This window comes from Streptomyces acidiscabies, assembly GCF_020010905.1.
Classification (GTDB): domain Bacteria; phylum Actinomycetota; class Actinomycetes; order Streptomycetales; family Streptomycetaceae; genus Streptomyces; species Streptomyces acidiscabies.
In genome coordinates, this window is record NZ_JAGJBY010000002.1 from 2,187,565 (window position 1) to 2,244,772 (window position 57,208).

The following is a 57,208-nucleotide window of genomic DNA, read 5'->3' on the forward strand; positions in this document are numbered from 1 at the left end:
CCGTGGCGGCGGGCCGTCGAGAGCCACGACCGGATCTGCCAGTCGCCGTGCCCGGACCAGACGTTGGGATGGACCAGCACGGCGATCCGGAACAGCGCGGGGTCCAGTTCGGTCAGCAGCCGGGGCAGCAGGGCGTCCAGCCGGTTGAAGATGGAGCCCGAACCCCAGGTCGAGGAGACCACCACGAGCTTCTGGCCCCGGCGCAGCCCCAGCGCCGCCCGGATTTGGGGGCGTCTGCGCAGTCCGGCCTTCAGCAGGTCGTACGAGGAGTCCCCGACCACCTCGGCGACCGGCAGCGCCTCCGGGCAGTGCCGGCGCAGCGTCCCCAGGTCGTCGCGGTGGGCCAGCGCCAGCGCCGCCGGGACGACCCGCCCGTCGTGCATCAGGTACCGCCGGCCGAGCCCCTCCACGGTCCGTGGCGCGCCGGGGTGGCGGTCGTCGTCGGGCAGGGTGAGCTTGATGTGACCCGCTCCGTGCGGCAGCCGCAGCAGCGGTCCGTCCAGCAGGTGCAGCCCCTGCGAACCGGCGGCGATCACCAGGTCGTACCGGCCGCGTACCGCCGTCTCCCACGGGATCAGCCCCCCGTGCCGCGTCGGTACGGACCGTACCGCCCCCGGATTGAACGCGTGCGGCGCGATCGTGAACTCGACCTGGATCCGCAGATCGGACTCCAGCAGGGGCAGGATGTCGTGCAGTCTTTTGCCGTACACCTCCGTGTGGACGACGACCAGGACACGTTTGCAGTGCGGCAGGGTGAGCCACTGCGAAGTGCCGGTCGGGGAAACGGTTCTGGTGCTCTGGTTCATGTGGTACCCCCGTGTTCCGTACCCGTCATGAATGTGCTCCGTCAGGGGAGGTGCCCGGGCGGTACGACGGAAACCTTGCAGGGGGCTTGCGGAAACCTTGCAGCGGCCGTTCGGGGGGTTACAGCAGCTCGCGCTGGACCATTGCCGACATCACCAGCATTCCCGGCAGCAGGGGGACCCAGACCGTGAGGACGCGGTAGCCCAGGACCGTTGCTGTGGCCAGGGAGAGGGGGGTGCCGTAGCCGGCGAGGGTGAGGATCAGGGCTGCGTCCAGGGGGCCTATGCCGCCCGGGGCCGGGACCGCTCCTGCTGCTGTGCTGGCTGCCAAGTAGGCGAAGGCCAGTTGGAGCCAGGAGAGGGGGAGGTTCAGGGCTGTGCCCACCGAGGCGACTATTGCCGCCTGGATCAAGGGGGCCGCCATCGCGCCTCCCCAGAGGGCTGCGACGCGGGACGGGCGGGCGTGGATGCCCTTCACGCCCCTCAGGGCCGTGCGGACGAATTCGACCGTGGGGCGGCGCAGGGGGCGGAAGGCCGCCAGGAACAGGGCCGCCGCCGCGGGGACCAGGAGGATGCCCGTCACCGCGGCCATCAGGGCCTGGCCGTTGGGGAGCAGGGCCTCGGGGCGTACCGCGTTCGGGGCCAGTATCACGAAGGCCAGGACCACCGGGGTCTTGGCCACCGCCCTCGCCAGGGAGTAGAGGGCCAGGGACGCCGTGGCCCGGGGGAGCGGGACGCCCTGGCGCTGGAGGAAGCGGAGCGTCACCGCGTGGGCGCCCAGGCTCGCCGGGAGGACGTGGTTCGCCGCGCCCGCCGCGAACTGGGAGGCCAGGAGGGGGCCCGGGGGGAGGCGGTCCAGCAGGGCGCCCTGGCGGATGAACGACGCCGCCACGCAGCCCAGGAACGTGAAGCCCGCGCCGGCCAGCAGCCACCAGGGGTCCGCGTCCGTCAGCCGCGTCGCGCCGTCACTGACCGTGTGCCAGTCCAGCGCCGCCCAGATGGCCAGGAACAGCAGCGGCAGCAGGCTGATCGCCCGGCGGACATGGCGGCTCGCGACGGGGTTCTTTCCGGCCGTCGTGGTCGTCGGGGGCGCGGCTGTCTCGTCGTACAGCGTCTTCGTGGTCGGCAGCACGGTCACGGGGCGCTTCGTCCTTTCGCGTCGCCCCCTCCCGCGTGGGGCGTGCGGGAGGGGGCGAGGAGCGGCGGCGTCGGTCCGGGGTGAGCGGTGGGGCGTACGAGGGGGCTCGCGCGCCCCCTGGACCGTCGCCGGTGTGGGGAGGGGATGAGGGAAAGATTCCCCTCCGGTGTGACGGTGCGGTGTCCGGGAGCCTACGAGGTGCGGGCGGAGGGGCGACTCGGGGTGGGCCTCGGGGGTGCGTCGGGTCGGTTGGGTGAGTTCTGCCCAGGGGGACCGCCGCTCATCCCGGTACGACGGGCCTGGCGTACTCTCTTACGGTTTCTGGGGGCGGGGGGTTCAGCGGGGTGTGTGGCGCAACTCGCCTTGACTCGGGGGGAGTCGGGGGTTCAGCGCGTTTCGCAACGTTTCTTCGGGCCGCCCGCAGCGCCCTCGGGCCCGCTTCAGCCCGCCCGCAGCACCTCCGGGCCCTCCTCCTCGATCCTCGCCGTCACCTCGTCCGGGAGGTCCGTGTCGGTGACGACGGTGTCCAGCCGGTCCAGCGGCGTCACCGTGAAGCGTTCCGTGGAGCCCCACTTCGTGCTGTCCGCGAGCAGCGCCACCGCGCCGGACGCGCGCAGCACCGTCTGCTTCAGCAGGACCTTGTCCGTGGAGTGGCTGGTCACGCCGTGGGCCAGGTCCCAGGCGCCGGCGCTGAGGAGGCACAGGTCGATGTTGATGCCCTCGATCGCGCGGGCGGCGAGGGGGCCGCCGGCCGCCGCGCTCGCCGGGTCGATCTCGCCGCCGGTGTGCACGATGTGGACGGACGGCAGGGCGAAGAGGGCGAGCGCGGCGTGGAGGTCGTTGGTCACGATGGTGAGGCCGGTGCGGACGGCCAGGAACGGGACGACCGACTGGCACGTCGTCCCCGCGTCCAGGTACACGACCATGTCGTCCGCGATCAGTGACGCTGCGCGCTCGGCGATCGCCTGCTTGCGGGGGATCTCCAGGGCGGCGCGCGTCGTGCGTTCACGCGGGGGCGCGTGCCCGGCGCGTTCGGCCAGGCGTACGCCGCCCTGCACCGAGACGACCAGGCCCGTTCTCTCCAGCGCCGCGATGTCCCGGCGGACCGTCATGTGTGAGACGTCCAGCGCGGATGTCAGGTCGTGGATGCTCAGTACGCCGCTCGCTCGCAGCAGTCGCAGGAGTTCCTGGTGACGCTGCTCGGGGATCAAGGGGGCCTTGCCCGTTGGGGTCACTGGGTCTCCTCGGCTGTCTACGGCGCGCGCGTTCAGCAGCCTAGCCGTGAAATTTCCGGCGTCCTGACTCGTGACATCGTGTGAATCCGTGTTCTAGCGTGTTCTTCCATGGTAACTAAGTTTGCGGCTCTGGAGTCGATCACCCGTACGGGTGCGCTGTTGATCGTTCGGCTCGACAGTGCGGAAGAGGCGCTTGCCGTGTCCGAGGCCGCCATTGAGGGTGGGGTTCGGGCGGTGGAGATCACCTTGTCCGTGCCGGGGGCGTTGGGGGTGATTTCCACGCTGGCTTCTCGGTACGGGGATGAGGTGCTTGTGGGGGCCGGGACCGTGTTGGACGCGCAGTCCGCGTTCGCTTGTGTTCAGGCCGGGGCTCGGTTGTTGGTCAGTCCCAATCTGGAGCCCGAGATGATCGCTACGGCCAATCGGTATCAGGCGGTCACTGTCAGTGGGGCGTTCACGCCTACTGAGATCGTGCGGACGATGGAGGCCGGGGCGGACATTGTGAAACTGTTTCCGGCGGAGTTTTCTGGGGGGCCTGCGTATGTGCGGACCGTTCGGGCGCCGTTGCCGCAGGCGCCGATCATGCCTACGGGTGGGGTTACGCCGGAGAACGTCAAGGAGTGGTTCGACGCGGGGGTTGTTGCTGTGGGGGTTGGGAGCTTTGTTACGAAGGCGGCGCGGGTTGACGGTGATTATCGCCGGGTTACTGAAGCGGCTTCGGTGATGTTGCGAGCGATTGAGGGGGCTCGACGGTAGTGCTTCGTCTGCGGCGCCGTCGTGGCTGGTCGCGCAGTTCCCCGCGCCCCTAAAAAGCAAAAACCCTGCTGTCCCCCTCTTCTCCTTCGTCCCCGAGGAGTTGTCCCCGTGCTTCAGGAATCGCTCGTCCCTACTCCCGCCAAGACCTCCCCCTCCCTCCGCCTTCGCTGGGCCTTCGTTGGCCTTCTCGTTGTTGGGGGCGTTGTCAACTACCTTGATCGGGCTACCCTCAGCGTTGCCAATACCACCATCTCCGGTGAGTTCGGGTTGAGTTCGACCGAGATGGGGTTGTTGCTCGCCGCGTTCTCCTGGCCCTATGCCATCGCCAATCTGCCTGCCGGGTATCTGGTCGACAAGTTCGGGCCCAAGAAGATGTACGCCTGGGCCGCCGGGCTCTGGTCGTTGATGACCATGGTGACCGCCGCTGCCAGCAGCTTCGGGCTTCTGTACGCCGCTCGTGTTGCGCTCGGTGTTGCTGAATCGCCGTTCTTCACCGCCAGTTTGAAGGTCAACGAGCGGTGGTTCGGTAAAGAAGAGCGGGCGTTGCCCATCTCTGTCGTCAACACCGGGTCCCAGATAGCCAACGCGATCGCGCCGCCGCTGCTCACCTCGCTGTTGATCGCCTTCGGCTGGCGGGGGATGTTTCTCGTGGTCGGGGCGCTCGGGATCTTCGTGATGCTGGTGTGGCTGCGGGTCTACCGGGATCCGTCGTTGAGGGAACAGGCCCTGATCCGGGGGGAGGAGCTCGCCGAAGAAGTCAAGGGCGGGGAGGAGAAGGCCAGCTGGGGTGCGCTGTTCGGGCAGCGGAACACGTGGTTCATGATCCTGGGGGCGTTCGGGATCTTCTACACGGTGTGGGTGTATCTGACCTGGCTGCCCAGCTACTTGGAGACCTCGCGGGGGTTCAGCCTCGCGGAGACGGGGTGGCTGGCCTCGCTGCCGTACCTGTGCGGGATCGGCGGGGTGCTGTTCGGCGGCATCCTCTCCGGGCGGCTGGTGCGACGCGGGCTTCCGGCGGTCACGGCACGCAAGGTGCCCATCGTCGGCGGTGCCGTCCTCGCCGCGGCGGCCGTCCTGCCGGTCGCGTACGTCGACAGCACGCCCCTCGCCGTCGCGCTGCTGTCCCTCGGGTACTTCGCGGCGCAGGTGCCGATGGGGTGCCTGTGGACGCTCGCGTCCGACCTCGCGGCGCCGCACCAGGTCGCTTCGCTGGGGGCGATCCAGAACTTCGGCGGCTTTCTGGGGGCCGCGCTGGCGCCGATCGTCACGGGGGCGATTCTTGACGCGACCGGTAACAGTTACAGCCTGGTGTTTCTGGTGGGCGGGGTGTTGTTGCTGGTCGGGGGGATGTCGTACCTGTTCTTCGTGAAGGACACGCAGAGCGAGGGCGTGCGGGGATGAGGGCCTACTTCGTCATCGGCCCCGCCGGCTCCGGCAAGTCCAGCGTCGCCCGCCTCCTCGCGAAGCTGACCGGCGCGGCCCACCTCGACAAGGACACGGCGTGCACGAGGCTGACGGAAGCGCTGCTGAAGACGGCCGGCACGGACCCCGACGACCGGGACGGAAACGCGTACTACCTGTCCACGGTAAGGGAGTTGGAGTACCTGACACTCCTGGACCTGGCCCGCGACAACCTAGCGGTGGGTCGCCCGGTGGTCCTGGACGCCCCCTTCGGCAGCTACTTCGCGGACCCGGGTTTCCTGACGACCACAGCGAATCGCCACGGCTGGCCTGCCGACGTCGAACCGGTCGTGGTCCACGTACGAGTTGACTCGCCCACGGCCCAAGCGCGCATCAGGGCAAGGGGTTTGGCAAGGGACGCCTCGAAGTTGGCGGACTGGCCGAAGTTCTGGACCAAGTCGCAGGCGAACCAGTGCCGTTGGGAGGGGGCAAGGCGGGTGGAGTTCGACAACAGCGGGGAAGGACTGAGTGAGGAGAGCGTACGAAGGACGCTGGACGAGTTGGACTGACGAGGGGGGGCTGGCCGGAGCAGGCAGGGCGAAGCCCGCCGGCTTTAGGGGCGCGGGGCTGTATCGATGTGCGGCTACCGCCGCGTGGGCGCGACCAGCCACGACGCTGCCGCACCCGCCCCACAACCCCCTTCACCCCACCGGCAGTTCCACCACAAACACCGTCCTCCCCCCCTCCTCCGTCAACCTGATCGTCCCCCCATGCGCCCGCACCAACGACCGAGCCACCGACAACCCCAGCCCACTCCCGCCCCGATCCCGACTACGCGCCTTGTCGATCCGATAGAACCGGTCGAACACCCGCTCCCGATCCTCAGCCGGCACCCCGGGCCCCTCGTCGGCGACCCGCACACACGCCAACTCCCCTTCCACCCGCACCTCGACGGACACGGCCGTATCCACCGGCGTATGAACAGCCGCGTTGGTCAGCAAGTTGTCCAGCACCTGCCGAACCCGCTGAGGATCGAGCCGCAGAGTCAACGACGAGGGCCCCGGCAGAACCGTCAGCGGATGATCCTTGTGGCTGGCCCGGAACGCATCGGCGGCCTGCTCAACCAGCTCGACAAGATCCCCGTCCGCCATCCGCAACGGCGCCTCCACCTCGGCGGCGTCGAGACGGGCGAGCAGCAGCAGATCGTCCAGCAGGAACCCCATCCGCGCGGCCTCCGCACGCAGGCGGGCGAGATGGCGTTCCCGCTCCTCGGGCGCGTTGGCAGCGGCGTACTGGAAGAGGTCGGCGTACCCCCGTACGGACATGAGCGGCGTACGCAGCTCGTGCGACGCGTCCGCGACGAACCGCCGGAGCCGCTGCTCCGCCTCCGCCCGCACCGCGAGGGAGTCGTCGATGTGCTCCAGCATCGTGTTGAAGGCGGTCCGCAGCTCCTCCACCTCGGGCCCGCCGCCCCGCTTGTCGGCGCGCAGGGGCAGCCGGGACGCGGAGTCCGTGAGGTCGTGGGAGGCGATGTTGTGCGCCGTGTGGGCCATGTCGCTGAGCGGGGTGAGCCCGCGCCGCAGCAGACGGCGGCCTATGACGACGAGGACGAGCAGCGCGAACCCGAAGGCGACGACCTGGATCTTGACCAGGCGCTGGACGGTGTCGTCGATGTCGTCCAGCGGCGCGGCGCTGATCAGGACGACGCCGGGCGCGACCTCGCAGGCGCGCAGCCGGTAGTCCCCGGCGTCCTCGATGTGCTCGGTGCGCAGCAGCTCCTCGGCGGAACCGCCCTGTGCCTTGGCGAGGGCGGTGAAACCGGAGATGTCGTGCGGGAGGTCGGTCGGGTCCTCGGGCTTGCGCAGCTTCGGTTCGCCGTCCTTGATGTCGTAGACGGCGTAGAACCAGCTCCAGTACTTCTTGCCCAGCAGCGTGCCGGTGTCCGCGACGTTCTTGGACTGGGCGATCTGCGCCTGCGCGATCTGGGTGTCGAGCTGGCCGGAGAGGTACTCGCGCATGTACGTGGTCAGCGCCGTGCCGACGACCGCGAAGACGATCAGCGCGAGCGCGCCGAGGCCGAGCGCCAGGCGCGTACCGAGCCGCATGCGCCGGTACGAGCGCCGCAGCCGCGCGATCATTCGGCGGCCTGGCGGCGCACGACGTACCCGAATCCGCGCACGGTGTGGATCAGCGGGTCGCCGGTCGCGTCCAGCTTGCGGCGCAGGCGGCTGACGACCAGCTCGACGACGTTGGACCGGCCGCCGAAGCCGTACTCCCAGACGTGGTCGAGGATCTGCGCCTTGGTGAGGACGGTGGGGGAGCGGCGCATCAGGTAGCGCAGCACCTCGTACTCGGTCGGGGTGAGGGTGAGGAGCTTGCCCGCGCGGCGGACCTCGCGGGTGTCCTCGTCCATGGTCAGGTCGGCGACCTGGAGGACCGAGCGGGTGAAGCTCGGGCCCGCCGAGCGGCGTAGGACCGTCCGGAGGCGGGCCATCAGCTCTTCGACAGCAAACGGTTTCACCAAGTAGTCATCGCCACCCCGGGTGAGCCCGGCGACACGGTCCGCGACGCCGTCGCGCGCCGTGAGGAACACCACAGGCACCATCGTCCCGGACCGGCGCAGGCGGTCGAGCACCCCGAAGCCGTCGAGGTCGGGCAGCATCAGGTCGAGCACCACGATGTCCGGCTGGAACTCGGCGGCCAGGCGCAGCGCTTCCTCGCCCGAGTTCGCCGTCACCGCCTCCCAGCCTTCGTAGCGGGCGACCGTCGCCACGAGATCGGCGATCGGCGGGTCGTCGTCCACGACGAGCAGGCGTACTTTCTCCACCCGTTCATAGTGCGGTACGCCACTGACAGGGCGAGACGTACGGATGACACTCTCCTGAGATCGATAATTAGTTGAAAGTCTTACGACAGGGTATCGACAGCTCCCGGCGGCGAAGCTCGTGTCCTGAGAACCCGATCGAGGAGTCCCAGCCCGTGACGACCGTCCAGCAGTCTCCCCCCACACCCGCCGCCACGGGTATCCGTCCGAAAGTCGTGGCCCGCACCGGCCTGTACGCCCTGCTCGCCGCGAACGTGGCCGCCGTCGCGTACTTCGCCGCCGACGCCGGGTTCGGCTCCAACGCGCTGATCGTGCTCGGCCGCTTCACCGGCCTGTACGCGTCCCTGTTCATGGCCTTCCAGCTCCTGCTGGTCGCCCGCCTGCCCTGGCTCGACCGCCGGATCGGCATGGACCGGCTGACCAACTGGCACCGCTGGACCGGCTTCGGCCTCCTGTGGACCCTCGTCGGGCACGTCGTCTTCATCGCCTTCGGCTACGCCGACCTCGCCGGGACGATGGACCCGGTCAACCAGATCGTCAACCTCGCCGAGACCACCGAGGGCGTCCTGCGGGCCGTCGTCGCCTGGTTCCTGATCCTGGTCATCGGCGGCGCCTCCGCCCGCTGGGCCCGCCGCCGCCTCGCGTACGAGACGTGGCACTTCATCCACCTCTACACGTACGTCGCCGTCGTCCTCGCCTTCACCCACCAGGTCGCGATCGGTACGACCTTCACGGCCTCGTCGGCGGCAACCGCTTACTGGTACACGCTCTGGGGTGCCGCGCTCGGCTCCGTCGCGCTCGGCCGGCTGATCCTGCCCCTGTGGCGCAACTGGCGGCACCAGCTGCGCGTCTCGGAGGTCGTCCCCGAGTCCGACAACGTCGTCTCCGTGCACATCACCGGCCGCGACCTCGACAAGATGCCCGCGCAGGCCGGCCAGTTCTTCCTGTGGCGCTTCCTCACGAAGGACCGCTGGTGGCAGGCGAACCCCTTCTCCCTGTCCGCCGCCCCCGACGGCCTGCGCCTGCGCCTCACCGCCAAGGCGGCCGGTGACGGCTCGGCGGGCCTGCGCCACATCAAGCCCGGTACCCGCGTCTTCGCCGAGGGCCCGTACGGCGCGTTCACCGCGCTGCACCGCACCCGCACCGACGCGCTGCTCATCGCGGGCGGCGTGGGCGTCACCCCGATCCGCGCCCTCATGGAGGACCTGACCGGGCACGCCGTCGTCATCTACCGGGTCGGCTCCGAGCGCGACGCGGTCCTGTACGACGAGCTGCGCGACCTCGCGCACGCCAAGGGCGCCGAGCTGCACCTCGTCACCGGCCCGCCCGTCCCCGACCGGCTCGCGCCGCAGGGGCTCGCCGCGCTCGTACCGGACATCGCCGAGCGGGACGTCTTCCTGTGCGGGCCGCCTCCGATGATGAACGCGGTCCTCGGCACGCTGCGTGAGCTGGACGTGCCGAAGCCGCAGATCCACTTCGAACGCTTCAGCCTGGCGGGATGAGAGAAACACCGTGAAACGAGCAATTCCTGTTCTTGTCCTGTCCGTTGTCGGGCTGGTGCCGGTCTTCCGGTACGTGCCGGGCGTCGCGTCCTCGTCGGCCGGCAATAGCTCTGCGGCCTCTGCGCCTTCTTCTTCGGGTGTTGCGGGAACCGTTTTCTCCGGTACGACCATCCCGACCGAGAAGGGGGACGTCCAGGTACAGATCACGTACCAGGGCGGGAAGATCAGCGCCGTCAAGATGCTGAAGCAGCCTGATCATCCGCAGACGACGGCCGCTGTGCCGAAGCTGGTGGCGGCGACGCTGAGTGCGCAGAGCGCGGACGTCGATACGGTGTCCGGGGCGACGATCACCAGTAACGGTTACAAGAAGTCGTTGCAGGCGGCGATCGATGCGCATGCGGCTTCTGTTTCTTCCGGGGCTTCTGCTGGGGCCGCTGCTCCTTCCGGGGCTTCTGCTGGGGCTTCCTCTGGGGCTGCCGCCTCTTCGTCGAAGGTCGTCGACGGGCCCACCGTCGGGACCGAGAAGGGTGATGTCCAGGTCCAGGTCACCTTCGACGGGGACGCGATCAGCGCCGTCAAGATGCTGAAGCAGCCGAACCATCCGCAGACCACGGCCGCCGTGCCGAAGCTCATTGCCGAGACGCTCGACGCGCAGAGCGCGGACATCGACACCGTGTCGGGTGCGACCATCACCAGTGACGGCTACAAGGAGTCGTTGCAGGCCGCGATCGACGCGAAGGGCTGAGCTGTGCACCGGGTCGAGCACGTCATGGGGTTTCCGGTCTCGCTGCGGATCGACGACGAGGAGGTTCCCGGGGGTCTCGGGGACGCCGTCTTCGACTGGCTGCGCGAGGTCGACGAGCGGTTCAGCCCGTTCAAGCCCGGCAGCGAGGTCTCGCGGTACGGGCGGGGCGAACTGTCCGACGGGGAGCTGAGCGCGGACCTCGTCGAGGTGCTCGGCCTGTGCGAGGAGTACCGGGTCGCCACGGGCGGGGCCTTCGACGTCCGGTTGCCCGGACGGGACTTCGACCCGTGCGCCGTGGTCAAGGGGTGGTCCGTGCAGCGCGCGGCCGAGCTGCTGACCGGCGCCGGGGTGCGGCGGTTCTGCCTCAACGCCGGGGGCGACGTCGTGGTGCGTGGCGGGCCCTGGCGGGTGGGGGTGCGGCATCCCGAGGTCGCCGATCAGCTGTGCGCCGTACTGGAGTTGAGCGAGGGGGCGGTGGCCACGTCCGCGCGGTACGAGCGGGGGGACCACATCATCGACGGGCGTACGGGGTTGCCGGCCGCCGGGCTCGACAGCCTGACGATCGTGGCGCCCTCGCTGACGCTGGCCGACACGGTCGCCACCGCCGCCTTCGCCATGGGGCGTGCGGGGGTCGAGTGGGCTGCCGGGCGGGAAGGGTGCGAGGTGTTCGCCGTGGTGGCGGGTGGGGAAGTGCTGCGTACCGCTGGGGTGCCTGTGGTGCCTGCGGTCGCGTGAACGGGTGCGGGAACGGGTGGGCCGCCGGATCGACTCCGGCGGCCCACCCGTCTGTCCGGGGTGGGCGCACCGTGAGAATCAGCGGACTCGCAGGTGTGCCGCAGGAGGTTCGGGGCAGACGCCCAGCGACGCCCGCCGGATCGCGTCTCGTATGGCGAAATTCAGACAGTGGGCCCATTGAAGAGATGCAACACAAGCGGTCTACACTCTCCCCGCAACGGCCCGACACGCGTCGGCAGCGGGCTGATTCGGCCAGACCCGAAGGGTGTTCGGCGTTTTGATACGGATAGATTCAGTCACCAAGCGGTACCCGGACGGCACCACAGCCGTCGACCGGCTCTCCCTGGAGATACCGGACCGCGCGATCACCGTCCTGGTCGGCCCCTCGGGCTGCGGCAAGACCACCACGCTGCGGATGATCAACCGGATGGTCGAGCCCAGCGAGGGCACGATCTCCATCGACGGTGTCGACACGCGTCAGCAGCCGGTCAACACCCTGCGCCGGGGGATGGGTTACGTCATCCAGAACGCCGGTCTCTTCCAGCACCGCACGATCCTCGACAACATCGCGACCGTGCCCCGCCTGTTGGGCGTGAGCAAGGCCGAATCCCGGGACCGCGCGCGGGAGTTGATGGGCCGCGTCGGACTCGACGCCACGCTCGCGAAGCGCTACCCGTACCAGCTCTCCGGCGGCCAGCAGCAGCGCGTCGGCGTGGCCCGCGCGCTCGCCGCCGATCCGCCCGTCCTGCTGATGGACGAGCCGTTCTCCGCCGTCGACCCCGTCGTCCGCAAGGGCCTCCAGGACGAACTCCTGCGCATCCAGGGCGAGTTGGGCAAGACCATCGTCTTCGTCACGCACGACATCGACGAGGCCGTGAAGCTCGGCACGATGGTCGCCGTGCTGCGTACGGGCGGCAAGCTCGCGCAGTTCGCGCCCCCGGCCGAGCTGCTCTCCGACCCCGCCGACGCGTTCGTCGAGGACTTCCTCGGCGCGGACCGGGGCATCCGGCGCCTGTCCTTCTTCCCCGCCGCGGGGCTGGAGTTGAGCACCGGCCCGGTCGTCGCCGTCGACTCCAGCGCCGAGCAGCTCGCGGCAGCGGCGGGCGCGGGGGCGCCGTACCTCCTTGTAACGGGCATGGACGGCAAGCCACTTGGTTGGGGCGAGCCGGGCAAGCTGGTCGCGGGGCAGATCGACGCCGGTCAACTCCTGTCCTGCGGGCGCCCGTTCGTCGCCGGGACCGACTCGCTGCGGGCCGCGCTCGACTGCGCCGTGCTGTCGCCGACGGGGTGGGCGGTCGGCGTGGACGCGGAGGGGCGGGTCGCCGGGGTGGTCTCGCAGCAGGCCATCGGGGAGGCCATTCGCGGGGCGCACGAAGAGAGCGCCACCGAGGGTGCCGGCGCATCCGCCTCGGAGCCGAAGGTCCTGCGGTGAGTTACTTCGACGGCTTCTTCGACATCCCCAGCGACCTCCAGCACAGCTGGCTCGGCCTCATCGGCCTCCACCTGCGCGAGGCGCTGCTCCCGGTCCTCGCCGGGCTCGTGATCGCGCTGCCGCTCGGGCAGCTCTGCGTACGGCTCAAGTGGCTGTACCCGCCGGTGCTCTGGGTGACGACGATCCTGTACGCGATCCCGTCGCTCGCCTTCTTCGTCGTCCTCATCGACTACACCGGCATGACCGAGCTGACCGTGATGATCCCGCTGACGGTCTACAGCCTCGTCGTGCTGGTCCCGGCGATCGTCGACGCGGTGCGGTCCGTGCCGCAGGAGACGCTCGCGGCGGCCACCGCGATGGGCTTCGGGCCCGTACGCCGGTACATCCAGGTGCAGTTGCCGATCGCCGTGCCCGCGATCATCGCCGGGCTGCGCGTCGCCGTTGCCTCCAGCATCTCCCTCGTCAGCGTCGGCACGCTCATCGGCAACCAGGGCGCGCTGGGGAACCTGCTGCACGACGCGAACATCTACAACCGCCCCGAGCTGGCCTGGAATTCGGTGCTGACGTCGGCCGCGCTCGCGGTGATCGTGGACGCGCTGCTGGTCGGCCTGCGCACCCTGCTCACGCCGTGGATGCCGAAGAGCGGCTCACGCCGTCCGAGGCCCGAGACGGTTCCCGCCGCACTGGAGGACGCTGTCCGGTGAACGTCCTGCACTACATCAGCAACTTTTTCGAGAACGACGCCAACTGGAGCGGCTACGCGGGGATTCCGACGCGGCTGTGGGAGCACGTCCAGTACTCGCTGGAGGCGCTCGGGTACGCCGTCGTCGTCGGACTGCCGATCGGCCTCGTCACCGGGCACTTCGGACGGGGCGGCAACGCGCTCGCGTTCGTCGCGACGGCCGCCCGCGCGCTGCCGACGTTCGGGCTCCTCGTCCTTGCCACGATGATCATCGGCTTCGGCATGCTGCCGGTGATGATCCCGCTGGTCATCCTCGCCGTCCCGCCGATCCTCGTCACCACGTACGAGGCGATGCGCTCGGTCGACCCGGCCCCCGTGGACGCCGCGCGCGGCATGGGCATGGGGGAGATCGGCATCCTCTTCCGCGTCGAACTCCCCGTCGCCCTCGGCCTGATCCTCAGCGGCATGCGCTCGGCGGCCATCCAGATCGTCTCGACGGCCACCATCGCCGCGTACGTCGGCCTAGGCGGCCTCGGCCGCTTCATCATCGACGGCCTCTACCAGCACGACTACGAGAAGGTCGTCGGCGGCGCCACCCTGGTCGCCTTCATGGCCCTCGCGACGCTGGGCCTGTTCTGGGCGGTGGCACGGTTCGCGGTGTCGCCGGGGGTGCGCCGAAGCGCGTAGCAACCGGTTGCAGCAACAGAGGGCGGTACCTCCCGGTACCGCCCTCTGTGCCGTCTCAGACCGGCCGTACGGCGACGGCGTCGACCTCGAACAGCATCCCCGGCAGCGCGAGCGAGGCCACGCCGTTCAGGGTCTGCGCCGGGAGGCGGTCGCCGAAGCGGGCGTGCAGGACTTTGCCGAGCGCCTGGAGCTTGTCGGCGTCGTGGTCCACGACGAACGTACCGAGCCTGACGACGTGCTGGAGACCGAGGCCGACCGCCGCGAGCGCCGACTCCAGCCGCGTGAAGGCGAGTTCGGCCTGCGTCGCGAAGTCGCCGGGGACCGGGGAGCCGGTCTCGTCGGAGGCGTACTGCCCGGCGACGAAGACGAGTTCGCCGGGCGCCGAGACGACATGGCTGTAGCCGAACGGGGTCGGGTCGTGCAGGGCCGGCGGGTTGGTGATCGTACGGACGTCGTTGCTCATGTCCGGGCCAACCCCCGCCGCTCGCCCGGCTATTCCCTCAGCCCTCCGTACGGGCCAGCGCCTGTTCCAGGACGATCAGCAACGCGTCGCGTACCGAGCCCCGTTCGCGGGCGTCGAAGACCAGGAGCGGGACGCCGTCCGTGACGTCCAGGGCCCAGCGGACCTCGTCCAGGGTGTGTTCGACCTTGCCGTCGAAGGCGTTGATGGCGACCGCGAAGGGGATCCGGCGGTGCTCGAAGTAGTCGACGGCCGCGTAACAGTCGTCCAGGCGGCGGGTGTCGACGATGACGAGGCCGCCGATCGCGCCCTCGACGATGTCGTCCCACATGAAGCCGAAGCGCTCCTGGCCCGGCGTACCGAACAGGTAGAGCTTCAGCGTCGGGTCGATGGTGATGCAGCCGAAGTCCATCGCGACCGTGGTCGTCGTCTTGCGCGGCGTGTGCGACAAGTCGTCGACCCCCGCCGCGACTTCGGTGATCGCCGCCTCGGTGGTGAGCGGCTCGATCTCGGAGATCGAGCCGACGGCGGTGGTCTTGCCCACCCCGAAGCCGCCCGCGATCACCAACTTCACCGGCAGCGGCGGCCGTTCGACGGCGACCGCGCCGACGGCGCTGGTGAACGGTTCAGTCGGAGTCACGGAGTACCCCCCGGGAGTCGGGGATGGCCCGCAGGCCATCGATAACCCTGCGCAGGACGGACGCGTCATGGATCGCGCCGGAGTCCGGTACATGCACCGTCAGATGACCTGCCGCGCGCAGATCCTCGGCGAGGACCCGCACCACGTTCAGATGCAGCCGCAGCCGCGCCGCGATCTCCGCGATGGACTGCGGCCGACGGCACGCGGCGATGATGTCGTGCTGTTCGAAGGAGAGCCGGTCGAGGACGGCGAGCCCGCCAGCCGTGGCCACCACCTGCGTCTCCACGGGCATCGCCCGCGCGGACGCGGCCGACCCGGCCACCCGGCCGGCGGTGACCAGGAACGGCCGCACGGCGGAGGGCGGACGCGCCGCGCCGTCCTCTCCGGCGCCCTGCGGGGTGCGCCCGTCCGCCATCTTCGCCTGCTCTTCTCTTCTGGCGTACCGGCCGGTGTCAGCGGGTCCGGCTCGGACGCCGGCCCTGCTGGCTCTGCTTGGCGGCGCCCACGGTGTTCTTCAGCTCAAGGACCAGCTGCGGGCTGAGCGCGCTGCCCGCCCGGTTCGCGAACACCGTCATCTCGTAGGCGATGTTGCCGAGCTTCGCCTCCTTGTCGGTGACGACGCCGAGGACCGCGCCGCTGCCGACCGAGGAGACCAGCACATGGCCGCCCTCCAGGTCGATGATGACCTTGTTCAGCCCGCCCAGACCGTAGTTGCCGGAGGCCCCGGCGGCCAGCGAGGTGATGCCGGAGACGATCGCCGCGAGCCGCTCGGAGTCCGCGTGCTCACGCAGCTCGGAGACGGCTATCAGCAGTCCGTCCGAGGACACGGCGATGGCGTCGACGACGCCCGCGGTCTCGGTGGCGAAACGATTGAGCAGCCAGGTGAAGTCGGCTGCGGCGGCCCGCAGATCGGTCGGCGTGGCCTCACCCGCGGGGGTGTCACCTGTCGACGTGCTCACTGCTCGGCTCCTTCCGGAAGGTGTTTCTGGTGGTGCATGGGGTTCCGGTCGTCGGTGGGGGGTCGGCGGCTCGGCACATCGTCGTGCGTAAACGCTTTCTGTTTCGTTTCCGGACCATTCTCTCCGGAACGGACCCCTCCGGTGAAGGGGGCCGTGGTCTCCGCCGTATCGGCGTTCGCACGCGCCACCGCCTCCTCGAACTCGTCCAGCGTGTCACGGACGGCGTCCGCGTCGGCGGGACGGGAGGCACGCGCGCCCTGCTGCGCGGCGGCGTCCACGGTCGTCCGCAGGGTCGCGCCCCGCACCCGCCGCTTGAGCGGCCTCGGACCGTCGGCCGGTACGGGCTCCTCCGAGCGGGCCCGGGGGATGAACGGGGCGGGGGCCTCGGCGGGTTGAGTGGTACGGCGGGGCAGCGTGGGGTCTTCGGCACCGGCTTCGGTGAGTGGTGAAGTCCGGTCGGGAGACGCGCCGTTGAGGCCGGGCGCGTCGAGCGGGAGCGGGGTCGTGGAAACCGGCTCCGCGCCATGTCCGTCGTCCGTCCCCACAGACCTCTCCGTGCTCGTTCGTCCCGCCTCCCCGGCACCTGCCCCCGAACTCCCGCGGGAAACCAGGGGCCCCGGCGCGACCACCGGCGGCTCCTCGCCGCTCAGCGTCAGCAACAGCGTCGACGGCAGCGCCACTTCGGCGGTGAGACCGCCACCGGGCGTACGGGAGAGGGTGACCTCGATCTCCCAGCGCCGCGCGAGGGCGCCGACGACGAACAGGCCGAGCACCTTCGTCGGTACGAGGTCGAGCCGCTCGCGCCGCACCAGCCGGGCGTTCTCCTCGGCCAGCCGCTCGGCGCTCATCCCGAGCCCGTGGTCGACGACCGTGATGGACGCGCCCTCGGAGTGCGTGCGGACGGCGACCTCGACCGGCGAGTCGGCGGGCGAGAACGACACCGCGTTCTCCAGGAGTTCGGCCACCATCAGCGTGAGGTCGCCGATGATGTCGGGCTCGATCATCACCTCGGACGCGGCCCGCAGTTCGACGCGCTGGTACCCCTCGATCTGCCCGAGCGCGGCCCGCACGACGTTGGTGAGCGCGGCCGGCCCCGAGTCGAGGACGGTCTCGCGGATCCCGGCGAGCAGCATCAGGCTGTCGGCGTTGCGGCGCAGACGGACGGCGATGTGGTCGATGGAGTAGAGGCGTTCGAGCAGCGCCGGGTCGGTCTCGCCGCGCTCCACCGCGTCGATCAGCGTGAGCTGACGGGTCGTCAAGTTGCTGACGCGGCGCCCCACGTTGCCGAACATCTCGGCGACGTTGCGACGGCTGAGGACCTGACGCTCCAGCAGCGCGGCGGCCGTCGTCTGGACGTTGTTGAACGCCTCGGCCAGCTCACCGATCTCGTCGTTCGCCGTGACCGGCAGCTCACGCAGGCGCGGCGAGCCGCTCTCCTCCGCGTCGTCGTCGGCGACACGCGCCAGCTCCCGCCCGGCGACGTCCGCGACCTCGCGCGCGGCGCCGGTCAGAGCCAGCACCGGCCGGACGACCGAGCGCCGGACCAGCACCGAGAACGCGATCCACAGGATGAACCCGATCACCGCGAGGTTCAGCAGCAGCGTGACGCGCCAACGGGCGCTGCTCGCCGCGTCGTCGGCGCGGTCGGCGATCTGGCCGATCAGGGAGTCGGTGATCTTCAGCCGGTTGTCGGCCTGTTGCTGGTAGTCGCCGTACGCGCTCAGCGCCTGGCGCAGCGAGGTGCGCAGCGCGGCGGTCGTCGTCGCCTGCAACGAGCTGGGGTCGACGGAGAGTTCGGCGTAGTGCTGGTCGATGGCGGCCTGCGCCGTGTTGTGCTCGATGCCGCCGAGCTCGTCGGACTGCGCGGCGGTCGCGAACCGGTTGAACCGGTCGGTCTGGTATGTGTACACCTCGTAGGCGCCGACCGCGCCGGTGAACTCGATGAGCGCGTTGCTGTCCCCGGTCAGCGCCGAGAACACGCCCGTCTCGAAGGCGCCGTGCGCCGCGTCCGCGCGCAGCAGGGAGTCCAGCAGGTTGCCGGTGAACGTCGTCGCCAGTGCCGAGTTGCGGTCCAGGCCGAGGCCGTCGATGAGGGCGCGCGCCGCGCCCGTGTACGCCGGGTCGATGTTGTCGGCGGGCAGATAGCCCTGCTCGATCGTCGACCTGAGCCCCCCGAGGCCCTCGATCTCGCGCAGCGCCTGGGACTCGCCGGCCGGCAGCCGCCCGCCGAAGGCGTCGCGCACCGTCGTCACCTGGTTGTCCACCTTGACCTGCGCCACCCGGTAGGGGTCGGCCGAGGGGGTGCCGCCGTCGAAGGACGCCTCGTGACGCACCGACAGCAGGATCGCCTGCTGGTGCTCGGCCTCCACCAGCGAGACCAGCTTGGCCACTTGGGCGCTGTCGCGCACCAACTGGGCGGCTTCCTCGGCCCGTTGGGACTCCTGGAGCAGGTCCGTGATCACGTACGTCAGCAGGACGGCGATCACCGCGAGCGGCAGGCCGACGAGGACGTTGAGCTTGCGCTGGAAGGGCCACCGGTCGGCGAGGGCCCGCAGCCCACGAGGGCCGGGCGCTGGGGCCGGCCGGGTGGGCGCGTCCACCTCGTTCGTGGACACCGGGCCTCCTTCATGGCGGGTGGTGCACCGCGCGCGACGCACACGGATGGCCGGTTTCGATCGGTCCCCGATTCTGTCCGACTCCGATCGAGCCGACGACCGATGCGTACCGCTGGATGACCGATGGGTGATCGACGCCGACTGCGGCGAGGCTATCGCTTCTGTGAAGGGACGGGCACATCGCCCTGGGTCAAGAATCCATTACGAAGCGACGCCGACCACAACCAGCCACGTACACAAGCGGAACGACAAGCGGAGCCCGGGAAATCGACGGGTATCGTTTACACAACTTCTCTTGACTGCCGAAGAACTGGCTGGCTTGGATCGAGAGACCTCATTCGAGGGACCCCCAGGCGCGTCGCCGGGGGGTCTTCAGGCGTATCGCCTCCTCTCCCCCCAAGTCGGAAACGGGAACAGTGACTTCTACCGCCCATCCCCGCAGATCCCTCCGTCAGCACCCCGGCGCGGCAACGGCCGTGCTCGCCGCGGCGACGGTCCTGCTGGCGGGATGCAGCTCCGACGACACCAGCAGCAACCCGCTCGACGGGGGCGGCTCGGACGGCAAGTCGGTCGTCGTGGGGTCGAACAACTTCGCCGAGAGCACGCTGCTCGCCGACATCTACGGCGAGGCGCTCAAGGCCAAGGGGATCAAGGTCTCCTACAAGCCCAACATCGGCAGCCGCGAGACCACCTACGGCCTGCTCAAGAACGGCTCGATCCACGTCCTGCCGGAGTACAACGGCTCGCTGCTGGCCTACCTCGACGCCAAGGCCACGCAGACCTCGCTGGAGACCGTGAACGCGGCGGCCAAGGCCAAGCTCGACTCCAAGCTGACGCTCCTGGAGTCCTCCCCGGCCGAGGACAAGGACTCCGTCACGATCAACTCGGAGACCGCGGCGAAGTACAGCCTCACCGCGGCCTCGACCCTCGCGGACCTCAAGGACATCGCCCCCGACCTGATCCTCGGCGGCTCGCCCGAGTTCCAGACCCGCCACCAGGGCATGCTCGGCCTGGAGTCGGAGTACGGGCTGAAGTTCAAGTCCTTCAAGGCACTTGACGCGGGTGGCCCGCTCACGCAGGCGGCGCTGAAGAAGAACACCGTGCAGGCGGCGGACATCTTCACGACCGACCCGACCATCCTCAAGGAGAAGTTCGTCGTCCTCCAGGACCCGAAGAACCTCTTCGGCTTCGCGAACGTCACGCCGCTCGTCTACAAGAGCGCGCTCTCCTCGGAGGGCGTCGCCGCCCTCAACGCGGTCTCCGCGAAGCTCGACACGAAGACGCTCCTCAGCCTCGACCTCCAGGTCCAGCTGGAGAACAAGGACCCACTGGACGTCGCCAAGGCGTGGCTGAAGACTGCCGGCCTGGACTGACCCGCTTGGACACCACCGACCTGACCCGGGTGCCCGCCTCGCGCGCGGACACCCGGGTCGTTCTCACCGGATCCTCCCTCACCGCACGGGAGTTGATCGCCCTCGCGGACGGCAGCGCGCCCCTGGACGTCGCCCCCGAGGCCCGCGAACGCGCCGTACGCTCCTGGCTGACGGCCCGTCAACTGGCTTCCGCCGGACGGCTGTACGGCCGCGCCACAGGCGTCGGCGCCAACCGCTCCGTCCCCGTGGCCACCGCAGACGAACAGGCCCACAACCTCCGCCTCCTGCGCAGCCACGCGGGCGGCGCGGGAGCGCTGCTGCCGGCCCGCCAGATCCGCGCGATGCTCGCGATCCGCGCGAACCAACTCCTCGCCGGGGGTGCGGGAATACAGCCCGCGATCATCGATGCGCTCGTGGAGGCGTTGCGGCTCGGGGTGCATCCGGCGGTGAACGAGTACGGGGGGTTGGGGACCGGGGATCTGACGGCGTTGGCGCAGACGGGGCTGACGCTGATAGGTGAACGGCCGTGGATCGGGGGCGGGTTGGAGGGTGAGGGGGGTTTCGGGGCGGGCTCGGTGTCGGGGGCCGTGATCGAAGAGGCGGCGGCCCGGCCGGAGTTCGCCGACCATCCCGCGCCCGTCGCCCTTCAACCCGGCGATGCTCTTGCCCTGTTGAGCAGCAACGCTCTTGCCCTTGCTCAAGCCGCCCTTGCCTGGCGTGAGTTGGACGTTCTGCTGCGGGCCACTCATGTCGTCGCCGCACTTTCTCTCGCCGCCGTGTCCGGGTCGGCCGAGGCGTATGCCGCTCCCGTGCATGCGTTGCGGCCGTACGTCGGGGCCGCGCGCGCTGCCGGGGAGGTGCGGCGGCTGCTGGGGTGGCCGGATGTGCCGGTCGTGGCCGCGCGGCGAGTGCAGGACCCTTATGGGTTCCGGGCGTTCCCGCAGGTGCATGGGTGTGCGCTGGACGCTGGGGACCGGGTGCGGGAAGTCGTCGAGGTCGAGGTCAACTGCCCGTCCGAGAACCCCTTGGTGGACCCCGACGCGCTCACCGCCTACCACCACGGCGGGTTCTTCGCGGCGCCCCTCGCGCTCGCCCTGGACGGCCTGAACCTGGCCCTGCTGAAGACGGCCCAGCTCTCCACCGCCCGCCTCTCCGCGCTCGGCCACCCCGAACTCACCGGCCTCGCCCCCTTCCTGGCGGACGGCCCGGCGAGCAGCTCGGGGACGATGATCCTGGAGTACACGGCCAACTCGGCGCTCGCGGAGCTGCGTTCACAGGCCGTCCCCGCCTCCTCTGGGCACGCCGTGGTCTCCCTCGGCCTGGAGGAGGCCGCGAGCTTCGCGGGCCAGTCCGCGCGCCAGTCCCTGCGGGCGGCGGACGCGTACACGACCCTCGTCGCCTGCGAACTGGTCAGCGCGGTCAGGGCACTTCGGCTCCGGCCGACCCAGCCGCCGACCCCGGCCTTCACGACCGCCTCGGCCGCGCTGCCGACCGGCACGGACGACCGGCCGCTCACGGCGGACATCGCGGCGGCGGCCGAACTCCTCCCGACGCTGGCCGAGTTGTGAGCTGAGTTGTGGCGCACCCCTCGGCGTGGGGTAAGGTTCGATCACGAGCTGGCCGCCGAACAAGGCGGAACAGAACGCGCGTTGGTGGTCCAAGGAAAGACGTCCCGCTTCCTGCGGGGAGATGCAAGTGCAAGGCTTGCCCGGCGCTCAAGAAGAGAACCCGTCCCGGTTGGGGCGGGTTTTCTGCTGTCTGCGTGAGCGAGGCCGAGAAAATCCGGAAGCGCATCCGGAACCCGCCGCCTAATCTCCTCCCCGATGAACAGAAGACGCCAGAAAAAGCTCACCCGCCGCCTGATGAGCGCGGCTTGGGGCGAGAACGGCTCCCGGGTCGCCGCGCTCCTGAAAGCCGGCGCCGACCCCCGGGCCCGAGATGCCGAGGGCACCACGCCCCTGTACGCGGCGAGCGTCCACGGCAACACCGAGGCGGCCCGGCACCTCCTGGCCGCGGGCGCTCCGCCGGACGAGGAGAGCGCGGGCCTCGGCGCCGAGGGAACTCCCCTGTGCGCAGCCGCCAGTTGGGGCCACACCGAGACGGTGCGCGTCCTCCTCGCGCACGGCGCGGACCCCGGCCTCCGGGAGGACCACGGCACCGGCCTCACCCCGCTGGAGTGGGCGAGGGCCGGGAACCACGCCGAGACGGTCGCCGCCCTGTCGGAGGCGTGAGCTTTCCCCGCATGCGGGCACCGGCGTGGAGGAAATCACCGATTCCCGCGCCCGCGCTGGAGCCCGCGTGGACCTCTCCCCGAATCTGACGCGAGCCGTCACCCGACGCGCGCCGTCCCCGGGGAGAAACCGCATGAGAACGCTTGCTGCAACACGTCGTCCCGCCCTCGTCGCCCTCCTGATCGCCGAGGCCATGAACCTGCTCGACGCGACCGTCGTCCAGGTCGCCGCCCCCGTCGTCCACACCGACCTCGGCGGCCCGGTGTCGGACGTGCAGTGGTTCACCGCCGCCTACACCCTGCCCTTCGCCGTCCTGCTGGTCCTCGGCGGCAGGCTCGGTGACATCGTGGGCCGGCGCCGGGTCTTCGTGACCGGCGTCGCCGCGTTCGCCGCAGTCTCGGCGGGGTGCGCGCTCGCGCCGTCCGCCGGGGTCCTGATCGGCCTGCGCGCGGTGCAGGGCGCGGCGGCGGCAGCCGTCGTACCGCAGACCGTCGGGCTCATCAAGGCGATGTTCAGCGGGCCCGAACTGCCGCGCGCGCTCGGCTGGATCGGGCCGGTGATGGGGCTCGCGGGGGTGTGCGGGCCGCTGCTCGGCGGGGTGCTGACGCATACGGTGTCCTGGCGGGCCGCGTTCCTCGTGAACGTGCCGCTCGCGGTGGCCGTGCTCGTCCTCGCGCGGGCGCTGCCCGAGGACCGCGTTCCGGCCGGGCCCGGTCTCGATCTCACCGGCACGGGGCTCCTCGCCCTCGGGACCGGGTTGGTCGTGCACCCGTTGATCGGTGTGTCCGGGGTGAGTTGGGGGTCGCTGGCTGCCGGGGCCGTCGTCCTGGCGGTCTTCGTCCTGCACCAGCGCCGTACGCCGAAGCCCCTGCTGGAACCCAGCCTGTTCACCCAAAGGGCTTTCCCCGCCGCCCTGTTCACCTCCACGGCCTTCTTCGCCGTGACCGGCGGGCTGACGACCGTCGTCGTGCTCCATCTCCAACTCGGCCTCGGCAGAGGCGTCCTGGCGTCGTCCCTGGCCCTCGCGCCCTGGTCCCTCGGACTCGCCGTGGCCTCCTGGGCGGCCGGTGCGCACCTCGTGCGGCGGTACGGGCGGCGGATGATGCCCGTAGGGCTCGGCGTGCTGATCGCCGGGGTTCTGGGGGCACTTGTGGTGCCGTTGCCGGTCGGGCTCGCGGTGGTCGGGGTCGGGGCGGGGTTGTTCACGCCCGCGTTCTTCACGCTCGCGCTGTCGTCCCTGCGGCCTCAGGAGACGGGGTCGGCGGCGGGGCTGCTGAACGCCGTGCAGCAGCTCGGGGCGACGCTCGGGGTCGCGGTGCTGGGGCGGGTGTATCTCGACGGGACGTTCGAACTCGCCTTCCTCGCCGGGGCGTTGGTGATCGGCGTGAGTGCGGTCGGGGTGTGGGGGATGGGCTCAGCGACGCGGCGGGCGTAGGGCCAGGGACGGGCTCGCCCACTTGAGGGTGCGCAGGACCGGGCCCGCCTCCAGGGCGTCGATCGCGTCCAGGGCGCCCAGTCTGCGCGTGAGGTAGTGGTGGAGGTCGGCCGGGTCGCGGCACAGGGCCTGGGCGACCAGGCTCGTGGGGCCGGTGGCCGAGGCGAGGAACGCCAGCTCGTCGTGGGCCGACAGGGCCGACGCGACCTCGTCCACGCGGGACGGGCGTACCGACAGCCACAGCAGGGCGCGGGTCGCCACGCCGAAGTGCGCCGCGTCGATCTCCACGTCGAAGAACAGGCCGCCGCCCGCGCGGAGTTCGGCCAGACGGCGAGCCACGGTGGCCGCCGTCCAGCCGGTCGCCCCGGCCAGGTCCGCGAGGGAGGTGCGGCCGTCCTGCATGAGCGCTGCGAGCAAGTCCCGGTCGGCGTCGGTGATCTGACGGGGAGTCGCCTCCGACTCCGGTTCCCTCAGGGCCTGTTGCTGGTCGGCGTCCAGGGTGTCCGCGCTGCGGCGCCAGTTCGCCGGGCCGCCGACGTACGTGTGCAGGAGCAGGTGCGCGGAGACCGAGGTGACGCCGGCCGTGCGCGGAACGTCGTGCAGGAGAAGGGAGTTGGTGTCCTGCGCGTCCGTCGGGGCGTGGACGACCGCCACGATCTCCGTGCCGCCCGAGACCAGCTTCACCCACGACGTGTCTCGCCTGCGGACCAGCGCCGCCGCGAGGTCGCGTACGGAGGCCGGTGTCGCCGTCAGCCGTAGCAGCCACTGGGTGCGGCCCGCCGTGTGCGGGTCCGCCAGGCCCACCACCCTGAGACCCGGCCTCCTCCCGCAGCCGCCGGTAGCGGCGGGCCACGGTCTGTCCCGAGACGCCGAGCACCTCCGCGATCCGGCTGAGCTTGAAATTTAACCTTTGTTAGCTTTCATCCTGTTTCGTTCGGTGATGCTCTCGGGGCGTCTGGTCGTTTTGCCCACGTCGTGACGGGTGGCCGGGTGTCGGTTCTTCGAGCCAACTGGCCTTCCTGGTCCTGGCGTTGAGGGTTTCGGTGCGCGGGCCGGGCAGTGCAGGTGCGGGCGGAGGTTGCGAAACCCCCGGCGGACGCGGGCCGGGGTGAGCCGGGACGGCGCGACTGGCTTCTCCCAGGGGCGGCGGAGGTCGGCGGCGGCCTCGCGCAGGAGCCGGAGCTGAGTGTGGGCGGCGATCACGATCCAGGTCCAGCGGTCTGCGGCCTGGGGAGTCCGTAGTTTCGGGCGGGTCCAGCCGAGTGTCTGCTTGATCATCCGGAAGGTGTGTTCCAGGTCGAAGCGGCGAAGGAACACCTGCCAGCGCAGGTCAACGTCCGCGCCGGTCATGCCGGTCTTCGAGGACCACAGCCAGACCGGGAGGGGGTCCTGGCCGCCGGGCAGGTGGTCGACGGAGAGACGGATCTGGGTGCCCTCGATGACGGGGAGTTCGCCGGTGTGGTCGATCCAGGCGGAGCGGGTGGTCAGCTTGGGGTGGAGACGGTCCCAGGCCATGGCCATCGCGGTGCCGTAGCGGTCGGTGACCTGCACCGTCTCCGCGTCGGGCTCGCCCCAGGTCTCGGGCTTGGCGAAGCGGAACTCCTTGCCGTGCTTCGGCGGCCTCCCGCCCTGGGGATAGGTCTGGGCGTACTCCTTGAGGGACGGGGTCGGGTGGCGCATCACCCGGTCCGTGCGCATCCGCCCCAGCACTTCGACCGGCAGGCCGGCCAGGAGGTAAGCCATGCGCGGGGCGTCGTAGCCGGCGTCGAAGACGATGAGGATGTCGGGGTCCTCCGGCTCCCACTGGCCGCCCTCGATCAGGCCGGTCACGACGCGGCGGACCTGGGCGGCGGTGACCTCGGCCACATCGTCGTCCGGGCCGAGACGGAGTGCGTCCAGCAGCTGGCACCACGAGGTGCGACCGGTCTCCAGCGCGGCGACGAACGAATACGGCCAGCCGGGAACGAACTGATCGCTGGAGCGTCCCGAGCGTCCGTAGACGTGACAGAACAGCCGCTCCGGACAGCACGGCGCGTCCGGCCGCAGCCAGTGCGTCACGTCGACCGCCAGGACGAGGCGGTTGTCGGCGGCCTTGGGCTGCGGCAGGATCGCCAGCGCCCGGCGCAGCCCGGCTTCGTCGATGTTTCCGCTGTTCAGCGCGTCGTAGAGGGCGCCGTGCCCGCGCCGGTGCTCGGCCAGGAGCGTGAGGCCGACCGGTGACGTGACGGGCCCGTTCTCGCAGAGCATCGCGTCCGCGAGCTCGAACAGGGTGTCACCGCGTCGGGTCAGGCACGCGTAGAAGTCTTCCCGGAAGTGTGACGTGAAGTCGAACGCCTCACGCCGGGCACCGTCGTCGAGCACACTCACCCCTGCGGCCTTCGTATGAATCTGTTTCCTTGGCGGAACGCAGGATCATGCGAAGGCCGTCCGCCTGTCCGGCGAATCCACAGGTGAGTGACCTCGTACGACGCGCTGTTCGAGGCCAGAGGTTAAAGAACAAGCTGAGAGCCTGTGTCGCATCCCCGGTCGGATAGCGCACGTCGTCTGGTGCGTGGGATCGCAAGGCGCCGGAGCGCCCGCGTGGCGGAGCCACGTGGGCGTTTCGGCAACGCGGCTGGGGGTCCCCCCTGCTCGCAGAGCTTGGGGGAGTGCGTGCCAGGCGGCGCGCGCCCGGCCGGGGATGCGACACAGGCTCTGGAGGGGGCCCGGCCGTCGAGGTGCAGTGCGTGCACGAGGGCGCGGTCGAGGTCGTCGAGCATGCGGCTCATCCTCGCGGGGGGCACTCACGCCGTAAACTGGGGAAACCCGTTTCAGTAACACGTCAGCGCACAGGAGGTCGGCAGCCGTGGCGTTCGAGGACCCCTCCACCGAGATGCTCACGCAGGCCGCCGAGCACTTCGGGCTGCTGGCGTCCCCGGCCCGCCTGCACATCGTGTGGGCGCTGGCCCAGGGCGAGAGCGACGTGACGGGCCTCGCGGAGCGGGTGGGCGGCGCGCTGCCCGCCGTCAGCCAGCACCTGACCAAGCTGAAGCTCGCCGGCCTCGTACGCTCGCGCCGGGAAGGCCGCCGCCAGGTGTATTACGTCGACGCCCCCGACGTCGTCGACGTCGTCCGCCTGGTCCTCGGCCGCCTGAACGACCGCGCCGAGGGGGCCGACGTCCCGATCCCCCGCCTCCGTGGCCTCTGAGGAGACGGACCCGGGGGAGGAGACGGGGTCGCGCAGAGACGGCATGGGGGAGGGTGTTCCGGGCGACGGCGAGGCCCCGCACGGCGGCGGTGTGAAGCGGTCAAGCGGCGATGGTGCGGCCCTGCTGGGCCCGGCGGTCAGCGATGCCGCGTCGGTGGTCCCGGCGGTCGGCGCTCCGATCGCACCCGCCTCACCCGCCGGCCCCCCGGACCCCGCCGACGCCACCGCCCTCGAAACCCTCCGGCGCCTCGGCACCCGCCCCCGGGGCCTCACCGAGGACGAAGCCGTCGTGCGCCTCGCCGAGTACGGCGAGAACACGCTCCCCGAGACCTTCCCCGTCGACTGGCCGCGCCTCCTCCTCGCCGGGGTCCGTGACCCCTTCACCTGCGTGCTGCTCTGTCTCGGCCTCGTCTCCGCGCTGGTCTCCTCCTGGGGCACCGCGACCGTCATCCTCGCCCTCGTCGCCGTGAGCTGTGTCCTGCGCGCGAGCGGGGAGCGGCGGGCGGACCGTTCCGTGGCCGCGCTGCGCGACCTGGTCGCTGGTACCGCCACGGTCGTACGGAGGCCGGGGCCGGACGAGACGCCGGGGAGCCGGGAGGTGCCGGCGGCCGAGCTGGTGCCGGGGGACGTGATCCGGCTGGGCCCGGGCGACCTGGTGCCGGCCGACGTGAGACTGCTGCGGGCACGCGGGCTCACCGTGCACCAGGCGGCGCTGACGGGGGAGTCACAACCGGTTGCGAAACACGCGGAGGGGGCGGCGCCGGGGCTCGCGGGCGAGGCGGAACAGGACCGCACCGCCCCCGCGAACGCGGCGCCCCCAGCTGCCGTCGCCTCCGGGAACCCCGCGTCCCTCTCCACCACCGCCCCCGCGAACCCCGCCCCTTTCACCGCCCCCCACCTCTGTTTCCAGGGCAGCGACATCGCCTCCGGCACCGCCACCGCCGTCGTCCTCGCCACCGGCGCCCGCACCCGCTTCGCCGCCGCCCACGCGCCCCCCGCCCGCCCCACCGGAAACGCTTTCGACAGGTCCGTACACGGCATCTCCTGGGTCCTGATCAGGTTCATGCTGCTCACACCCCCACTCGTGCTGATGGCGAACGCCGCCCTGCGTGACCGGGGCCTGGAGACGCTCCCCTTCGCGGTCGCCGTCGCTGTCGGGCTCACGCCCGAGATGCTGCCGGTGATCGTCACGACGTGTCTCGCGCGCGGAGCGACCCTGCTGGCCCGCTCCCACAACGTGATCGTCAAGCGGCTTCCGGCGCTGCACGACCTCGGCGCCGTCGACGTGCTGTGCGTGGACAAGACGGGCACGCTCACCCAGGACCGCCCGGTGCTGGAGCGCGGCATCGGGACGGACGGCGGCGAGGACGACGACGTCGTGCGCTGGGCCGCCGTACAGGCCTGGTGGACGCTCCAGCTCGCCGAACTCCCCGCCCCGGACGCCCTCGACGAGGCGCTGTTGGACGCGGCGGGCGCGGTGGGGGAGGAGTACGACGGGGTCGACGCGGTGCCGTTCGACCCACAGCGGCGGATCGCGACGGCGGTCGTACGGGGCCGACGTCCCGGCACGCACCTGCTGATCACGAAGGGCGCGGTGGACGACGTCCTGGCCCGCTGCGACCTCACGGAAACCGAACGCAAACGGTTGCTGAAACTCGCGGCGACCGAGGCGGACGACGGCCTGAGGCTGCTGGCCGTCGCGACGGCCGAGCGAACCGCCCGCACCCGCCTCTACACGCCCGCCGACGAACGCGCCCTGACCTTCCGCGGCCTCGTCGCCTTCCGCGACGCCCTCGCGCCGAGCGCGGCCGAGGCGCTGCGGGGACTGGCCGCGCGCGGCGTCTCCGTACGGGTCCTGACGGGCGACGCGCCCGGTACGGCGGCCCGTGCCTGCCGGGACCTCGGCCTGGACCCCGGCGAGCCGGTGACGCTCGGCGCCGACGGTGACGTACCCGAAGCAACCGTTTACTCCTGTTGCACCCCGCAGGACAAGGCCCGCATCGTCGCCGCCCTGCGCGAGCGCGGGCACACGGTCGGCTTCCTCGGCGACGGCGTGAACGACGCGCCCGCGCTGCGTGCGGCGGACGTCGGGATCGCCCCGCGGTCGGCCTGCGCGGTGGCCCGCGAGAGCGCGGACGTGGTGCTCGGCGAGAAGGAGCTGACGGCCGTCGGGCACGCGGTCACGGCGGGCCGGTACAGCAGCGGCAACATCGCCTCGTACCTGCGCGTCACGCTCTCCTCGAACCTCGGCAACGTCCTCGCGATGCTCTCTGCCGGCCTGTTGCTGCCGTTTCTGCCGATGCTCCCCGCGCAGGTCCTCGTGCAGAACCTGTGCTTCGACGCGGCGCAGCTCGCCTTCGCGTACGACCGCCCCTCCGCGTCCGTCCTGCGCCGCCCGACCGTCCTGCGCCCCCGCGCCTTCCTCGCCCTGATCACCGGCTTCGGCGCGCTCAACGCGGTCGCCGACCTCACGACCTTCGGCATCCTGGCGTACGGGCTGCGCGGCTCCGACGAGGTGGACGACGAGGCGCTCTTCCACTCCGCCTGGTTCACGGAGAACCTCCTCACGCAGGCGCTGGTGATGATCCTGCTGCGGGCCGGGCGGCACGCCGTACGCGGGGGCCGGCGCCCGGGGCCGGTCGGCTCGGCGGCGGCGGTCCTGGTCGGCGTCGGCCTCCTCCTCCCGCCGAGCCCGCTGGGAGGCGCCCTTGGCATGACGGGGCTGCCGCTGCCGTACTACCTGATGCTGGGGGCGGTGCTGCTGCTGTACGCGCTTGCGCTGAGGCCGCTGGCCCGGCGCCAGCCGTAGGACAACCGCACGCCGAGCGCCGCCCCACCCCGCCTCACCCGTACGTCAGGTTCGAGCACGGATTGTCGTCCGCCGAGCGCGCGTCCGCGGCGACCTGGGACGGTACGGACGTCGGCGTCGGCGAGGCGGTGCCGGCACCGGCCGACCCCGCGTAGTCGTCGCCCAGGACGACGTTCAGGGCCGGGCCCTGGATCTGCTCCAGCCGGGCGCCGGGAAACGCCGCAGCAACCGTTTGCGCACTCTTTTCCAGCCCCGGCCCGTACTGCACGACCGTCGTCGCGTGGGCCTGGCTGGCGGCCGTCGCCGTACCCGTCACCGTGAACCCGGCCGCCGTGAGCTTCGCCGCGCCCTTGGCCGCGAGCCCGGAGACCGTCGTGCCGTTGTAGACGGCCACGTCGATTCCCGCGCCGGACACGGGAGTTGGGGCCGGTGTCGGGGCTGCCGCCTTCTTCTTGCCGCCCGCGTTCTGGCCGTCGATCGTCCGGTCCTCCTTCAGCGCCGACCACAGCGCGGACGCGTCCGGCTCGACGATCGCGACGCGCGCACCCTCGTAACGCCAGGGCACGGTAACGAACTTGGTGTTGTGCAGGTCGACGTCCTTGAGGGACATAGCGAACGAGATCAGCTTGTCGGCGGAGCCGAGCCCGGGGTCGACGGTGAGCGACTTGGTCGCCGCCTCGGCCAGCGGGAGCAGGTTCGTCGGGGACAGCCCCTTCTCCTTGATCTGCTTCAACAGGCTGGCCACGAACGCCTGTTGCCGCTTGATCCGGCCTATGTCGGAGCCGTCGCCGATGCCGTGCCGGATCCGGACGTAGTCCAGCGCCTTCTGCCCGGAGACCTTCTGCTCGCCCTTCGCGAAGAGGAGGTCGCCGCGCGTGGCCCGGCCGGGGCTGAGGTCCTTCTGATAGATGTCGTTGGGCAGGCACACGTCGACCCCGCCGACCACGTCCGTCAGCGACGCGAACCCCTTGAAGTCGACGACGACCGTGTGGTCGACGCGCATCCCGGTCAGCTTCTCGACGGTGTTCTGCGTGCAGGCGGGGTTGCCTTTGTCCGTCTGCCCCATGGAGAACGCCGCGTTGAACATCGTGTTTTGCTGTTCGGCGGACCAGGTCCCGTCGGGTAGCTTGCAGGGCGGGATCGTCACCAGGGTGTCGCGCGGGATGGAGACCGCGAGGGCGTGCTGGTGGTCGGCGTACACGTGGAGCAGGAACGCCGTGTCCGAGCGGCCGATGTCGTCCTTGTTGCCGCCGCCGAGCGCCGCGTTGCCGTCGGTGCGCGCGTCCGAGCCGATGACCAGCACGTTCTCGCCGGCCGTGTCCTCGGGGCGGTTGTCGGAGAGGCCGCCCGCGTCGAACGTGTTGATGTCGCCGTCGAGCTTCAGGTACAGCCAGCCGGCGCCCGCGCCGAGGAGGACCAGCAGGGACAGGACGATCGTGAAGGTCAGGCGTATCCGGCGGGAGCGTGAACTCTTCCCCGCGCCCCTGCCTCCTCCCGTACCCCTGCCCCGCCCCGCGCCTCTGCCCGCGCCGCTCCCGCCGCCCACGCCCGTACGGCGCCTGCGGTCCGGCTGCGGCGGCGCTGAGCGTCTGCCGCCGCCGGTGCGATGGCGCGGCGGCGGTGCGCTGCGGCTGCTGGTGACGGTCATCGGCGCCCTCACTGTGTCTCGCCCTGGGTTGTACAGTTGCGCAATGTAGCAACCTTCCGGGGTGCGACTCCGACAAGGCTCGACGAAAGAGAGATCAGGTCATGCTCCGCAACGGACTGGAACCCTGGCACCTGTTGATCGTGGCGATCGTCGTCATCGTGCTCTTCGGCTCGAAGAAACTGCCTGATACGGCGCGTGCGCTCGGCAAGTCGATGCGCATCCTGAAGAGCGAGGCGAAGGCGATGAAGGAAGAGAACCCCGCGAACCCCGCGACCCCCGAGAGCCCCGCGGAGCCGTCCGGCTCGGTGGCCGCGTCGGCCGTGACCCCCGCACCCCCGGTCCAGCCGACGACGGTGACCACCGCGTCGGAGGCGGCGCGGACGCAGGCGCCGGCCGCCTGACCGGCCGTCCGGAGGGAAAAACTTCGTAAACGGTTACTGCGCGTCTTTCGAGGCCGTGACATGCCAAGGCCGGTGCGAACCGCTGTGCGTGGCAGCGGGCCGCACCGGCCGGTGTCTTGCTGTGCGCCGAGGCGCGCCGGTCACGGCATCAGGCGGGCTCCCCGGCCCCCTTGGGAAGCAGCGCCTCCGCGGCCGAACGGGACTCCTCGCGCCGCTGCCGCCGGGTGCGGCGCGGCTCCTGGTCGGGCAGCCAGCCGAAGGCCATGCTGCTGCCGATCAGGCCGCACAGCAGGCCGATCATGAACCCCCCGATGTTGGAGGTCACCCAGGTGCCCACGGAGAGCAGCACGGCGGTGATCGAGTAGAACAGCCGCTGTGCCGGGTTGAACAGGATCAGCAGGCCGCACAGGATCATGAGCGACGGCAGGAGGTATCCCGCCAGTCCCTGCATGCCGATGTGCAGGATCACCGGCAGCGGCGCCTTCATGGTGATGAGGATCTCGGCGCCGCCGAAGGTGAGCAGGACCCCGCCCACGAACGGCCGGCGGCCTCGCCACTGACGGAAACGCTGCCGCGCCGGCGCCTTGGGAGCCGGCTCGGCGGACGCGGCCGTCCCTGGCTCGGGTACGGCCGGCGGTTCGTGCTGGGTCACTGGATCACGTCCCCGGGCATCCGCTGGTGGAGAACTTCATGCGCAGGTCGGGCAGTTTGAAGACGGCCGCGGTCGCGCCGTAGTTGTGCTGGTACAGGTTCTCGATGGTGACCGTCCTGGCCTGCTGGCCGTAGACACCCTCCGGGCCCTTGAAACCGGGAACCCGGTCGAAGGTGCTGGAGTCGCGGCCGATCTCGATGTCGTTGAACGAGGCGTTGCCCATGATCTCGTCCGAGTCGATCGCCAGGTTCTCCACCTCGACCTTCTTGCCCTTGTTGCCGGCCGTCAGGATGAGCTGGATGCCGCCGAGGTCGACGGACTGGCACATGTTGGTGAGCTTGCCCTTGCCGATGACCGAGGTCACGACGAGGACCGAGCCGTCCGTGTCCCCCTGGTTCGGGCTGTTCTCGATCATGTGGTCCAGCCCGCCGTACTGCTCGAAGCCCGTGCCTTCGAGAAGGTCGGCCTTGACGACGAACGGCATGCCGGAGATCGCGAACTGGACGCCGAGGACGCCCTCCGCGGTCAGGACGGCGAGCGTCGCGGCGGCGATGGTGGCGGGGACCGCGAGGATCGCCGCCCGGCGCCCGCGGACCCTGCCGCGTCTTTCGGTGGTACCGCTACCCGGACTTCCGGGTGTGTTCTCGGCGGACGGTGTGACGTCCGGGGACGAGGCCATGTCTGCTCCCATGGGCATTAGTACATGCAGGTTGCTTTGTGGCGCGTTGTCCTGGCGCGGACAGCGGCTGCCGTGCACGCTCCCCACAACTCCCGGAAGTCGTACGGTCGTTCTCGTTACGCGGCAGTAGCCAAGCCAGGAAGTTACCGATGGTTACAACTACGGGTCAAGGGAGTTGTGGAAAAAGGGTGTTCATTGTGCGCCGTCCATGGATCACGGCGCCACCTGTGGTGCACCGCTCACAGCCATGATTTTCTGACGGTGCGTCAGATCATCAACTTCTGTCCGATGCCTTGACGTTGACTGATCCTCAGGTCTAGAACTCTGCCTGGCTCAGCCCGGATCCGTGGCGCCGGATCCGCAGTGCGACGTCCGTCGCGCTCCCGGACCTTCTTCACCGGATGTACCCGTTTCCCATGTGGGGACGGGTGCATCCGGCCGAGTCCGCTCACCTGGCATTCCCCATGGCGTCGAACACGGCCGCTTCCCTCCCTGCCGGCCGCTGTCCACCGGTCCGTCACGTACGGAGAAGGCGTCACGGACCGGCAGTCGACGCCGCCGAGATCACCCCCCGAAAGAAAGAGACACCCGCAATGCGTGCTCGCTCGCTCTTCGCCGTCCTCGGCACCGCCGCCGCCCTCACCCTGCCCGCCATCACCCCGGCCGCCGCCGATGCCGACGCGGTCCTCACCGCGAACGGCGCGAACGTGGCCGTCGGCGACGTCCTGACCGCCTCGCTGGCCACCGGCACCGCCGCCACGTTCTACTCCAGCGCGACCGGCACCAGCGGCATCTCCTGTGCGACCTCGGCGTTCAACGCGACCGTCGCCACCAACCCGGCCGCGCCCGGCACCGCCACCGAGACGCTCACCGCGCACACCTTCGCCAACTGCACCTCGAACGTCCTCGGCGTCACGGGCGTCACCAGCATCAAGGTCGACAACCTGCCCTACACGGTCTCCGCCGCGTCCGGCGGCGCGCTCACGGTGACCCCGCCGAGCGGCGGCGTCATCCAGACCACGATCGTCCTGCGCACGCTGCTCGGCAGCATCACCTGCGTCTACCAGGGCCCGAGCCTGACCGGCAGCACCAGCAACACCGACAACAGCATCAACTTCGCCAGCCAGGCGTTCACCCGGACCTCGGGCTCGTCCCTGTGCTTCGCCGCGGGCTACTTCACCGCGAAGTACGCGCCGGTGTCGGACGGCGCGAACCCGGTGACGGTCAACTGACCTGATCCGACCGGGGCGTTCACCTGCGCCTCAACCGCGTGAACAGGGCGGTGCCGCCGGCGAGTACGAGGATCGCCGCGGCGCCGCCCGCCAGCATGGGGGCGGAGGGGCCGGAGTCGGTGGTCTTCGCCACGGGGGTGCTGTCGGGGGTCGCGGCGGCGGGCACCGGGGTGACGGCGGGCGCGGAAGCCGTGGCCGGGCTGGGAGTCGGGGTCGGTTCGGGTTTCGTCGCCGGTGCCGAAGCCTCCTGCCCTGAAGGCGCTTTCTGCCCCGAAGCAGCCTCCTGCTTCGCCGCCCCCGGGAACACCACGTCCGAGCACGAGTAGTACGTGTCCGCCGTACTCGTGTTCTGCCAGATCGTGTACAGCACCTGCCGCCCCGTCCGGTCGGCCGGCAGCTTCGCGCTGAACCGGTAGGCCCCGCCCGTGAGTTGAGGGTCCTTGACGACCGCGAACGGCTCCGACGGCAGCTCGGACCAGGTGAGCGGCTTCGTCGGGTCGTACCCCGGTTTCGTCAGGTACAGCTTGAACGACCCGGTGTGCGGGATCGTCGACGCGTACGTCATCCGCAGCGTCGCCCCCGGCCGCAGCTCCGTCGCGGGCCAGTCGTCGCGCGCCAGGTCGAGCCCCTTGTACGCGGGAAGACCCCCGCTGCACAGCTCGCCGTCCGGGATCGTCTGCCGGTCGCGTCCGTCCACGCCGGCCACGCGCAGGTTGTCCCACGCCGCGAAGGACGCGCCGTTCGCCTTCACCGCCGCGCGGCAGGCCGCCGTACCGGCGTTCGCGCCGCCCTCGGGGGAGCAGGCGAAGACGCGGCTCACCGGGGTCGTGGGGGCGCCGTGCGCGGCGGCGGGTCCGGCGGCGACGGCCAGCGTGCCGAGCACGGCCGCCGTGAGCGGGACGAGACGGTGACGGAACATGAGGGAACGCCTCCTCGGGAACGGCTGCACCGGGCATGTACGGCTGCCCGGGCGCCCGCGTTCAGTCGCTGCCCTGATCAGCAGAGATGCCGTCGGAAAACACTTTCCGTTCTTTTGCCGAGAGTGGGGAGCAAACCGGACATCCGCTCCCCAACTGTCCCTGGAAATGGGGTTCTCTCGACGTGATCTAGGGTTTCCCCTGTATCCGGATGACCTTCTCTTTGCCTATCGTTCGACCACAGCCGACCCACAGGTAACCCCGAAACCGGTCGGCCGACCCGCCTGGCCCGCCATCGCGCGCTCCTCGACGCACTCCCCGCCGCTTCGACGCCGAAGCGAACTCGACCGTCGCTCCCGCCCCTGTGCCCGGAGCCGGCCATGAAAGGCACCCCTTTGCGCACTTCCCCTGCCTTGAGACGGCAGCTCATATCCGTCGCCGCCCTTTCCGCGGCCCTGCTGACCGGTACGACGCTCCCGTCCGTCGCCGCGCCCGCCAAGGCCGCCGCCGCGCTGCCGCCCGTGTCCGCCGCGCAGACCGAGGCCGCCCCCGGCGTCACCGCCGAGCGCCTCATCGTCGGCTACAAGTCGGGTGCGGACGAGGCCACTTCGAACAAGGCCGCCGAGGCCGACGCCACCGCCAAGGACGCCGACTTCAAGCGCCGCCTCGGCACCGGCGCCGCCCTGGTCGACCTCGGCGCGGACGCCTCGAAGGCGGACGTCGCCGGCGTCGTCGCCCAGTACAAGGCCGACCCCTCGGTCGCCTACGTCGTCCCGGACCGCCTGAACCGGCCGCAGGCCGACCCGAACGACACCGAGTACGCCAAGCAGTGGGACCTCTTCGAGACCACGGCCGGCATGAACGTTCCGGCAGCCTGGAACACCACCACGGGCACCGGCGTCACCGTCGCCGTCATCGACACCGGCTACGTCGCGCACTCCGACCTCGCCGCGAACATCGTCGGCGGCTACGACTTCATCGCCGACACCGCCGTCTCCGTCGACGGCAACGGCCGCGACAACAACCCGGCCGACCCGGGCGACTGGTACAACGCCAACGAGTGCGGCTCGGGCATCCCGGCCTCCACCTCCTCCTGGCACGGCACCCACGTGGCCGGCACGATCGCCGCCGTCACCAACAACGGCAAGGGCATCGCCGGTATCGCGCACGGCGCGAAGATCTCCCCGGTGCGCGTGCTCGGCAAGTGCGGCGGCTACGACTCCGACATCATCGACGCGATCACCTGGGCGTCCGGCGGCACCGTCTCCGGCGTGCCGGCCAACACGAACGTCGCCAAGGTCATCAACATGAGCCTCGGCGGCGACGGCGCCTGCTCGACGGCGACGCAGAACGCCATCACCGGCGCGGTGAACCGGGGGACGACGGTCGTCGTGGCCGCCGGCAACGAGAGCGACAACGTCGCGAACCACAACCCGGGCAACTGCAACAACGTCATCTCGGTCGCCGCGACCAACCGCGCGGGCGCCAAGGCGTCGTACTCCAACTTCGGTGCCCTGGTGGACATTTCGGCGCCGGGCGGCGAGACCCGTACCGCGACCGCGAACGGCATCCTCTCCACGCTGAACTCCGGTACCAAGACGGCGTCCACCGAGAACTACGCCTACTACCAGGGCACCAGCATGGCCACCCCGCACGTCGCGGGCCTCGCCGCGCTGCTGAAGTCGGCCAACCCGGCGCTGACTCCGGCCCAGATCGAGTCGGCCATCAAGACCAACGCCCGTCCCCTGCCGGGCGCTTGCTCGGGCGGCTGCGGTGCCGGTCTCGCGGACGCGGCCAAGTCCGTCGCCGCGGTGAGCGGTTCGACCGGCGGCACGGTGTTCTCCAACACGACGGCTGCCGCGATCCCGGACAACGCCCCGGCGATCGAGTCCTCGATCTCCGTCACCGGCCGCACCGGCAACGCGCCTTCCAGCCTCCAGGTCGGCGTGGACATCAGCCACACCTACCGCGGTGACCTGGTCATCGACCTGGTCGCGCCCGACGGCACGGTGTACGCCCTGAAGGCCGCGTCCTCGGACTCCACGGACAACCTCGTCACCACGTACACGGTCGACGCGTCCAGCGAGACCGCCAACGGCACCTGGAAGCTGCGTGTCCGCGACAGTGCGGCGCAGGACACGGGGACGCTGAACAGCTGGAAGCTGACGTTCTGACGGATCGTCAACTCACGTGAGACCGCGAGGGGTTGACCTCGCCTCATGACGAACGGCGGACCGGCCGGTGTGGATGGACACCGGCCGGTCCGCCGTCATGACGTTTCCGGAAACGTTTCTTTCTCCGCAGCCTCCGGGGCCGTCCTCACGCGGTCGCCCTCACGAAGCCACCCTTTCGGGCGACCCCAGGACCCGCACGCCCCGGTCCGCCTTCGTGTCCAGCGCGGGCAGCAGCCCCGGTACGGCGATGCTCGGCAGGATGTGCGTCCACAGCACCGACAGCCGCTCGCCGAGGTCCGCGCGCCCGGACAGCGCCCGGGACATCAGCTGGATCCCGCTGAAGCAGCCGACGAGCAGCTCCACCGTCTGCCGGGGCTGTACCGTCGGCAGCAACTCCCCCCGGTCCCGGGCCTGTTCGAGCAGGTCCTCCAGCCGCTGGGACCACTGCCGGTACGGCCCTCCGTGATCGATGCGGGCCGGCGCCTCCTGGTCGACCGCGAGGCGGATGCTCCCTCTCAACAAGGAACTGGTCAGCAGGCGTTGGCCGACGACGAACGTCATGTCGACGATCTCCTGGAGCTTGCACGCCTGTGCCGGGACGCTCCCGAACGGCACCTGCTCGCCCAGCACCGCCTGCGCCAGCGCCTCCTTGGACGGGAAGTGGAAGTACAGCGCGCCCTTGGTGACGGCGGAGCGCTCCAGGACCATGGCGATGGTGGTGGACGTGTAACCGTGCTCGTCGAAAACCTCACCGGCCGCTTCCACGATGGCTTGGCGCGTTCTGATGGCGCGCTCCTGTTTAGCCATAAGAGCCCCTCCGCGGGACCGAGTTGGCCGATCCCGCGATCGTGTGTCTGTTCGGCCCGATCATAGGATGCCGTCGACTGATCTCATTGATGCCAAACCGGTCGCCTCGTACTCTAACGTTCGCTGTGGGGACGATTCACCGTCCGCCGTGGCTCATGGGTGACCGCAGGGAGGATGCGATGACCCGACCGCGGCAGTCTGCTGACACCCCGTCCCTGACGGCAACCGTCCCTCGCCAGTTCGTCCACCGCGCAGCCCTCGCCGAAACGTTTCTCACCGGCTGGGAGCGCACCGAGGCCGACCGTTTCACCGTGTGCGCACAGTGGCCCCGTGCCCATGGGTTACACGTGTCCCCGGACTGGTGCTCCTACGACCCCTTGCTCGTGGTGGAGACGGTCCGTCAGGCCGGCACCCTGATCATGCACACCGAGTACGGCGTCCCGCTGGACCGGCAGTTCGTGCTCAACGCCTTCGAAGTCACCACGGATCCGCACCGGTTGGAGGTCGGGCCGGTGCCGGCCGAGCCGACCGTCGAACTCGACTTCACCGAGGTGCGCTACCGGGGCGGCCAGCCTGCCGCCTGCCGCTACTCCGCCCGCGTCCTGTGCTGCGGGGAGCAGGCCGCGACCGCCGACGTCGCCTTCACCTGCGTCGGCGAGGCCGTCTACCGCAGGCTGCGCGGCGGCCGGACGCCCGGCACGGTGACGGCCGTTCCGCTGCCGCCCGGGCTGCCGCCGCAGGTCGTGGACCGGGCACTGCCCACCGACGTCGTCCTCGCCCTCCCCGGCCTCGATCCGGGGGCGCCCGGCGGGAGTTGGCAGCTCCGGGTAAATACCGCACACCCCGTTTTCTTCGACCATCCGCTCGATCACGTCCCCGGGATGCTCCTGCTGGAGGCGGCCCGGCAGGCAGCCCGGTTCGCTCTTCCGGGCAAATATGCCCCCAGCGCATACCGGGCGGTCTTCCACAGGTACGCTGAGCTGGACGAACCCGTCTGGATCGAGGCTCGCGACGAAGGCGGCGGACACCTCCAAGTCGTCGGCGTGCAACGGGAGTCGGCAGTCTTCGAGTGTGGGGTCGACGCCGCCGCAGGGTGAGTTATTGTGTACAGGGGGTGAGAAACAAACGGCATGACCCGTTCTTTTACCGGCCCAGGAGTGTCTCAGGCGATGGCGAGGCAGTTACGCGCCGAACAGACCCGCGCGACGATCATCACGGCGGCGGCCGATCTGTTCGACCGACATGGTTACGAATCGACGAGCCTCAGTGACATCGTCGAGCACGCCCAAGTCACCAAGGGCGCCCTGTACTTCCACTTCGCGGCCAAGGAGGACCTGGCCCACGCGATCATGGAACTCCAGTCCCAGGCCTCGCAGCGCGTCGCGGGCGAGATCGACAACCGGGGCTACTCCTCCCTCGAAGCGCTGATGCGGCTCACGTTCGGCCTGACCCGGCTGTCCGTCGAAGGGCCCATCGCCCGGGCCGGGTTGAGGCTCGCGACCGGGGGAGTCGCGGTGAGACCCCCGCTGCGCCACCCCTTCTCCGAGTGGGGTGAGCTGATCAACCGCGGTCTGTCCGGCGCGGTCCGTGAGGCCGACATACACCAGGACGTCGACATCGAGGCGGTCGCGCACTCCCTGGTCTGCTTCTTCGTCGGCACCCGCGTGGTGGGCCGCTCCCGCGAGGCCTCCGGCCGGCTTCCGCGCCGGATGGCGGAGATGTGGTACGTCCTGATCCGCGGCCTCGTCCCGGTCCCGCGCAGACCGCGCTATCTGAGCCTGGCGTCGAGGCTGGAGCGGGAGATCACGGCGGCGTGCGTGTCCTGAGCGGGGCGTACTCGCTCTGGTGGGACGCGAGTTCACGGCGCTGTTCGGATCGCGTGTGGCCTGAACCCGTTTCAGGAAGCGTTTTCGACAAGGCCGACGGGGGACAGGTGGTCGTACGGCGGGCGCGCGGGTCCGCCGTGCCGTGTGGGGCATGGCGCGGGGGGCCTCAGCTTGTTCTTTAACCTCTGGCCTCGAACAGCGCGTCGTACGAGGTCACTCACCTGTGGATTCGCCGGACAGGCGGACGGCCTTCGCATGATCCTGCGTTCCGCCAAGGAAACAGATTCATACGAAGGCCGCAGGGGTGAGTGTGCTCGACGACGGTGCCCGGCGTGAGGCGTTCGACTTCACGTCACACTTCCGGGAAGACTTCTACGCGTGCCTGACCCGACGCGGTGACACCCTGTTCGAGCTCGCGGACGCGATGCTCTGCGAGAACGGGCCCGTCACGTCACCGGTCGGCCTCACGCTCCTGGCCGAGCACCGGCGCGGGCACGGCGCCCTCTACGACGCGCTGAACAGCGGAAACATCGACGAAGCCGGGCTGCGCCGGGCGCTGGCGATCCTGCCGCAGCCCAAGGCCGCCGACAACCGCCTCGTCCTGGCGGTCGACGTGACGCACTGGCTGCGGCCGGACGCGCCGTGCTGTCCGGAGCGGCTGTTCTGTCACGTCTACGGACGCTCGGGACGCTCCAGCGATCAGTTCGTTCCCGGCTGGCCGTATTCGTTCGTCGCCGCGCTGGAGACCGGTCGCACCTCGTGGTGCCAGCTGCTGGACGCACTCCGTCTCGGCCCGGACGACGATGTGGCCGAGGTCACCGCCGCCCAGGTCCGCCGCGTCGTGACCGGCCTGATCGAGGGCGGCCAGTGGGAGCCGGAGGACCCCGACATCCTCATCGTCTTCGACGCCGGCTACGACGCCCCGCGCATGGCTTACCTCCTGGCCGGCCTGCCGGTCGAAGTGCTGGGGCGGATGCGCACGGACCGGGTGATGCGCCACCCGACCCCGTCCCTCAAGGAGTACGCCCAGACCTATCCCCAGGGCGGGAGGCCGCCGAAGCACGGCAAGGAGTTCCGCTTCGCCAAGCCCGAGACCTGGGGCGAGCCCGACGCGGAGACGGTGCAGGTCACCGACCGCTACGGCACCGCGATGGCCATGGCCTGGGACCGTCTCCACCCCAAGCTGACCACCCGCTCCGCCTGGATCGACCACACCGGCGAACTCCCCGTCATCGAGGGCACCCAGATCCGTCTCTCCGTCGACCACCTGCCCGGCGGCCAGGACCCCCTCCCGGTCTGGCTGTGGTCCTCGAAGACCGGCATGACCGGCGCGGACGTTGACCTGCGCTGGCAGGTGTTCCTTCGCCGCTTCGACCTGGAACACACCTTCCGGATGATCAAGCAGACACTCGGCTGGACCCGCCCGAAACTACGGACTCCCCAGGCCGCAGACCGCTGGACCTGGATCGTGATCGCCGCCCACACTCAGCTCCGGCTCCTGCGCGAGGCCGCCGCCGACCTCCGCCGCCCCTGGGAGAAGCCAGTCGCGCCGTCCCGGCTCACCCCGGCCCGCGTCCGCCGGGGGTTTCGCAACCTCCGCCCGCACCTGCACTGCCCGGCCCGCGCACCGAAACCCTCAACGCCAGGACCAGGAAGGCCAGTTGGCTCGAAGAACCGACACCCGGCCACCCGTCACGACGTGGGCAAAACGACCAGACGCCCCGAGAGCATCACCGAACGAAACAGGATGAAAGCTAACAAAGGTTAAATTTCAAGCTCAGAGCCTGTGTCACATCCCCGGCCGGGCGCCCGCCGCCTGGCACGCACTCCCCCAAGCTCTGCGAGCAGGGGGGACCCCCAGCCGCGTTGCCGAAACGCCCACGTGGCTCCGCCACGCGGGCGCTCCGGCGCCTTGCGATCGCACGCACCAGACGACGTGCGCTGATCCGACCGGGGATGCGACACAGGCTCTGACGGGGCCGATCCGCGCGATACGGTGATCCGCATGCCCCACACCCCCGCCCCGCCGGTGCTCCTCGGCGACGAACCCGGCTCCTTCCGCCGCTCCGTCCTCGCCGAACGGCACCCCGCGATCATCCGCCAGGTGCGCGAGGCGTTCCCGTACGACCCCACGGTGACCCGCGCCCTCGACGCGCTGTCGGTCACCTGTACGGAGGGTGTCCTGGAGCCGCTCCCCTCTGACGCGCACGACCTCGACCGCTGGCGCGCCTGGGGGCTCGACGCCCTGCTCGGCACCTCCTGGTACGACGTGCCGTGGCTCTGGTCGGAGAGCTACTTCTACCGGCAACTCCTCGAAGCCGTCGGCTACTTCACCCCAGGCCCCGGCCAAGGCGTCGACCCCTTCCGCCCGTTCAAGCTGGCGGAACTCGACTCCCCGGAGACCGCCGAGGAGTTGGCCGCCCTCGACGCCCTGACCGCCCTGTCCGAGGACGAGCGCGGCCGGGCCCTGCTGCACGGCTCCCTCTGGGGCAACCGCGCCGACCTCGGCTTCCGCCTCTCCGACGCCGGCGCCGAAGAGCGCGCCGCCGTACCGGCGTTGGTCGCCGACGACAGCGACGCGCTGTGGGCGGCGCTGAAGGACGCGGCGAGCGTCTGCCTGGTCGCCGACAACGCGGGACGCGAACTCGTCCCCGACCTGCTGTTCCTGGACCACCTGCTGACGGAGCGTCAGATCGGGCGGGCGGTGCTGCACGTCAAGCCGTACCCGTACTACGTCTCCGACGCGACCTACGCCGATGTCCTGGACGCCGTACGGACGTTGGTGGCGGCTCCCGGTGTCGCCGGTGCGTGCGGACGGCGGGTGTGGGCCGCGCTGTCCGACGGGACCCTCGTCGTGCGCGCGCACCCCTTCTCCGCCTCGCCGCTGGGGTACGCGGAGATGCCGGACGACCTGCGTGCCGACTTCGCGGGGGCCTCGGTGACGATCCTCAAGGGGGACCTCAACTACCGGCGCCTGGTGGGGGACCGGATGTGGCCGCCGACGACGCCGTTCGCGGACGTCACCGCGTACTTCCCGGGGGCGGTCGCGGCGCTCAGGACCCTCAAGTCCGATGTGATCACGGGGCTTTCGGCCGAGACCGAGGCGGCGTTGACGGCAACTGAGGCCCAGGAGTGGCGAATTGGTGGGACGCGGGCGCTGATCCAGGTGCGGTGAGCGGTCAGCCGTCCGTCCTCAGGAAGTCCTCCACCACCCGGATCAGCTCCAACGGCGTCTCGTCCATGGCGTAATGACCCGCCGACGCCAGCTCGTACAACTCGGCGTTCGGGTACCACTCCAGCCACGTCGCCCGCATCAACTCCGCCGACAGCGCCGGGTCCAGGGCGCCCGTCACCGCGAGGGACGGCACCGGCGAGCCCTCCGTGTCCGCGTGGAAGTCCTCGCGGGCCCAGGAGTCGAGCCAGGCGCGGAACGCCTTCGCGTCGCTCACCGCGAGGGAGCGGGCGACCATCCGGTCCAGCCAGGCGGCGGGGCGCGCGCCGCCGGTCGTCACGTCGAGGATCGCCCGCCGGTTCTCGGGGCGCCGGTCGGCCTCGGCGAACAGCGTCCACTGCTCCGGCGGCAGGTCGAGCCCCGCCGCGGGCACCGGCGACACGCCCACCAACCGCCGTACCCGGTCCGGGACTTGGGCCAGCAGCCGTTGTCCGATCGCGCCGCCCATCGAGTGCCCGACGACCGAGAAGCGCGCCCAGCCGAGCCGGTCGGCCAGCTCCACCAGGTCGGCGGCGGCCTCGGCGGTCGTGAACGCGCCGCCCGCGTCGCGCGCCGCGCCGTACCCGCGCAGGTCGACCAGCGCGTACTGGAACGCCGACCGGTCGAGGTCGGGCAGGACAGGCGCGTACGCCGTGCGGTCGGCGAGCCAGCCGTGCACCGCGAACACCTTGTGGGCGCCGTCGCCGTGCAGTTCGTGGGGGAGCGTGAAGGGGGTCGTCATGGGGTCACGGTGCGGGGCGGGAGGGGGTGGCGGCAAGAGGGCGTACGGGTCCGAAGGCAGGGGGCGTACGGCGCTCCGCGCGCTCCCTGCGTGAGTCCGCACTCCGGCGCTCGCGCAACCGTTCGGGCCGAATTCACGCGATGGTGTGATCATGTGCGGCCGTACGGATGCGCCCCGGGAGGCGTGGGTAAGGCCCGGCCATGACGCAGCCGTTCGAACTCCCGCACTTCTACATGCCGCACCCCGCGCGGCTGAACCCGCACGTCGAACAGGCCCGCGCGCACTCCACCGCGTGGGCGCGCGAGATGGGCATGCTGGAGGGATCGGGCATCTGGGAGCAGGCCGACCTGGACGCGCACGACTACGGGCTGCTGTGCGCGTACACGCACCCCGACTGCGACGCGGACGCGCTGTCGCTGATCACCGACTGGTACGTGTGGGTGTTCTTCTTCGACGACCACTTCCTCGACATGTACAAGCGCACCCCCGACCGCGCCGCCGGCAAGGCCCACCTGGACCGGCTGCCGCTGTTCATGCCGCTCGACCTGTCGACGCCCGTGCCGGAGCCGCTCAACCCGGTGGAGGCGGGGCTCGCGGACCTGTGGGCGCGCACGGTCCCGGCGATGTCCGAGGACTGGCGGCGCCGGTTCGCGACCGCCACCGAGCACCTGCTCAACGAGTCGATGTGGGAGCTGTCCAACATCGACGAGGGCCGCATCGCCAACCCCGTCGAGTACATCGAGATGCGCCGCAAGGTCGGCGGCGCGCCCTGGTCGGCGGGGCTCGTCGAGTACGCGACCGCCGAGGTGCCCGGCGCCGTCGCCGGCACGCGCCCGCTGAGGGTGCTGATGGAGACCTTCTCGGACGCCGTGCACCTGCGCAACGACCTGTTCTCGTACGAGCGCGAGGTCCTCGACGAGGGCGAGAACAGCAACGGCGTCCTCGTCCTGGAGACGTTCTTCGGCTGCACGACGCAGGAGGCCGCCGACACCGTCAACGACATCCTGACCTCGCGCCTGCACCAGTTCGAGCACACCGCGTTCACCGAGGTCCCCGCCGTCGCCCTGGAGAAGGGCCTGCGGCCCGACGAGGTGGCCGCGATCGGCGCGTACACCAAGGGCCTCCAGGACTGGCAGTCCGGCGGCCAGGAGTGGCACATGCGCTCCAGCCGCTACATGAACAAGAACGCCCGCCAGGCGAACCCCTGGGAGCGCCTGACGGGCCCGGGAACGTCCGCCGCGGGCGTCGCCGGGCTCCTCGCGTCGGCCGCCGCCGAGCGCCTGCGCGCGTACACGCACGTGCCGTTCCAGAAGGTCGGCCCGTCCCTGCTGCCCGAGCTGCGGATGCCGTACGAGGTGCGGCTGAGCCCCCACCTGGAGGGCGCCCGGCAGCGGCTCGTCCCCTGGATGCACGCGACCGGCATGCTGGACGAGGGCGTCTGGGACGAGGACCGGCTGCGCGCCGCTGACCTCCCGCTGTGCTCCGCCGGCATCGACCCCGACGCGGACGCGCGCGAACTGGACCTCAGCTCGCGCTGGCTCGCCTGGGGCACGTACGCAGACGACTACTACCCCCTCGTCTTCGGCCGGCGCGGCGACTTCGCGGGCGCGCGCGTGGCCACCGCGCGCCTGAGCGCCTGCATGCCGGTGGAGGACGACGAGACGCCCCCGGTGCCCGTGAGCGGCATGGAGCGCGGCCTGGCCGACCTGTGGGCGGACACCACGGCCGACATGACCCCGGACGAGCGGCGCGCCTTCAGGGCGAGCGTCGACAAGATGACCGAGAGCTGGCTCTGGGAGCTCGCCAACCAGCTCCAGAACCGCGTCCCCGACCCCGTCGACTACCTGGAGATGCGCCGCGCCACCTTCGGCTCCGACCTCACCCTCAGCATGTGCCGCCTGGGCCTCGGCCCCGCCGTGCCCCCCGAGGTCTACGCCAGCGGGCCCGTGCGCTCGCTGGAGAACGCCGCCATCGACTACGGCGCGCTCCTCAACGACGTCTTCTCGTACCAGAAGGAGATCGAGTACGAGGGCGAGGTGCACAACGCGATCCTCGTCGTCCAGAACTTCTTCGGCTGCGACTACCCCACGGGCGTACGGATCGTGGCCGACCTCATCAACCAGCGCATGGAGCAGTTTGAGCACATCGTCGCGCACGAACTGCCCGTCCTGTACGACGACTTCGACCTGTCGTCCGACGCGCGCGCGGGGATGGACGCCTACGTCGCCGACCTGCGCCACTGGATGGCCGGCGTCCTCAACTGGCACCGCCAGGTCGACCGCTACAAGCCGGAACACCTCGCCACGCGCGCGCACGGGTTCCTCCCCGACCGGGCGCCGGTGGCCGTCGGTCAGCAGATGAACACGGTGTTTTCAGGACTTTCTCTTGCGGAATAGGACATTCACTGAACCTTGGGGAGGCATACGGAGTCTTCTGGGGTGAGGGGAACGTCCGAACCGACTCACTACGGGGGTAGTGCCTCATGACCGACACCGTTGAGAAGACGACCGAGAACGAAGTGACGGCGGCGGCAGCCCAGGAGCTGACGCCGTACGCCGCACCGCTGACCGTCCCACCGGTACTGCGCCCCGCGCAGGGGGACGTCACACACGAGACCGAGATCGCCCTGCGCCCCGCGTGGGTGCGCCTGCACCCGCAACTGCCGCCGACCCTGATGTGGGGCTACGACGGCGTGGTGCCGGGCCCGACCATCGAGGTGCGCCGGGGCCGGCGCGTACGCATCGCGTGGACCAACCGCATCCCCGAGGGCAGCGAGTACCCCGTCACCTCCGTCGAGGTCCAGCGCCCGGGGACGACGACCGACCCGGGCCGCGAGGGCGTCGAGCCGAACAAGGACGTCGCCGCCCTGCCCGCCTGGTCGGTGACCCACCTGCACGGCGCGCAGACCGGCGGCGGCAACGACGGCTGGGCCGACAACGCGGTGGGCTTCGGCGACGCCCAGCTCTCCGAGTACCCGAACGACCACCAGGCCGTCCAGTGGTGGTACCACGACCACGCCATGAACATCACGCGGTGGAACGTGATGACGGGCCTGTACGGCACGTACCTGGTCCGCGACGACGAGGAGGACGCCCTCGGGCTCCCCGCGGGCGAGCGCGAACTCCCGCTGCTGCTCGCCGACCGCAACCTCGACACCGACGAGGACGGCCGACTCAACGGCCGCCTGCTGCACAAGACGCAGATCGTCGGCATCAGCCCCGAGACCGGCAAACCCGTCTCGATCCCGTTCACCGGCCCGTACTCCACGGTCAACGGCCGCATCTGGCCGTACGCGGACGTCGAGGCCGGCTGGTACCGCTTCCGCCTGGTCAACGCGTCGAACGGGCGCATCTACAACCTCGTCCTGCTCGACGAGGACGACCTCCCGGTGCCCGGCGTCGTCCACCAGATCGGCAGCGACGGCGGGCTCCTGCCGCGCCCCGTGCCGATCGACTTCGACGCGGCGATGCCTGCGCTGATCGCCGCCCCGGCCGAGCGCTTCGACCTCCTCTTCGACCTGCGCGGACTCGAAGGCCGCACCCTGCGGCTGGTCAACAAGGGCCCCAACCAGGCCCCCGGCGTGCCCGACCCGGCGGGCGACGTGCGCTACCCCGACGTCATGCAGCTGCGCGTCGGCGAGGCGTGCGAACCGGACACCTTCGAACTCCCCGAGGTGCTCTCCGGCTCCTTCCGCCGCATCGGCCACGACACGCCGCACGAGCACCGGATGATCGTCCTCACCCCGCCCGGCACCAAGGGCGGCGGCGGGCACCCGGAGATCTGGGAGATGCTGCCCCTGGAGAACGCGGACGGCCTCCAGCTCCCGGCCGACGGCATCATCCAGATCGCGGGCGCCGACGGCACGCCGAAGACGTACCGGCGCATCTCCCGCACCTTCAACGACGGCCTGGGCTTCACCGTCGCCGAAGGCTCCTACGAGCAGTGGACGTTCCTCAACCTCGCCGGGTTCGCCCACCCGATGCACATCCACCTCGCCGACTTCCAGATCATGGGGCGGGACGTGTACGACGTGTCGGGCTTCCGGCCCGAGATCGGCGGCACGGCCACCCCGATCGCCCTGAAGCCGGACGTGGTGCCGATCCCGGCCAACGAACAGGGGTACAAGGACGTCTTCCGCGCGCTCGGCGGACAGGGGCTGCGGGTCATGGGCACGTTCGACGGCGCGTACGGGCGGTTCATGTACCACTGCCACTTCCTGGAGCACGAGGACATGGGCATGATGCGGCCCTTCGTCGTGCTGCCGCCGGAGGCGCTGAAGTTCGACCACGGCGGAGGCGGGCACGGGGGACACGGAGGTCACACGGGCTGAGCCGTACGCGCGCGTGCGGCACGGTCCACGGCGGCCCGCGCCAGCGCCCTGACCACCGGGTGCGGGCGCGAGCCGTCGCCCGACAGCTCCGGCTGGAACAGCGTCGCCAGGAAGAACGGGTGGCCGGGGAGTTCGGCCACCCGGGGCTCGCCCGCCGCGTCCCGCCCCGAGAAACGCAGGCCGTGCGCGGTCAGGGCGTCCTCGTGGCGGGCCAGCCCGTACCGGCAGGAGTAGCGCTCCACCGTGCGCTCCGCGCCGATCACGGTGTGGGCGAGCGAACCCGGTTCCAGCAGCACGGTGTCCTCGTGCCCCTCCAGCGAGCAGGCGAGGGGCGCCAGCATCGGCTCCTCGGCGCCGGGGTCGTTCTCCGCGTGCGCCGCGTCCGGCAGCCCCGCCGCGCCCCGCGCGAACTCCAGCAGCGCGTGCTGGAACCCGCCGCACGTCCCGAGGAACGGCACGCCCGCCACGCGCGCGTGCCGGATCGCCGCCACCGCGCCCTCCTCACTGCGGTACGGGCTCCCCGGCACGACCCACACCGCGTCGAACCCGCGTACGGCGCCCTCCCGCGCCGCGTCCTCGGTGGGGATCCAGTAGGCGTCCAGGACCAGCCGGTCCCGTACGGCGAGCGCCTCCAGCAGGAGCGGGATACGGGTGTGCGAGACGACGTGCGGGGAACGGTCACCGACCAGAGCGATGCGTGCTGTCATGCCGACGATCCTGGTCCCGGCCCGAGTTCATGTCCAACGATGATTCCTGGACCCTCGATAAGCAGAACTGATGACACCCTGACGGCATGGACCCCCACCTCCTGCGCACCTTCGTCGCCGTCGCCCGCCTCGCCTCGTTCTCCGAGGCCGCCCGCGAACTGGGCTACACGCAGTCGGCCGTCTCGCAGCACATCGCCGCGCTCGAACAGGACCTGGGCGCACCCCTGCTGACCCGCCGCCCCGTCACCCCCACACCGGCCGGGGACCGCCTCCTCGAACACGCGAAACCCCTCCTCCTGCGCCTGGACGCGGCCCGCGCGGACGTCGCCCGCATCGCCGCCGCGCCCGCGTACGGACTGACCCTCGCCGCCTCCCCGACCGCGCTCGGCGCCCGCGTCCTGGCCGCGCTCCCGCCCGTCGGCGTCACGGTGCGCGTCCTGGCCCGCGAGGCCGTCCCCGCGGCCGTCGCCACCGGCGCCGCCGACGTCGGCCTCGTGGACGGCCTGGCGGCCCCCAGCGACCCGCTGCGCCTGCCCGACGTGGCCCCCCTGGCGACGCACGGCGTCTCCGAGGAGCCGGCGGGGGTACTGCTTCCCGAGTCCCACCCCCTCGCCGGACGCCCCGGGCTGCGGCTCGCCGACCTCGCGGACGCGCGCTGGATCGACGCGCCGGACACGGGGCTGCCGCTGGCGCACCTGCGCGCGGCCAACGGGGGGCACGGCTTCCGGGGCGCGCTGCGGTACGAGGGGACCGACGTCCGCGCGCTGACGGCCCTGGTGGCGGCGGGGCACGGGCTGACGCTGCTGCCGCGCTCGGCGGGGGAGGGGGCGCCGGGAACGTTCACGGTCACGCTTACGGGGCCTCGGGTGGTGCATCGGGTGGAGTGTGTGTACGCGGGGGTGTTGTCGGGGGCGGCGGAGGAGTTGGTGGGGGCGCTGGGGTGAGGGGGCGCACGCGCGGGGGCGACTGTACCTCCCTTGACCGACAGTCAGTCTCACTCGTTCGTGGCACGTCGGGGGACGGTGGGCCGGGTAGAGCACCTGCCGGAGGCGATCGCCATGGAACAGACTGCGTTGCGGCCCAAGCCGATGCCCGGACGGGAGCCCGGAGGCGGTGAACGGGGCGGGACCGTACGGCGTCCGCATGCCGCGCGGCGGCGGGGGCGGCGGATCACGACCCTGCTGCTCGGGTTCTTCGCCGCGACGGTCCTCGTCCTGGCCGGCGTCGGGCTCGGCACGGTCGGGGCGACGGTGATCGGCATGAGCAAGCTGGCCGAGATGCAGAAGCTGGCGACCCGCGCGCACGCGGGGACGAAGGCGGCTCCCGGCACGCACGTGCCCGTGCCGGTGGCGCCCTCCCCGGCCCCTTCGGCACCGCCCGCGCGTGCGGCGCTCGGGGTGGAGGTGGTCGACGCGCAGAAGGCGGGCGCCGCGATCGTCGCCGTCCACGTCCCCGGGCCCGGCTACACGGCGGGGCTCGTGCGCGGGGACGTGCTGCTGACGTTCGGCACGACCCGGATCGACTCGGCGGCCGACCTCGTACGGGCGGTGGGGAAGGCGGAGCCGGGGAAGGAGGTCAAGCTGACGGTGCTGCACCGGGGCGGGGGGTACCAGCAGCTGGCGGTGGTGCCCGGGGTGGTGGTGTGAGCCCGGTCCCGCCGGACGAGTCGGTCACACCGGTAATAGTGGATGATCAGCGGACAAGTCGTAGGGGGCTGTGGAAAACTTCCGCTTCCGGGCCCCGGGATACGCGACGATGGGCCGTAGCCGCGCAGCACCCCGTCCCTGGTGCGACGGGTGGCGAACCGGCTCGCGCGGCCCCCGCCGCACGGGCAGGATGCTGCCCGTAGCCCCTGACCCGCCCGGAGGCCCGGATGACCGCCACCGCACCCTTCACCGCCGAGGACTACCGCGCCCGCATGGAGCGTGCGGCCCGCTCCGCCGCCGACGCCGGACTCGCGGGCCTCCTCGTCGCCCCGGGCCCCGACCTCGTCTGGCTCACCGGCTACGCCCCGACCGCCGAGACGGAGCGGCTCACCCTGCTGGTCCTCGCGCCCGGACAGGACCCCGTCCTCGTCGTCCCCGCGCTGGAGGCACCCGACGCCGCGCAGGCGCCCGGCGCGCCCGCGCTGACCTTCCGGGACTGGACCGACGGCAAGGACCCGTACGCCGCGACGGCCGCCCTCCTCGACCCGCGCGGACGCTTCGGGGTCAGCGACAACGCGTGGGCGCTGCACCTGCTGGCCCTCCAGAAGACGCTGCCCGGCACGGCGTACGCGGCCCTCACGGAGGCGCTGCCGATGCTGCGGGCCGTCAAGGACGCGGCCGAACTGGAGCTGATGGCGGCGGCCGGCGCCGCTGCCGACGCCGCGTTCGAGGGCATCCGCGCGGTGCGCTTCGCCGGGCGCCGGGAGTCCGAGGTCGGCGCCGACCTCGCGCGCCTGCTGCGCGAACACGGCCACCAGCAGGTCGACTTCACGATCGTCGGCTCCGGTCCGAACGGCGCCAACCCGCACCACGAGATGGGCGAGCGGGTCATCGAGGACGGCGACATGGTCGTCCTCGACTTCGGCGGCCTCAAGGATGGCTACGGCTCCGACACGACCCGGACCGTGCACGTCGGCGAGCCCACCGAGGAGGAGCGCCGGGTCCACGACATCGTGCGCGAGGCGCAGGAGGCCGGGTTCCGCGCGGTGCGCCCCGGCGCCGCCTGCCAGGACGTCGACCGGGCCGCCCGCGCGGTGATCGCCGACGCCGGGTACGGCGAGTACTTCATCCACCGCACCGGGCACGGCATCGGGGTCACGACCCACGAACCGCCGTACATGATCGAGGGCGAGCGGCAGGCCCTCGTGCCCGGCATGTGCTTCTCCGTGGAGCCCGGGATCTACCTGCCGGGGCGGTTCGGGGTGCGGATCGAGGACATCGTGACGGTCACCGAGGACGGCGGGCGCCGGCTGAACCGCACCGCGCGCGAGATGGTCATAGTGAGCTGAGCACCCCGCAAGGAGCACCTCCCCACCTCACCGACCTGTGACGGCGCGACGATGACCCAGGCACCCACCCCCACCGCGGACACCGTCCGCCGACTGGCCCACAGCCTCCTCAAGAACGGCGACCCGGGCGTGCGCCCGGTCACCGGGGGCGAGGGGCACTCCACGTGGTGGGTCGGCACCCGCCACGTCCTGCGCCTCGCCCCCGACCGGGACGCCACCGTCCGCCAGCGCCGCGAACTGCGCCTGCGCGACGCCGTCCGCCCGCACGTGCCGGTCGCCGTGCCGACCAGCGTCGCGCACGGCGAGTGGGCGCCCGGACTGACGTACACCCTCGACACGCTGGTGCCCGGCGGCACCGCCGAGGAGCACGACGTGTCGGCCGTCGGCGAGGCCGACCTCGCCGGGCTGCTCGGCGGACTGCGCGAGGTCACCACCCGGCAGGCCGAGTCGCTCGGCGTGCCGCGCGCCGCCCCGCGCTCCCTGGAGGCGCAGCGCCGGATGGCCGTCCAGGCCGCCGAACGCCTCGCGGGGGCCGACGAGTTCGACGCGGCCCGGCTGGCCCAGCTCACCCCGCCCGGCGCGGCGCAGCTCGCCTCGCAGCCCGGGACCGCCGTCCTCGTCCACCACCGGCTGCGCGGCGAGCACCTCGTGGTGAGCGCCGACGGACGGGTGCGCGGCGTCCTCGACTGGACCGCCGCCGTCCTCGGCGACCCCGCCGAGGACATCGCCGGGCTCGTCCTCGCCGTCGGCTCCGGCGCCGCCGTCCGCGCGGCCACCCTCGCCGGCTACGGCCCCCGCCCCTGCCTGCGCGGCCTGTGGCTGGCCCGCTGCGAGAGCGTCGTCCAGCTCGCGGACCGCCTCGACGGCCCGCCGTCCGCCCTGCCGCCGGCGCGCACGCGGCTGAAGCGGGCGTGGGAGGCGATCCTGCTGGAGCGGGTGACGGAGCTGCGGGAGGACGACGACGAGTAGTCCGTCCGGGCTCCGGCCGGTACCGCCCTCAGTCCTGCTCCAGGACCGCACAGGCCTCTCCGGGCACCCGGAGCACCCCGTCGGCCCCCGGCGGCTCCACGGGCTCCCAGGCGGCCAGCACGCGGGCCGGGCGGGGGCCCAGGGGGACGCTCGCCGGGGTCGGGGCGAGGTTGACCGCCACGCGGATGTCGCCCCGGCGGAACGCCAGCCAGCGGGCGCCCTCGTCGTACGCCACCCGCAGGTCGGCGAGGTCGGGGTCCGTGAGGTCGGGGTGGGTGTGGCGCAGGGTGATCAGGGTCCGGTACCAGGCCAGCACGCGCGCGTGGGGTTCGCGTTCCGCCTCTGCCCAGTCCAGGCAGGAGCGGTCCCGGGTGGCCGGGGACTGCGGGTCGGGGACGTCCTCCTCGGCCCAGCCGTGCGCCGCGAACTCCCGCCGCCTGCCCCGCCGTACGGCCTCCGCGAGGTCCGGGTCGGTGTGGTCGGTGAAGAACTGCCAGGGCGTCGAGGCGGCCCACTCCTCGCCCATGAACAGCATCGGCGTGAACGGCCCCGTGAGCGTCAGCGCCGCCGCGCACGCGAGGAGGCCCGGCGGGAGGGACGCCGAGAGGCGGTCGCCCTGCGCGCGGTTGCCGATCTGGTCGTGGGTCTGGCTGTAGCCCAGCAGCCGGTGCGCGGCCGTCCGGGACCGGTCCAGGGGACGCCCGTGCCGGCGCCCCCGGAACGAGGAGTACGTCCCGTCGTGGAAGAAACCGTCCGTCAGGGTCTTCGCCACCGCCGCCAGCGGGGCGCGCGCGAAGTCGGCGTAGTACCCCTGCGCCTCACCCGTCAGCGCACAGTGCAGCGCGTGATGGAAGTCGTCGTTCCACTGCGCGTGCAGCCCGAGGCCCCCGCGCTCGCGCGGGGAGATCACCCGGGGGTCGTTCAGATCGGACTCGGCGATCAGGAACAGCGGCCGGCCGGTCTCGGCGGCGAGCGCGTCCACGGCCGCCGACAGCTCCTCCAGGAACGGGTACGCGCGCGTGTCCCGCAGCGCGTGCACCGCGTCCAGCCGCAGCCCGTCCAGCCGGAAGTCCCGCAGCCACGCCAGCGCGCTGCCCAGCAGAAACGATCTGACCTCGTCGGACCCGGCCGCGTCCAGGTTGACGGCGGCACCCCAGGGGGTGTGGTGCGTGTCCGTGAAGTACGGCCCGAACGCGGGCAGGTGGTTCCCCGAGGGCCCCAGGTGGTTGTGCACGACGTCCAGGACCACCCCGAGGCCGAGAGCGTGCGCCCGGTCCACGAACCGCTTGAGGGCCTCAGGGCCGCCGTACGGCTCGTGCACGGCCCACAGGGACACGCCCTCGTACCCCCAGCCGTTCGTGCCGGGAAACGGGCACAGGGGCATCAGCTCGACGTGCGTGACGCCCAGCGCGGCGAGGTGGCCGAGGCGGTCCGCCGCCGCGTCCAGGGTGCCCTCGGGGGTGTACGTGCCGACGTGCAGCTCGTACAGCACGGCCCCCTGCAACGGACGCCCCGCCCACGGCACGCGCCACGCGTACGCGCCCTGGTCGACGACCGCGCTCAGCCCGTCGGGGCCGTCCGGCTGACGGCGCGAGCGCGGGTCGGGCAGCACGGGACCGTCGTCCACCGCGAAGCCGTACCGCGTGCCGTCGGACGCCTCGGCGTCGCCCCTCCACCAGCCCGCGCGCTGCGGATCGCGCTCCAGCGCGCGCGTGATGCCGTCGCCGTGGAGCGTCACACGGGACGCCTGCGGTGCCCACACCTCGAACTGCACGGACGGTTCCCCTTCGTCGGTGGCCCGTCCATCGTGGGCCATGGACGGCCGGTCCGCCCCGCGAACGCCGCCACCGGGGCGGGAACCCGTCAAGTACGCGCGCACGGGGCGCCGTTCTCCGGTTTTCTGGACACCCGGGGGCTACTGAAAGACAATCACCAGCGTGACGTCGTCCTTCGAGTTCAACACGTACCCCGCGCGGCTCTCCGACGTGGAGCGCGACAAGGCGCTGAAGGTGCTGCGGGACGGCGTCGCCATGGGGCGCCTGTCCCACGACACGTTCATCCGCCGCATGGAACTCGCGCTCTCCGCGCGCCGCTCCGACGAACTCGCCGCCCTCACCGCCGACCTGCCCCGCGAGAAGCGCCTCTCGCGCATGGTGTTCGGCAGCGTCGAGGCGGTCTCCGGGTTCACGGTCCGGCTGCGCAACGCCTGGCGCGCCGAGCGGCTCCCCAAGCTCCTGCTGCCCCTCCCCGGCGCCGGGCACCCCCTGCGGATCGGCCGCGACCCCGCCAACGGGCTGCGCCTGACCCACGAGACGGTCTCGCGCGTGCACGCCGAACTGAGCAACCAGGGCGGCATGTGGGTGCTGCGCGACCTCGGCTCCACCAACGGGACCACCGTCAACGGCCGGCGCGTCATCGGCGCCGCGATCGTCCGGGAGGGCGACCAGATCTCCTTCGGGCGCGTGGAGTACCGCCTCGCGGCGGACTGACGTCCGCCGCACGTTCGGGTGACCCGGGTGGGGTGAGGCGGCGCCGATGCCGATGCGTACGGCATGACACGTTTCCTCGTTCTCGCCGCCGCCCTGGCCCTCACGGCCCTCACCGCGCCCGCGCAGGCCGCCCAGAGCGCGCTGCCGGGCAACTGGCTCCAGATCAGCGTCACCAAGGGCGACGGCCACTCCAGCGACATGCGCGGCGCCCTCCTGCTGTGCAACGACGTCCCCCAGGGGCACGCGCGCGCCGCCGAGGCCTGCGCACAGCTCAGGACGGCCCACGGCGACATCGGGGCCATCCCGTCGCAGGACGTCATGTGCACCCTCGTCTACGCCCCCGTCAAGGCCTCCGCGCGTGGGCAGTGGAACGGGCGGTCCGTTCGCTACGAGCACACCTTCGGTAACAAGTGCGAGATGGGAGCCATGACAGGCGCCGTGTTCGCCCTGGACGACTGACGCCCCCTATGCCGCTCTCCCGCGCGCGTGCAGTGCCGCCGCCACCACCGTGCGGGACTGGTGCTCCACCTGGTGGGGGAGCGGCACCCAGCGCGCGTGGAACTGGTCGGCGAACGAGGCGCTCCACACGCGCACCAGATGCTCAAGACGGGGCACCGCCCGGTCGTCGTGCTCGCGCAACACCCGCAGGAGCATCGCCGCCGCCCGCAGCGGCAGCCGCCGGGCGAACGCGTCGACACTGCTGACGTACGCGCGCGAGGTGTCCGCCGGGCGCGTGTGGGCCCAGTCCGAGGCCAGACCCGGCACCAGGCCGAGACCCCAGCGCGCGGCCCGCAGCAGGGGCCCCTCGGGTCCGTACAGGCGGGGCAGCGCCTCCCGGTGGACCTCCTCGACCATCCGCGCCTCGTCCAGCAGCCGCCGTGACAGGTGCCTGAGGGCCGCCGGAGGGTCCGGGTGGGGCGCGCGGTCGTCCACCAGGTCGCTCGCCCACATCGGGACCTCCACGACCGCCGTGAGGCCGCCGTAGCGGTGCGTGCGGTACCAGGTGCTGTTGCGCGCGTCGTCCGGCATGCTCGGGTACGCCGCGCCCGCCCCGGGCCCCGGCATCACGTGCACGCCGGGCCCGGACACCGGCCAGCCCACCGCGTCCGAGGCGCCCGTCTCCACCGGGATCCGCAGGCGCGCCGCCGACCGCGCGAACGGCGCCGCGAGCCCCGGGATGTCCCGCGTCAGCTGCACCCAGCTGCCGCCCAGGTCGGTGCCGTGCAGCGACACCTGGAGGTAGGGCCGCAGCTCGTCGATCACACCGGTCAGCGCGCGCGTCTCGGGCGGCAGCCGGTGCGCGGGCAGCGCGGCCGGCGACCACTCCGGCTGCTCGGGACCGGCCGGGCGGAAGAAGCCCAGGTGGTAGTCCAGCAGGCTGCGCGGCGCCGGCGTGCTGTGCAGGCTCGCGCCGTCCGGGTCCGCGCACACCAGGAAGTGCCACGACCGCCCGGCGCGCAACCGCCGCTCCCGCAGCACCTGTTCGGCCAGCGACAGCAGCGTGGGGCCGCCCGTCGGCTCGTTCGCGTGCGCCCCCGCCACGACGAGCACCGCCCGGCGCGCGTGCCCGACGGACAACAGGTGCAGCGGCCGTCCCGCGCGCGAGACCCCCACCTGCCGCATCCCGCACAACCCGGGCCGCCGCACGGCCAACGCGCGCGCGGACGAGGTCAGTTCGGCCAACGTCGGATAGCGCGGCTCCGGCAAGACTCACCCCCGTCACAGGTCCTGCTCCGCCCTCCCACTACCCCACGCCCGCCAGACGCTGTCAAGGACGCCG

51 protein-coding genes (1 of these 51 cut by a window edge) are annotated in these 57,208 nt (G+C 71.4%); 30 read left to right on the top strand and 21 right to left on the bottom strand.

Features of this window, described 5'->3' with window-relative positions; all coding sequences use genetic code 11:
• From J8M50_RS36605 to J8M50_RS36615, 3 genes are all read right to left on the bottom strand, one after another.
• A protein-coding gene (locus J8M50_RS36605; protein ID WP_010353199.1) for a hypothetical protein crosses the window boundary here: on the bottom strand, positions 1-806 show its 5' portion. The gene continues 430 nt to the left of window position 1, outside the view; only the first 806 of its 1,236 coding nucleotides appear in the window; the start codon lies at positions 804-806; its stop codon lies beyond the left edge, outside the window.
• Positions 807-924: 118 nt separating this feature from the next.
• Positions 925-1,941, bottom strand: coding sequence for a lysylphosphatidylglycerol synthase transmembrane domain-containing protein (locus J8M50_RS36610; protein ID WP_010353200.1), 1,017 nt, complete (start codon positions 1,939-1,941; stop codon positions 925-927).
• 440 nt (positions 1,942-2,381) lie between these two features.
• Positions 2,382-3,176 carry a DeoR/GlpR family DNA-binding transcription regulator gene (locus J8M50_RS36615; protein ID WP_010353201.1) on the bottom strand — a complete coding sequence of 265 codons (795 nt, stop codon included), beginning with the start codon at positions 3,174-3,176 and terminating at the stop codon, positions 2,382-2,384.
• Positions 3,177-3,284: 108 nt separating this feature from the next.
• On the opposite strand from J8M50_RS36615, the gene J8M50_RS36620 reads away from it, so the two are divergent.
• The 3 genes from J8M50_RS36620 (at position 3,285) to J8M50_RS36630 (ending at position 5,902) form a co-directional block, all read left to right on the top strand.
• The gene (locus tag J8M50_RS36620; RefSeq protein ID WP_010353202.1) at positions 3,285-3,932 is read left to right on the top strand and encodes a bifunctional 4-hydroxy-2-oxoglutarate aldolase/2-dehydro-3-deoxy-phosphogluconate aldolase; all 648 of its coding nucleotides are present in this window, start codon (positions 3,285-3,287) and stop codon (positions 3,930-3,932) included.
• A 108-nt stretch (positions 3,933-4,040) separates the two neighbouring features.
• Positions 4,041-5,333 carry an MFS transporter gene (locus J8M50_RS36625; RefSeq protein ID WP_010353203.1) on the top strand — a complete coding sequence of 431 codons (1,293 nt, stop codon included), beginning with the start codon at positions 4,041-4,043 and terminating at the stop codon, positions 5,331-5,333.
• The gene (locus J8M50_RS36630; protein ID WP_010353204.1) at positions 5,330-5,902 is read left to right on the top strand and encodes a P-loop nucleotide/nucleoside kinase family protein; all 573 of its coding nucleotides are present in this window, start codon (positions 5,330-5,332) and stop codon (positions 5,900-5,902) included. The genes J8M50_RS36625 and J8M50_RS36630 overlap by 4 nt, the downstream gene beginning before the upstream one ends.
• A gap of 132 nt (positions 5,903-6,034) precedes the next feature.
• On the opposite strand, the gene J8M50_RS36635 is transcribed toward J8M50_RS36630, so the two are convergent.
• The gene (locus J8M50_RS36635) at positions 6,035-7,471 is read right to left on the bottom strand and encodes a sensor histidine kinase (RefSeq protein WP_010353205.1); all 1,437 of its coding nucleotides are present in this window, start codon (positions 7,469-7,471) and stop codon (positions 6,035-6,037) included.
• Entirely contained in the window at positions 7,468-8,160 is a 693-nt protein-coding gene (locus J8M50_RS36640; RefSeq protein WP_010353206.1) for a response regulator transcription factor, read from the bottom strand. The genes J8M50_RS36635 and J8M50_RS36640 overlap by 4 nt, the downstream gene beginning before the upstream one ends.
• A 152-nt stretch (positions 8,161-8,312) precedes the next feature.
• Between J8M50_RS36640 and J8M50_RS36645 the strand changes: the two genes are divergently transcribed.
• The 6 genes from J8M50_RS36645 (at position 8,313) to J8M50_RS36670 (ending at position 13,940) form a co-directional block, all read left to right on the top strand.
• Positions 8,313-9,659, top strand: a complete 1,347-nt coding sequence (locus tag J8M50_RS36645; protein ID WP_010353207.1) for a ferredoxin reductase family protein — start codon at positions 8,313-8,315, stop codon at positions 9,657-9,659.
• Positions 9,660-9,669: 10 nt separating this feature from the next.
• Positions 9,670-10,404, top strand: coding sequence for an FMN-binding protein (locus J8M50_RS36650; RefSeq protein WP_010353208.1), 735 nt, complete (start codon positions 9,670-9,672; stop codon positions 10,402-10,404).
• A gap of 3 nt (positions 10,405-10,407) precedes the next feature.
• On the top strand, positions 10,408-11,139 hold the full coding sequence (locus tag J8M50_RS36655) for an FAD:protein FMN transferase (RefSeq protein ID WP_010353209.1): 732 nt from the start codon (positions 10,408-10,410) through the stop codon (positions 11,137-11,139).
• Between the two features lie 277 nt (positions 11,140-11,416).
• The gene (locus J8M50_RS36660) at positions 11,417-12,571 is read left to right on the top strand and encodes an ABC transporter ATP-binding protein (RefSeq protein ID WP_010353210.1); all 1,155 of its coding nucleotides are present in this window, start codon (positions 11,417-11,419) and stop codon (positions 12,569-12,571) included.
• The gene (locus tag J8M50_RS36665; protein ID WP_010353211.1) at positions 12,568-13,275 is read left to right on the top strand and encodes an ABC transporter permease; all 708 of its coding nucleotides are present in this window, start codon (positions 12,568-12,570) and stop codon (positions 13,273-13,275) included. Before J8M50_RS36660 ends, J8M50_RS36665 begins: the two co-directional genes overlap by 4 nt.
• A complete protein-coding gene (locus J8M50_RS36670) occupies positions 13,272-13,940 on the top strand; it encodes an ABC transporter permease (protein WP_010353212.1) in 669 nt (222 codons plus the stop codon). Before J8M50_RS36665 ends, J8M50_RS36670 begins: the two co-directional genes overlap by 4 nt.
• Before the next feature lie 55 nt (positions 13,941-13,995).
• Here the strand turns inward: J8M50_RS36670 and J8M50_RS36675 are convergent, their stop codons facing one another.
• The 5 genes from J8M50_RS36675 to J8M50_RS36695 are packed head-to-tail and all read right to left on the bottom strand — an operon-like array spanning position 13,996 to position 18,614.
• The gene (locus tag J8M50_RS36675) at positions 13,996-14,403 is read right to left on the bottom strand and encodes a RidA family protein (protein ID WP_010353213.1); all 408 of its coding nucleotides are present in this window, start codon (positions 14,401-14,403) and stop codon (positions 13,996-13,998) included.
• 37 nt (positions 14,404-14,440) lie between these two features.
• On the bottom strand, positions 14,441-15,040 hold the full coding sequence (locus J8M50_RS36680) for a GTP-binding protein (protein ID WP_010353214.1): 600 nt from the start codon (positions 15,038-15,040) through the stop codon (positions 14,441-14,443).
• Positions 15,027-15,455, bottom strand: coding sequence for a DUF742 domain-containing protein (locus J8M50_RS36685; protein ID WP_010353215.1), 429 nt, complete (start codon positions 15,453-15,455; stop codon positions 15,027-15,029). Before J8M50_RS36685 ends, J8M50_RS36680 begins: the two co-directional genes overlap by 14 nt.
• A gap of 37 nt (positions 15,456-15,492) precedes the next feature.
• Positions 15,493-15,999, bottom strand: coding sequence for a roadblock/LC7 domain-containing protein (locus J8M50_RS36690; protein WP_010353216.1), 507 nt, complete (start codon positions 15,997-15,999; stop codon positions 15,493-15,495).
• Positions 15,996-18,614: an ATP-binding protein gene (locus tag J8M50_RS36695; RefSeq protein WP_010353217.1), complete on the bottom strand. Its 2,619-nt coding sequence runs from the start codon at positions 18,612-18,614 to the stop codon at positions 15,996-15,998. Before J8M50_RS36695 ends, J8M50_RS36690 begins: the two co-directional genes overlap by 4 nt.
• A gap of 416 nt (positions 18,615-19,030) precedes the next feature.
• Here J8M50_RS36695 and J8M50_RS36700 point away from each other — a divergent pair, with 416 nt between their 5' ends.
• The 4 genes from J8M50_RS36700 (at position 19,031) to J8M50_RS36715 (ending at position 23,653) form a co-directional block, all read left to right on the top strand.
• Positions 19,031-19,987: an ABC transporter substrate-binding protein gene (locus J8M50_RS36700; protein ID WP_029183787.1), complete on the top strand. Its 957-nt coding sequence runs from the start codon at positions 19,031-19,033 to the stop codon at positions 19,985-19,987.
• A 5-nt stretch (positions 19,988-19,992) separates the two neighbouring features.
• On the top strand, positions 19,993-21,555 hold the full coding sequence (locus J8M50_RS36705) for an aromatic amino acid ammonia-lyase (RefSeq protein ID WP_010353219.1): 1,563 nt from the start codon (positions 19,993-19,995) through the stop codon (positions 21,553-21,555).
• A 255-nt stretch (positions 21,556-21,810) separates the two neighbouring features.
• Positions 21,811-22,218: an ankyrin repeat domain-containing protein gene (locus tag J8M50_RS36710; RefSeq protein WP_029183788.1), complete on the top strand. Its 408-nt coding sequence runs from the start codon at positions 21,811-21,813 to the stop codon at positions 22,216-22,218.
• Positions 22,219-22,351: 133 nt separating this feature from the next.
• The gene (locus tag J8M50_RS36715; RefSeq protein WP_010353221.1) at positions 22,352-23,653 is read left to right on the top strand and encodes an MFS transporter; all 1,302 of its coding nucleotides are present in this window, start codon (positions 22,352-22,354) and stop codon (positions 23,651-23,653) included.
• On the opposite strand, the gene J8M50_RS36720 is transcribed toward J8M50_RS36715, so the two are convergent.
• Both J8M50_RS36720 and J8M50_RS36725 read right to left on the bottom strand, forming a co-directional pair.
• Positions 23,633-24,460, bottom strand: a complete 828-nt coding sequence (locus J8M50_RS36720) for an Lrp/AsnC family transcriptional regulator (RefSeq protein ID WP_010353222.1) — start codon at positions 24,458-24,460, stop codon at positions 23,633-23,635. The two genes, J8M50_RS36715 and J8M50_RS36720, sit on opposite strands and share 21 nt — an antisense overlap.
• 96 nt (positions 24,461-24,556) lie before the next feature.
• Entirely contained in the window at positions 24,557-26,014 is a 1,458-nt protein-coding gene (locus tag J8M50_RS36725; protein WP_010353223.1) for an NF041680 family putative transposase, read from the bottom strand.
• Positions 26,015-26,525: 511 nt separating this feature from the next.
• Between J8M50_RS36725 and J8M50_RS36730 the strand changes: the two genes are divergently transcribed.
• On the top strand, positions 26,526-26,840 hold the full coding sequence (locus J8M50_RS36730; protein WP_050987206.1) for an ArsR/SmtB family transcription factor: 315 nt from the start codon (positions 26,526-26,528) through the stop codon (positions 26,838-26,840).
• A gap of 43 nt (positions 26,841-26,883) precedes the next feature.
• Complete coding sequence (mgtA, locus tag J8M50_RS36735) at positions 26,884-29,649, top strand: magnesium-translocating P-type ATPase (RefSeq protein ID WP_010353225.1); 2,766 nt, start codon at positions 26,884-26,886, stop codon at positions 29,647-29,649.
• A 34-nt stretch (positions 29,650-29,683) separates the two neighbouring features.
• On the opposite strand, the gene J8M50_RS36740 is transcribed toward mgtA, so the two are convergent.
• Positions 29,684-31,297 (bottom strand): LCP family protein, encoded by a 1,614-nt coding sequence (locus J8M50_RS36740; RefSeq protein WP_040836189.1) that lies wholly within the window; start codon positions 31,295-31,297, stop codon positions 29,684-29,686.
• Between the two features lie 101 nt (positions 31,298-31,398).
• On the opposite strand from J8M50_RS36740, the gene tatA reads away from it, so the two are divergent.
• Positions 31,399-31,698 (top strand): Sec-independent protein translocase subunit TatA, encoded by a 300-nt coding sequence (gene tatA / locus J8M50_RS36745; protein ID WP_010353227.1) that lies wholly within the window; start codon positions 31,399-31,401, stop codon positions 31,696-31,698.
• 148 nt (positions 31,699-31,846) lie between these two features.
• Here tatA and J8M50_RS36750 read toward each other — a convergent pair whose 3' ends face one another.
• Positions 31,847-32,350, bottom strand: coding sequence for a DUF6114 domain-containing protein (locus tag J8M50_RS36750; protein WP_010353228.1), 504 nt, complete (start codon positions 32,348-32,350; stop codon positions 31,847-31,849).
• Positions 32,351-32,354: 4 nt separating this feature from the next.
• Entirely contained in the window at positions 32,355-33,029 is a 675-nt protein-coding gene (locus J8M50_RS36755; RefSeq protein WP_010353229.1) for a DUF6230 family protein, read from the bottom strand.
• Positions 33,030-33,622: 593 nt separating this feature from the next.
• Here J8M50_RS36755 and J8M50_RS36760 point away from each other — a divergent pair.
• Positions 33,623-34,261: a hypothetical protein gene (locus J8M50_RS36760; RefSeq protein ID WP_010353230.1), complete on the top strand. Its 639-nt coding sequence runs from the start codon at positions 33,623-33,625 to the stop codon at positions 34,259-34,261.
• 19 nt (positions 34,262-34,280) lie between these two features.
• Here J8M50_RS36760 and J8M50_RS36765 read toward each other — a convergent pair whose 3' ends face one another.
• On the bottom strand, positions 34,281-35,180 hold the full coding sequence (locus tag J8M50_RS36765) for a lytic polysaccharide monooxygenase auxiliary activity family 9 protein (RefSeq protein ID WP_010353231.1): 900 nt from the start codon (positions 35,178-35,180) through the stop codon (positions 34,281-34,283).
• Between the two features lie 393 nt (positions 35,181-35,573).
• On the opposite strand from J8M50_RS36765, the gene J8M50_RS36770 reads away from it, so the two are divergent.
• Complete coding sequence (locus J8M50_RS36770) at positions 35,574-37,352, top strand: S8 family peptidase (RefSeq protein ID WP_010353232.1); 1,779 nt, start codon at positions 35,574-35,576, stop codon at positions 37,350-37,352.
• A gap of 159 nt (positions 37,353-37,511) precedes the next feature.
• Here J8M50_RS36770 and J8M50_RS36775 read toward each other — a convergent pair whose 3' ends face one another.
• On the bottom strand, positions 37,512-38,159 hold the full coding sequence (locus tag J8M50_RS36775; protein ID WP_029183790.1) for a ScbR family autoregulator-binding transcription factor: 648 nt from the start codon (positions 38,157-38,159) through the stop codon (positions 37,512-37,514).
• A gap of 179 nt (positions 38,160-38,338) precedes the next feature.
• Between J8M50_RS36775 and J8M50_RS36780 the strand changes: the two genes are divergently transcribed.
• The 4 genes from J8M50_RS36780 (at position 38,339) to J8M50_RS36795 (ending at position 43,160) form a co-directional block, all read left to right on the top strand.
• The gene (locus J8M50_RS36780) at positions 38,339-39,256 is read left to right on the top strand and encodes a ScbA/BarX family gamma-butyrolactone biosynthesis protein (RefSeq protein ID WP_010353234.1); all 918 of its coding nucleotides are present in this window, start codon (positions 38,339-38,341) and stop codon (positions 39,254-39,256) included.
• Between the two features lie 72 nt (positions 39,257-39,328).
• Positions 39,329-39,985 carry a ScbR family autoregulator-binding transcription factor gene (locus J8M50_RS36785; protein ID WP_010353235.1) on the top strand — a complete coding sequence of 219 codons (657 nt, stop codon included), beginning with the start codon at positions 39,329-39,331 and terminating at the stop codon, positions 39,983-39,985.
• A gap of 310 nt (positions 39,986-40,295) precedes the next feature.
• Positions 40,296-41,753, top strand: a complete 1,458-nt coding sequence (locus J8M50_RS36790) for an NF041680 family putative transposase (RefSeq protein WP_010353223.1) — start codon at positions 40,296-40,298, stop codon at positions 41,751-41,753.
• 237 nt (positions 41,754-41,990) lie between these two features.
• A complete protein-coding gene (locus J8M50_RS36795) occupies positions 41,991-43,160 on the top strand; it encodes a damage-control phosphatase ARMT1 family protein (protein WP_010360987.1) in 1,170 nt (389 codons plus the stop codon).
• Between the two features lie 4 nt (positions 43,161-43,164).
• On the opposite strand, the gene J8M50_RS36800 is transcribed toward J8M50_RS36795, so the two are convergent.
• Positions 43,165-43,938, bottom strand: coding sequence for an alpha/beta fold hydrolase (locus J8M50_RS36800; protein ID WP_010360988.1), 774 nt, complete (start codon positions 43,936-43,938; stop codon positions 43,165-43,167).
• A gap of 200 nt (positions 43,939-44,138) precedes the next feature.
• On the opposite strand from J8M50_RS36800, the gene cyc2 reads away from it, so the two are divergent.
• The gene (gene cyc2 / locus J8M50_RS36805; protein ID WP_010360989.1) at positions 44,139-46,334 is read left to right on the top strand and encodes a germacradienol/geosmin synthase Cyc2; all 2,196 of its coding nucleotides are present in this window, start codon (positions 44,139-44,141) and stop codon (positions 46,332-46,334) included.
• Positions 46,335-46,420: 86 nt separating this feature from the next.
• The gene (phsA, locus tag J8M50_RS36810; protein ID WP_010360990.1) at positions 46,421-48,268 is read left to right on the top strand and encodes an O-aminophenol oxidase PhsA; all 1,848 of its coding nucleotides are present in this window, start codon (positions 46,421-46,423) and stop codon (positions 48,266-48,268) included.
• Here phsA and J8M50_RS36815 read toward each other — a convergent pair.
• Positions 48,256-48,975, bottom strand: a complete 720-nt coding sequence (locus J8M50_RS36815; protein ID WP_010360991.1) for a CTP synthase C-terminal region-related (seleno)protein — start codon at positions 48,973-48,975, stop codon at positions 48,256-48,258. The two genes, phsA and J8M50_RS36815, sit on opposite strands and share 13 nt — an antisense overlap.
• Positions 48,976-49,061: 86 nt before the next feature.
• Between J8M50_RS36815 and J8M50_RS36820 the strand changes: the two genes are divergently transcribed.
• The 4 genes from J8M50_RS36820 to J8M50_RS36835 all read left to right on the top strand — a co-directional run bounded on the left by J8M50_RS36820 (position 49,062) and on the right by J8M50_RS36835 (position 52,939).
• Positions 49,062-49,919, top strand: a complete 858-nt coding sequence (locus J8M50_RS36820) for a LysR family transcriptional regulator (protein WP_010360992.1) — start codon at positions 49,062-49,064, stop codon at positions 49,917-49,919.
• 114 nt (positions 49,920-50,033) lie between these two features.
• Positions 50,034-50,621 (top strand): PDZ domain-containing protein, encoded by a 588-nt coding sequence (locus J8M50_RS36825; RefSeq protein ID WP_010360993.1) that lies wholly within the window; start codon positions 50,034-50,036, stop codon positions 50,619-50,621.
• Positions 50,622-50,848: 227 nt separating this feature from the next.
• A complete protein-coding gene (locus J8M50_RS36830; protein ID WP_010360994.1) occupies positions 50,849-51,970 on the top strand; it encodes an aminopeptidase P family protein in 1,122 nt (373 codons plus the stop codon).
• Between the two features lie 51 nt (positions 51,971-52,021).
• Positions 52,022-52,939 (top strand): phosphotransferase family protein, encoded by a 918-nt coding sequence (locus J8M50_RS36835; protein WP_059045084.1) that lies wholly within the window; start codon positions 52,022-52,024, stop codon positions 52,937-52,939.
• Between the two features lie 28 nt (positions 52,940-52,967).
• Here the strand turns inward: J8M50_RS36835 and treZ are convergent, their stop codons facing one another.
• Positions 52,968-54,713 carry a malto-oligosyltrehalose trehalohydrolase gene (gene treZ, locus J8M50_RS36840; RefSeq protein ID WP_010350954.1) on the bottom strand — a complete coding sequence of 582 codons (1,746 nt, stop codon included), beginning with the start codon at positions 54,711-54,713 and terminating at the stop codon, positions 52,968-52,970.
• Between the two features lie 163 nt (positions 54,714-54,876).
• Between treZ and J8M50_RS36845 the strand changes: the two genes are divergently transcribed.
• Both J8M50_RS36845 and J8M50_RS36850 read left to right on the top strand, forming a co-directional pair.
• Positions 54,877-55,428 (top strand): FHA domain-containing protein, encoded by a 552-nt coding sequence (locus J8M50_RS36845; protein WP_010350955.1) that lies wholly within the window; start codon positions 54,877-54,879, stop codon positions 55,426-55,428.
• Positions 55,429-55,491: 63 nt separating this feature from the next.
• Positions 55,492-55,887, top strand: a complete 396-nt coding sequence (locus tag J8M50_RS36850; RefSeq protein ID WP_010350957.1) for an SSI family serine proteinase inhibitor — start codon at positions 55,492-55,494, stop codon at positions 55,885-55,887.
• Between the two features lie 6 nt (positions 55,888-55,893).
• On the opposite strand, the gene J8M50_RS36855 is transcribed toward J8M50_RS36850, so the two are convergent.
• Positions 55,894-57,135 carry a M14 family zinc carboxypeptidase gene (locus J8M50_RS36855; RefSeq protein ID WP_010350958.1) on the bottom strand — a complete coding sequence of 414 codons (1,242 nt, stop codon included), beginning with the start codon at positions 57,133-57,135 and terminating at the stop codon, positions 55,894-55,896.
• Between the last annotated feature and the right edge of the window lie 73 nt (positions 57,136-57,208).

Coding starts and splice junctions, on each gene's coding strand:
- J8M50_RS36620 (WP_010353202.1), top strand. CDS start 3,285: ATGGTAACTAAGTTTGCGGCTCTGGAGTCGATCACCCGTACGGGTGCG.
- J8M50_RS36630 (WP_010353204.1), top strand. CDS start 5,330: ATGAGGGCCTACTTCGTCATCGGCCCCGCCGGCTCCGGCAAGTCCAGC.
- J8M50_RS36635 (WP_010353205.1), bottom strand. CDS start 7,471: ATGATCGCGCGGCTGCGGCGCTCGTACCGGCGCATGCGGCTCGGTACG.
- J8M50_RS36675 (WP_010353213.1), bottom strand. CDS start 14,403: ATGAGCAACGACGTCCGTACGATCACCAACCCGCCGGCCCTGCACGAC.
- J8M50_RS36685 (WP_010353215.1), bottom strand. CDS start 15,455: ATGGCGGACGGGCGCACCCCGCAGGGCGCCGGAGAGGACGGCGCGGCG.
- J8M50_RS36710 (WP_029183788.1), top strand. CDS start 21,811: ATGAACAGAAGACGCCAGAAAAAGCTCACCCGCCGCCTGATGAGCGCG.
- J8M50_RS36715 (WP_010353221.1), top strand. CDS start 22,352: ATGAGAACGCTTGCTGCAACACGTCGTCCCGCCCTCGTCGCCCTCCTG.
- J8M50_RS36730 (WP_050987206.1), top strand. CDS start 26,526: ATGCTCACGCAGGCCGCCGAGCACTTCGGGCTGCTGGCGTCCCCGGCC.
- mgtA (WP_010353225.1), top strand. CDS start 26,884: ATGGGGGAGGGTGTTCCGGGCGACGGCGAGGCCCCGCACGGCGGCGGT.
- J8M50_RS36740 (WP_040836189.1), bottom strand. CDS start 31,297: ATGACCGTCACCAGCAGCCGCAGCGCACCGCCGCCGCGCCATCGCACC.
- tatA (WP_010353227.1), top strand. CDS start 31,399: ATGCTCCGCAACGGACTGGAACCCTGGCACCTGTTGATCGTGGCGATC.
- J8M50_RS36755 (WP_010353229.1), bottom strand. CDS start 33,029: ATGGCCTCGTCCCCGGACGTCACACCGTCCGCCGAGAACACACCCGGA.
- J8M50_RS36760 (WP_010353230.1), top strand. CDS start 33,623: ATGCGTGCTCGCTCGCTCTTCGCCGTCCTCGGCACCGCCGCCGCCCTC.
- J8M50_RS36765 (WP_010353231.1), bottom strand. CDS start 35,180: ATGTTCCGTCACCGTCTCGTCCCGCTCACGGCGGCCGTGCTCGGCACG.
- J8M50_RS36775 (WP_029183790.1), bottom strand. CDS start 38,159: ATGGCTAAACAGGAGCGCGCCATCAGAACGCGCCAAGCCATCGTGGAA.
- J8M50_RS36780 (WP_010353234.1), top strand. CDS start 38,339: ATGACCCGACCGCGGCAGTCTGCTGACACCCCGTCCCTGACGGCAACC.
- J8M50_RS36785 (WP_010353235.1), top strand. CDS start 39,329: ATGGCGAGGCAGTTACGCGCCGAACAGACCCGCGCGACGATCATCACG.
- J8M50_RS36795 (WP_010360987.1), top strand. CDS start 41,991: ATGCCCCACACCCCCGCCCCGCCGGTGCTCCTCGGCGACGAACCCGGC.
- J8M50_RS36800 (WP_010360988.1), bottom strand. CDS start 43,938: ATGACGACCCCCTTCACGCTCCCCCACGAACTGCACGGCGACGGCGCC.
- cyc2 (WP_010360989.1), top strand. CDS start 44,139: ATGACGCAGCCGTTCGAACTCCCGCACTTCTACATGCCGCACCCCGCG.
- phsA (WP_010360990.1), top strand. CDS start 46,421: ATGACCGACACCGTTGAGAAGACGACCGAGAACGAAGTGACGGCGGCG.
- J8M50_RS36815 (WP_010360991.1), bottom strand. CDS start 48,975: ATGACAGCACGCATCGCTCTGGTCGGTGACCGTTCCCCGCACGTCGTC.
- J8M50_RS36820 (WP_010360992.1), top strand. CDS start 49,062: ATGGACCCCCACCTCCTGCGCACCTTCGTCGCCGTCGCCCGCCTCGCC.
- J8M50_RS36825 (WP_010360993.1), top strand. CDS start 50,034: ATGGAACAGACTGCGTTGCGGCCCAAGCCGATGCCCGGACGGGAGCCC.
- J8M50_RS36830 (WP_010360994.1), top strand. CDS start 50,849: ATGACCGCCACCGCACCCTTCACCGCCGAGGACTACCGCGCCCGCATG.
- J8M50_RS36835 (WP_059045084.1), top strand. CDS start 52,022: ATGACCCAGGCACCCACCCCCACCGCGGACACCGTCCGCCGACTGGCC.
- J8M50_RS36850 (WP_010350957.1), top strand. CDS start 55,492: ATGACACGTTTCCTCGTTCTCGCCGCCGCCCTGGCCCTCACGGCCCTC.